At 65.2% G+C, this 57,671-nt stretch carries 46 protein-coding genes and 1 pseudogene (2 of these 47 cut by a window edge); 19 read left to right on the top strand and 28 right to left on the bottom strand.

Annotated features, from left to right (window positions below; all coding sequences use genetic code 11):
* Positions 1-847 carry the 3' portion of an MFS transporter gene (locus HMPREF0043_RS05560; protein ID WP_021601951.1) on the top strand. The gene continues 401 nt to the left of window position 1, outside the view, so the window shows 847 of its 1,248 coding nt (coding positions 402-1,248); the start codon falls outside the window, past its left edge; its stop codon occupies positions 845-847.
* A 79-nt stretch (positions 848-926) separates the two neighbouring features.
* On the opposite strand, the gene HMPREF0043_RS05565 is transcribed toward HMPREF0043_RS05560, so the two are convergent.
* A complete protein-coding gene (locus tag HMPREF0043_RS05565) occupies positions 927-1,709 on the bottom strand; it encodes a TetR/AcrR family transcriptional regulator (protein ID WP_021601952.1) in 783 nt (260 codons plus the stop codon).
* Positions 1,710-1,912: 203 nt separating this feature from the next.
* On the opposite strand from HMPREF0043_RS05565, the gene HMPREF0043_RS05570 reads away from it, so the two are divergent.
* Positions 1,913-2,884, top strand: coding sequence for an aldo/keto reductase (locus HMPREF0043_RS05570; protein WP_021601954.1), 972 nt, complete (start codon positions 1,913-1,915; stop codon positions 2,882-2,884).
* Between the two features lie 786 nt (positions 2,885-3,670).
* Here the strand turns inward: HMPREF0043_RS05570 and HMPREF0043_RS05575 are convergent.
* The 6 genes from HMPREF0043_RS05575 to HMPREF0043_RS11480 all read right to left on the bottom strand — a co-directional run bounded on the left by HMPREF0043_RS05575 (position 3,671) and on the right by HMPREF0043_RS11480 (position 11,372).
* Positions 3,671-5,905: a cellulase family glycosylhydrolase gene (locus HMPREF0043_RS05575; protein ID WP_198010287.1), complete on the bottom strand. Its 2,235-nt coding sequence runs from the start codon at positions 5,903-5,905 to the stop codon at positions 3,671-3,673.
* Positions 5,896-6,987, bottom strand: coding sequence for an SIS domain-containing protein (locus tag HMPREF0043_RS05580; RefSeq protein ID WP_021601958.1), 1,092 nt, complete (start codon positions 6,985-6,987; stop codon positions 5,896-5,898). Before HMPREF0043_RS05580 ends, HMPREF0043_RS05575 begins: the two co-directional genes overlap by 10 nt.
* A 4-nt stretch (positions 6,988-6,991) precedes the next feature.
* A complete protein-coding gene (locus tag HMPREF0043_RS05585; protein ID WP_021601959.1) occupies positions 6,992-7,951 on the bottom strand; it encodes a carbohydrate ABC transporter permease in 960 nt (319 codons plus the stop codon).
* A complete protein-coding gene (locus HMPREF0043_RS05590; protein ID WP_021601960.1) occupies positions 7,948-9,045 on the bottom strand; it encodes a carbohydrate ABC transporter permease in 1,098 nt (365 codons plus the stop codon). The genes HMPREF0043_RS05585 and HMPREF0043_RS05590 overlap by 4 nt, the downstream gene beginning before the upstream one ends.
* Positions 9,046-9,057: 12 nt before the next feature.
* The gene (locus HMPREF0043_RS05595) at positions 9,058-10,365 is read right to left on the bottom strand and encodes an ABC transporter substrate-binding protein (protein WP_021601961.1); all 1,308 of its coding nucleotides are present in this window, start codon (positions 10,363-10,365) and stop codon (positions 9,058-9,060) included.
* Positions 10,366-10,430: 65 nt separating this feature from the next.
* A complete protein-coding gene (locus tag HMPREF0043_RS11480; RefSeq protein WP_198010288.1) occupies positions 10,431-11,372 on the bottom strand; it encodes a GntR family transcriptional regulator in 942 nt (313 codons plus the stop codon).
* Between the two features lie 19 nt (positions 11,373-11,391).
* Here HMPREF0043_RS11480 and HMPREF0043_RS10205 point away from each other — a divergent pair, with 19 nt between their 5' ends.
* Positions 11,392-12,471, top strand: a complete 1,080-nt coding sequence (locus HMPREF0043_RS10205; RefSeq protein ID WP_051317460.1) for an ROK family protein — start codon at positions 11,392-11,394, stop codon at positions 12,469-12,471.
* A 417-nt stretch (positions 12,472-12,888) separates the two neighbouring features.
* Here HMPREF0043_RS10205 and HMPREF0043_RS05610 read toward each other — a convergent pair whose 3' ends face one another.
* Positions 12,889-13,659, bottom strand: coding sequence for an HAD-IIA family hydrolase (locus HMPREF0043_RS05610; protein WP_021601964.1), 771 nt, complete (start codon positions 13,657-13,659; stop codon positions 12,889-12,891).
* Positions 13,660-14,021: 362 nt separating this feature from the next.
* On the opposite strand from HMPREF0043_RS05610, the gene HMPREF0043_RS05615 reads away from it, so the two are divergent.
* Positions 14,022-14,771, top strand: a complete 750-nt coding sequence (locus HMPREF0043_RS05615; protein ID WP_021601965.1) for a serine hydrolase domain-containing protein — start codon at positions 14,022-14,024, stop codon at positions 14,769-14,771.
* A 40-nt stretch (positions 14,772-14,811) separates the two neighbouring features.
* On the opposite strand, the gene HMPREF0043_RS10665 is transcribed toward HMPREF0043_RS05615, so the two are convergent.
* The 10 genes and pseudogenes from HMPREF0043_RS10665 to HMPREF0043_RS11080 form a co-directional block, all read right to left on the bottom strand.
* On the bottom strand, positions 14,812-15,348 hold the full coding sequence (locus HMPREF0043_RS10665; RefSeq protein WP_198010289.1) for a DUF4853 domain-containing protein: 537 nt from the start codon (positions 15,346-15,348) through the stop codon (positions 14,812-14,814).
* 62 nt (positions 15,349-15,410) lie between these two features.
* The gene (locus HMPREF0043_RS10670) at positions 15,411-15,836 is read right to left on the bottom strand and encodes an alpha/beta hydrolase (protein ID WP_198010290.1); all 426 of its coding nucleotides are present in this window, start codon (positions 15,834-15,836) and stop codon (positions 15,411-15,413) included.
* The gene (locus HMPREF0043_RS10675; RefSeq protein WP_021601968.1) at positions 15,826-16,410 is read right to left on the bottom strand and encodes a DUF4853 domain-containing protein; all 585 of its coding nucleotides are present in this window, start codon (positions 16,408-16,410) and stop codon (positions 15,826-15,828) included. The genes HMPREF0043_RS10670 and HMPREF0043_RS10675 overlap by 11 nt, the downstream gene beginning before the upstream one ends.
* Positions 16,410-18,065, bottom strand: a complete 1,656-nt coding sequence (locus HMPREF0043_RS10680; protein ID WP_156897529.1) for an alpha/beta hydrolase — start codon at positions 18,063-18,065, stop codon at positions 16,410-16,412. The genes HMPREF0043_RS10675 and HMPREF0043_RS10680 overlap by 1 nt, the downstream gene beginning before the upstream one ends.
* On the bottom strand, positions 18,065-18,451 hold the full coding sequence (locus HMPREF0043_RS05625) for a hypothetical protein (protein WP_021601970.1): 387 nt from the start codon (positions 18,449-18,451) through the stop codon (positions 18,065-18,067). The genes HMPREF0043_RS10680 and HMPREF0043_RS05625 overlap by 1 nt, the downstream gene beginning before the upstream one ends.
* 247 nt (positions 18,452-18,698) lie before the next feature.
* Positions 18,699-21,308 carry an ATP-dependent chaperone ClpB gene (clpB, locus tag HMPREF0043_RS05630; protein WP_021601971.1) on the bottom strand — a complete coding sequence of 870 codons (2,610 nt, stop codon included), beginning with the start codon at positions 21,306-21,308 and terminating at the stop codon, positions 18,699-18,701.
* A gap of 377 nt (positions 21,309-21,685) precedes the next feature.
* The gene (locus tag HMPREF0043_RS05635) at positions 21,686-22,312 is read right to left on the bottom strand and encodes a hypothetical protein (RefSeq protein WP_156897530.1); all 627 of its coding nucleotides are present in this window, start codon (positions 22,310-22,312) and stop codon (positions 21,686-21,688) included.
* Between the two features lie 178 nt (positions 22,313-22,490).
* Positions 22,491-23,099 carry a hypothetical protein gene (locus HMPREF0043_RS11075; protein ID WP_156897531.1) on the bottom strand — a complete coding sequence of 203 codons (609 nt, stop codon included), beginning with the start codon at positions 23,097-23,099 and terminating at the stop codon, positions 22,491-22,493.
* A gap of 12 nt (positions 23,100-23,111) precedes the next feature.
* Positions 23,112-24,728: pseudogene (locus tag HMPREF0043_RS10690) on the bottom strand (alpha/beta hydrolase).
* The gene (locus HMPREF0043_RS11080; RefSeq protein WP_021601978.1) at positions 24,725-25,042 is read right to left on the bottom strand and encodes a hypothetical protein; all 318 of its coding nucleotides are present in this window, start codon (positions 25,040-25,042) and stop codon (positions 24,725-24,727) included. The pseudogene HMPREF0043_RS10690 and the gene HMPREF0043_RS11080 overlap by 4 nt, the downstream one beginning before the upstream one ends.
* Positions 25,043-25,493: 451 nt before the next feature.
* On the opposite strand from HMPREF0043_RS11080, the gene HMPREF0043_RS05645 reads away from it, so the two are divergent.
* Complete coding sequence (locus HMPREF0043_RS05645) at positions 25,494-26,222, top strand: Fpg/Nei family DNA glycosylase (protein WP_332248431.1); 729 nt, start codon at positions 25,494-25,496, stop codon at positions 26,220-26,222.
* 229 nt (positions 26,223-26,451) lie between these two features.
* Here the strand turns inward: HMPREF0043_RS05645 and HMPREF0043_RS05650 are convergent, their stop codons facing one another.
* Positions 26,452-30,471 carry a type VII secretion protein EccC gene (locus tag HMPREF0043_RS05650; protein WP_040317934.1) on the bottom strand — a complete coding sequence of 1,340 codons (4,020 nt, stop codon included), beginning with the start codon at positions 30,469-30,471 and terminating at the stop codon, positions 26,452-26,454.
* A gap of 100 nt (positions 30,472-30,571) precedes the next feature.
* Here HMPREF0043_RS05650 and HMPREF0043_RS05655 point away from each other — a divergent pair, with 100 nt between their 5' ends.
* The 4 genes from HMPREF0043_RS05655 to HMPREF0043_RS10210 all read left to right on the top strand — a co-directional run bounded on the left by HMPREF0043_RS05655 (position 30,572) and on the right by HMPREF0043_RS10210 (position 36,388).
* Complete coding sequence (locus HMPREF0043_RS05655) at positions 30,572-31,939, top strand: hypothetical protein (protein WP_021601982.1); 1,368 nt, start codon at positions 30,572-30,574, stop codon at positions 31,937-31,939.
* Between the two features lie 75 nt (positions 31,940-32,014).
* A complete protein-coding gene (locus tag HMPREF0043_RS05660; protein ID WP_021601983.1) occupies positions 32,015-33,349 on the top strand; it encodes an EsaB/YukD family protein in 1,335 nt (444 codons plus the stop codon).
* A gap of 1 nt (position 33,350) precedes the next feature.
* The gene (eccB, locus tag HMPREF0043_RS05665; protein WP_021601984.1) at positions 33,351-34,826 is read left to right on the top strand and encodes a type VII secretion protein EccB; all 1,476 of its coding nucleotides are present in this window, start codon (positions 33,351-33,353) and stop codon (positions 34,824-34,826) included.
* Between the two features lie 266 nt (positions 34,827-35,092).
* Complete coding sequence (locus tag HMPREF0043_RS10210; protein ID WP_021601985.1) at positions 35,093-36,388, top strand: S8 family serine peptidase; 1,296 nt, start codon at positions 35,093-35,095, stop codon at positions 36,386-36,388.
* Between the two features lie 318 nt (positions 36,389-36,706).
* Here HMPREF0043_RS10210 and HMPREF0043_RS05675 read toward each other — a convergent pair whose 3' ends face one another.
* The 4 genes from HMPREF0043_RS05675 to HMPREF0043_RS05690 form a co-directional block, all read right to left on the bottom strand.
* Positions 36,707-38,431: a hypothetical protein gene (locus HMPREF0043_RS05675; RefSeq protein WP_021601986.1), complete on the bottom strand. Its 1,725-nt coding sequence runs from the start codon at positions 38,429-38,431 to the stop codon at positions 36,707-36,709.
* An 18-nt stretch (positions 38,432-38,449) separates the two neighbouring features.
* Entirely contained in the window at positions 38,450-38,854 is a 405-nt protein-coding gene (locus tag HMPREF0043_RS05680; RefSeq protein WP_021601987.1) for a hypothetical protein, read from the bottom strand.
* 117 nt (positions 38,855-38,971) lie between these two features.
* Positions 38,972-39,253, bottom strand: a complete 282-nt coding sequence (locus HMPREF0043_RS05685; RefSeq protein ID WP_021601988.1) for a WXG100 family type VII secretion target — start codon at positions 39,251-39,253, stop codon at positions 38,972-38,974.
* Positions 39,254-39,293: 40 nt separating this feature from the next.
* Entirely contained in the window at positions 39,294-39,617 is a 324-nt protein-coding gene (locus HMPREF0043_RS05690; protein WP_021601989.1) for a WXG100 family type VII secretion target, read from the bottom strand.
* Between the two features lie 625 nt (positions 39,618-40,242).
* Between HMPREF0043_RS05690 and HMPREF0043_RS05695 the strand changes: the two genes are divergently transcribed.
* Positions 40,243-40,425: an antitoxin gene (locus HMPREF0043_RS05695; protein ID WP_021601990.1), complete on the top strand. Its 183-nt coding sequence runs from the start codon at positions 40,243-40,245 to the stop codon at positions 40,423-40,425.
* A gap of 94 nt (positions 40,426-40,519) precedes the next feature.
* Here the strand turns inward: HMPREF0043_RS05695 and HMPREF0043_RS11085 are convergent, their stop codons facing one another.
* Positions 40,520-40,711 carry a hypothetical protein gene (locus HMPREF0043_RS11085; RefSeq protein WP_156897533.1) on the bottom strand — a complete coding sequence of 64 codons (192 nt, stop codon included), beginning with the start codon at positions 40,709-40,711 and terminating at the stop codon, positions 40,520-40,522.
* A 35-nt stretch (positions 40,712-40,746) separates the two neighbouring features.
* Entirely contained in the window at positions 40,747-41,745 is a 999-nt protein-coding gene (gluQRS, locus tag HMPREF0043_RS05700) for a tRNA glutamyl-Q(34) synthetase GluQRS (RefSeq protein WP_232206047.1), read from the bottom strand.
* Positions 41,746-42,049: 304 nt separating this feature from the next.
* Here gluQRS and HMPREF0043_RS11090 point away from each other — a divergent pair, with 304 nt between their 5' ends.
* The 9 genes from HMPREF0043_RS11090 (at position 42,050) to HMPREF0043_RS05745 (ending at position 55,257) form a co-directional block, all read left to right on the top strand.
* Positions 42,050-44,428 (top strand): DUF7926 domain-containing protein, encoded by a 2,379-nt coding sequence (locus HMPREF0043_RS11090; protein ID WP_156897534.1) that lies wholly within the window; start codon positions 42,050-42,052, stop codon positions 44,426-44,428.
* 197 nt (positions 44,429-44,625) lie between these two features.
* Positions 44,626-47,295 (top strand): lysylphosphatidylglycerol synthase transmembrane domain-containing protein, encoded by a 2,670-nt coding sequence (locus HMPREF0043_RS05710; RefSeq protein ID WP_021601995.1) that lies wholly within the window; start codon positions 44,626-44,628, stop codon positions 47,293-47,295.
* Between the two features lie 360 nt (positions 47,296-47,655).
* Entirely contained in the window at positions 47,656-49,095 is a 1,440-nt protein-coding gene (locus HMPREF0043_RS05715) for a DUF2079 domain-containing protein (RefSeq protein ID WP_021601996.1), read from the top strand.
* Positions 49,092-49,505, top strand: a complete 414-nt coding sequence (locus HMPREF0043_RS05720; protein WP_021601997.1) for a fluoride efflux transporter FluC — start codon at positions 49,092-49,094, stop codon at positions 49,503-49,505. Before HMPREF0043_RS05715 ends, HMPREF0043_RS05720 begins: the two co-directional genes overlap by 4 nt.
* Entirely contained in the window at positions 49,502-49,855 is a 354-nt protein-coding gene (locus HMPREF0043_RS05725; protein WP_021601998.1) for a fluoride efflux transporter FluC, read from the top strand. Before HMPREF0043_RS05720 ends, HMPREF0043_RS05725 begins: the two co-directional genes overlap by 4 nt.
* A 57-nt stretch (positions 49,856-49,912) precedes the next feature.
* On the top strand, positions 49,913-51,589 hold the full coding sequence (pgm, locus tag HMPREF0043_RS05730) for a phosphoglucomutase (alpha-D-glucose-1,6-bisphosphate-dependent) (protein ID WP_021601999.1): 1,677 nt from the start codon (positions 49,913-49,915) through the stop codon (positions 51,587-51,589).
* Positions 51,590-51,760: 171 nt separating this feature from the next.
* Positions 51,761-53,218: an NADP-dependent phosphogluconate dehydrogenase gene (gndA, locus tag HMPREF0043_RS05735; protein ID WP_021602000.1), complete on the top strand. Its 1,458-nt coding sequence runs from the start codon at positions 51,761-51,763 to the stop codon at positions 53,216-53,218.
* A gap of 179 nt (positions 53,219-53,397) precedes the next feature.
* Positions 53,398-53,913 carry a helix-turn-helix domain-containing protein gene (locus HMPREF0043_RS05740; protein ID WP_021602002.1) on the top strand — a complete coding sequence of 172 codons (516 nt, stop codon included), beginning with the start codon at positions 53,398-53,400 and terminating at the stop codon, positions 53,911-53,913.
* Positions 53,914-54,303: 390 nt separating this feature from the next.
* Positions 54,304-55,257, top strand: coding sequence for a glycoside hydrolase family 16 protein (locus HMPREF0043_RS05745; protein WP_156897535.1), 954 nt, complete (start codon positions 54,304-54,306; stop codon positions 55,255-55,257).
* 111 nt (positions 55,258-55,368) lie between these two features.
* Here HMPREF0043_RS05745 and HMPREF0043_RS05750 read toward each other — a convergent pair whose 3' ends face one another.
* The 3 genes in view from HMPREF0043_RS05750 to HMPREF0043_RS05760 are tightly spaced (at most 3 nt apart) and all read right to left on the bottom strand, a layout consistent with a single transcriptional unit that may run on beyond the window.
* On the bottom strand, positions 55,369-56,010 hold the full coding sequence (locus HMPREF0043_RS05750; protein WP_021602005.1) for a response regulator: 642 nt from the start codon (positions 56,008-56,010) through the stop codon (positions 55,369-55,371).
* A complete protein-coding gene (locus tag HMPREF0043_RS10215; protein WP_021602006.1) occupies positions 55,985-57,472 on the bottom strand; it encodes a sensor histidine kinase in 1,488 nt (495 codons plus the stop codon). Before HMPREF0043_RS10215 ends, HMPREF0043_RS05750 begins: the two co-directional genes overlap by 26 nt.
* Before the next feature lie 3 nt (positions 57,473-57,475).
* A protein-coding gene (locus HMPREF0043_RS05760; RefSeq protein WP_021602007.1) for an MFS transporter crosses the window boundary here: on the bottom strand, positions 57,476-57,671 show its 3' end. The gene runs 1,400 nt beyond the window's last position; 196 of the gene's 1,596 nt are visible here — the last part of the coding sequence; its start codon lies beyond the right edge, outside the window; the stop codon is at positions 57,476-57,478.

The raw sequence follows: 57,671 nt of genomic DNA on the forward strand, positions 1-57,671 counted from the left end.
TTTGGTGACGATCCTGGGGCCGGCCATGGGCGGTGGTCTGCTCGGGGTGCACACCACGGCCCCCTTCGTCGCCGCCGCAGCGGGGGAATGCGCCTGCATCCTCCTGCTCGTCCGGCTGTGGCGCGACCCCCAGATGGGCCCCCGCGAACACGGGCACGTGAGCGCCCCGAGTTTCGCCTTCGGCGGGATCCTAGCGATATGCCGGGACCGAGTGCTTCTCGCTTATGCGGCCATCATGCTGTCCGTAGGCTTGGGCCCGGCCTTTCTGCTGGAGGCCGTGGTCTACTCCATGGCGCACGACGGCTCGCCCGCGTGGATCATCTCCGCGTTTCCCACCGCCTTCGGGATCGGCGGAATCCTCGGCTCCGTTCTGCTTCTGCCGGTGTTCCTCAAACGCGTCCACGCTCCAGTGGGTCGAATGACCATGGGGATACTGTGCGTCGAAACGGTAATCGTCGCAGGAATCGGACTGATGTCCGGATGGCAGCCGCGCACCGTTCTGGCCGTGGCCTTCACAGCCATCGCTCCGCTCATCAATCCCTTCGTCTCCTTCTTGATCGCCTACGTTCCCGACGACCTCCAGGGGCGCGTGCTGTCAACCATGACGGCCCTCAACACCACCCCGAACGTGCTGGCACCGGGCCTGGCCGCCGTCGCGGTGGGAGCCTGGGCAGGCAGGGGGAGCATGCTGGCCGCCTTGATGATGGCGATTCCCGCCCTGTTCATTCTGCTCATTCCGATCCTGCGGGACATCCCCGACAGCGCCCAATGGTCCGCTTACATGGACTCCATATCGCAGAAGCACGGAGCCGCGAGACGGGGACCCCGCACATCCGCCGGCGCATGACGCTCGGCATTCGACCGTCAGCCGGCACCCGGCCCCATTCGGCATCAGCCTCTCCCCGATGCTCGGCACCGGCGCCCCGTCAGCCCTCCCGGAAGTCGTCGACGAGGGCGAGGATCGCCTTCGAGCGCTCGGAGCCGTAGTCGCGCACCGCCTCGACGGCCTTGGGAGTCAGCCACGGCCCGAGGGTGCCGGCCACGAATTCCTTGGAGTAGGCGCCCAGACGCGCCACCGCTCTCTCCCGCAACTCGGGCGGCGTAGCGAGCACGTGCACCGTCATCCCGCCCTCCAAGGCGTCGCAGAGCTGGACGAGGTTCGTCTGGGGGCGGAGGTCGCCGTCGTCGATGCCCATCCGGATGAGTTTGCGGGTGCGGAGAACCGCCCGTCCCGCCGATTTGGCCCACACGTCGCCGACGGCTTCGGGGACCGTCTGGTTCTCGAGGTTGAGGCGGATGACGGCCAGCCCCACGGGCGTGAAATACGTGCTCATCCGCGATTCGACGATGTGGGATATGCGTTCGACGTAGGGGACGTCGCCGAGTTCGAGCTCCCGGCGCTGGAAGAAGGCGTCAGTGGCGTTGAAGGCGTCCAGGAGCATGGCTTCCTTCGTCGGCCATCGCAGATAGAGAGACGACTTGCCCATATGGGCCCAGCTCGCGACCTTGCCGATGGAGAAGCCCGCCCACCCGAGCCGAGAGTAAACCTCCAGCGCGGTTCGCAAGGCGCGCTCCTCGATCCCCGGATCGCGGGGACGGCCGACCGACGCATCGGCGCGCACCGGCGCTCTCTGGGCGGCCGGATCGACCAGGCCCGCGAACACCTCCGCTGCGAGCGAATTCTCCCCGCTTGCCTTCCCACTGGTCACTTTCGACTCCTGTACTCCTTGAAGCGCGATTCCGATTCTCCCACACCGCCTAACCCCCTCCCCGGACACCGGCGCCGTGTTCCGCACCCAGCCGACTCATCGGGGATTCCCGTGGACATCCCCGATGCGCTCGGTATCCTCGAGGAAAACGGCATGAGGACCGTCAGGACGACATCCTGGCATTCGTATAAGGAGCGTAATCAATGGACAACGGCAAGATCGCGCTGGGCGCGACCGGCGTGGAGATCGCGCGCCTGACGCTCGGCGGCAACACCTTCGGCTGGACGTCGGGCCCCGAGGAGTCCTTCGAAGTGCTCGACGCCTACGTCGCGGCCGGCGGGAACTCGGTGGACACCGCCGACGTGTACTCCGCATGGGCGCCGGGGAACTCCGGCGGGGAGTCGGAGAAGATCCTCGGGCGATGGCTCGCCGCGCGAGCCCGGACGTCCGGGCCGGGCCGCGACGAGGTCGTGATCGCCACCAAAGTCGGCGTGCACCCCGAATTCCGAGGGCTCTCCCCCGAGAACGTCGCCGCAGCCTGCGACGCCTCGCTGAAGCGCCTGGGCCTCGACCACGTGGACCTCTACTTCGCGCACTTCGACGACGACTCCCAACCGGTCTCCGCCATGGCCGAGGCCTTCTCCGCCCTCGTGGACGCGGGAAAGGCGCGGGCGGTCGGGCTGTCGAACCTGACGGCCGAGCGCATGCGCGAGTGGGCGGACTACGCCCGCGAGCATTCGCTGGCCGCGCCGGCGATCCTCCAGCAGCACTACAACCTGGTCGAGCGCAAGGCCTTCGAGGGCGAGTACATGCCGCTGGCGGCCCGGTTCGGCATGGTCACCGAGAGCTACTACGCCCTGGCGTCCGGCTTCCTGACCGGCAAGTACAGGTCGGCCGGGGACATCGCGGCCAATGCGGCGCGCGGCGAGGCTGCGCAGCGATATCTGACGCCTGAGGGCCTGGCCGTGGTCGACGCCCTCGCCGACGTGGCCGGCGCTGCCGGGGCGAGCCCGGCCAGCGTGGCGATCGCCTGGCAGCTGGCCAAGGGCGTGGGATCGCCCGTGGCCTCCGCGAGGGTGCCGTCCCAGCTGGTCGCCCTGTTCGCCGCGCTCGACCTGGAGCTCGGCGCCGAACAGGTGGCGGCCCTGGACGCGGCGTCCGCGCCGTTCGCATAGGCGCCGCCGGCCGCGGTGCTTGTAGAAGGTGGAAAAACTATGTGATCTTTCCACCTTCTACAAAAGTTTACATTTGACGCTATTTAAGAGCACGCGGGCAAATGCACCAGAAGAATCGCAGAAGGAATAGAGAAATACTTCATCCCTGATGTAGTCATGACTGCAAGCAAAGTTTTTCCAGCACGACACATGAGTACAGAAGGGAGTTTCGCTCTTGGAGTCCTGCTTTTACAACCCGGCTTTCTATGAAAAGGCGGTCTACAATGTCTGCCTTCGTTAATATTTTGATTATTCAAACTATTTTGAATAATTTTTAAAGGTCTTTCTTCATTCATCGATACATTATTTGATGCAAATACAGTATTAGGAAATATTAAAGAAAATATTGACAACACAATCGTAAATGAAAGTACACGTACTTTACGCATTTATATGCCTTTCTTTGAATTTATTTTAATTAAGTTATTCACATACCGCCATTGCTATGTATATAAATATCTATTCATTCATTATAAGACATATACATCAACACAATGACATAAGAAAACATGTAACAATAATACATTATCGTTATTCTTCTTATCTTACTCGCGAAAACAAGAAGAATAGTTCTCATTGTATTCCAAAATTGGGATCAAAATGAGGGTTCTCATGTTCGTATGTCGTGTCCCGGACCTTATACCGGATCCAATGCCCCATTTTCCTCCATCGTGCTTGCGCGGAAGCGAGAGGAGGCGCCTGGTCCCCCGCTTTCCCCTTGCGGGGAACCAGGCGCCTGCCTCCACTCTACGACCTGCGGCCGCCCCCGTGTGCGGCCGCCCGCTTCCATGTGACGATTGCGGCTCCGCCTCGGGGGAGGTGGACGTCGTCGCCGGCGGTTGCGGCGGCCTGCGGGGCCGCCGCGCCGGGCCGCTCTTCGGCCGCGGAGTCCACGATCCTCACCCGGAGGCCGTTGACCTCGGCGTCGGCGCGCAGCGGCAGGGTGAGATCCCCCGCGCTGTGGTTCGTGGCCACGAGGATCCCGCCCGCCTCGCCGGTGAGGATCCCCCGGGTCAGGAGCGAGGAATCCAGGTCGACGGCGGGGCGGACGCCCGCCGTGTCGCGGACCAGGCGGTAGATCGCCCACACGGGGTCGTCGTCGCCCAGACCGTCGGGGACTTCGGCGGCCAACAGCTCGATCGGATAGGCGCACACGATCACGGCGCCCTTCCCCCGGCGTGCCAGAGTCAGGGCGGGCGCACCCCGGGAGGTGACGGCGAGCACCTGCGCGTCCGTGGCGCGCAACTGGACGCCTCTCAGGTGCAGGTCCGCGGCGGCTCCCGCCCGAGCTGCCGCTTCCGCTCCCGCGACGGTCAGGGTCTGCCCCGGGTCCATCCCCCCGACCGCGCCCGTGAGCATGAGGCGCACATCCCCCTCGACCGGTGCCCGGTCCACGATCTCGACCCCCGCGAAGGAGGCGAGTTCGGGGATGGCGGTCTCCGCCGAGCACGAGAGGTAGATCACTCCGCCTCGCTCGGCGTAGTCGAGGGCGCCCTGCCAGAAGGACGTCCGCATGTGCAGCAGGGAGGACGTCGTGGAGGTCAGCGGCGCGGGCAGGAGGGCGACGGGCGTCGCCGGCCAGGCGTCGTCCAGGCCTTCGCGCGGGAACTGGGCGGGAAGCCCGGCCCGCGAGGCCAGGACGTAGGAGTTCAGCCAGCCCCGGACGAGCGGTTTGACGTCGCGTTCGGGCTCCCAGGCCGCCTCCGAGGGGACGTAGGGGCCCGCCGGTGCGTCGTCCAGGCCGTAGGAGGCCCGATCGTAGGGTCGCGAGTACTCGTAGGGAACGGGGATGGACGCGGGGCACCACGGCCCGTCGCCGGCCAACCCGTCCAGGTCCAGGTCCTGCATGGCGTGGGCGAGCCCGGTGAGGACGGCGGCTCGCGGGCGAGGCCGGCTGTCGGCGTCCACGAGCCCGAACTGGGTTTCGTGGGGCATCCGCACGTAGGGCGCCCGGCGGTAGGCGCCGGGTTCGGCGTCGATCCAGCACCAGGCGTAGAAGCCGACGGCTCCGGCCCCGAAGCTCGACCAGCACATGAGCCGGTCGTAGTCGGCGACCGCCTCGGGGGCGAATTGGGCGCTGGACGCCCCGAACTCGTGGACCATGACGGGCCGGCCCGTCCCCCTGGCCAGAGCCGTCTCGAAGGCCGCCGAGTGCGTCATCCTGCGCGAGAGGAGGCGGTCCGGGTACAGCTCGGGAGAGTAGATCGGGTAGGGGTGGACGCAGGCGAAGTCGAGCCTGTCGGCCACGACGTCGGCCCTGAAGGGACCGCCGTCCACCTCCTGCGAGGCCGTCCCGATGGTGACGAGGTGGCCCGGGTCGTTCTCGCGCAGTGCCGTCGTGACGGCGTCGGTCCATCGCCGAGCGTCGGCGTCGGTCGTGGTCGCGCAGTGGATCCAGAAGGGAGGCTCGTCGGTGAGGTCCCACGCGATGAGCTCCTCCCTGCCGCGCCATCGCCGGGCGAGGGCGGCCGCGTGGCGGGCCTGGGCTTCGATGAGGCCTGGGTCGGCGTGCGGGTTGACCCCGCTCGCCCACGGCAGATCCCAGTAGGCGTCGCCCACCTCGCCTCCGACGAAGAGCGTGGGGTGCAGGGAGACGCCGTGGGAGCGCGCCGCGTCGAATATCCGGTCGACGACGGCCAGATGGTCCTCGTCCATTCCGCCGCGTTCGGGTTCGACGGCCGCCCACAGCAGGTCGATGCGCGCCGAGGTCAGGCCGCTGGCGGCCATGCGGGCAAAGGCCGCGTCGAATTCGGCTTCGTCCACCCGCCACGGCCAGTCCGGGCCGGAGCGCGGAACGTAGTGCACTCCGACGGGCACGTACACGGCGCCCTTCCGGCGCATGAAGTGCCGCCCCATCGTGTAGGGCCCCTCGGCCGGGTTTGATTCGCCGGCGTCCGGGGCGGCGATCCGGCCGGATTCGGCGGGCGCGTGATATCCGCCGAGCTCCGGCCGGCCGCCTTTCTGCCGGGAGTTCATTCGCATGTCGTCACCTTGGCGCCGACATGGAAGACTCCCGGAGTCTCGCTGCGCCGGGAGGCCTCCGCCCACGCGGCCAGAAGCAGCGGCAGGGCCGCGCATCCGGCGTCGATGAGGGGCGCCGTCCCCGGCAGGGAGTAGTCGAGGGGAAGGCCGGGCGTCTCGGCGGCCTCGACGCCGATGGCCTTGACCGAAGCTCCCCGCGCGATGAGATCCTGGCGCAGGCGCGCGTCGAGGGAAGCTTGAACCGGCTCCAGGCACATGAGCACGGCGTTCAGACCCGGGCCCGCGAGTTCGAGCGGACCGTGCCGGAACTCGGCCGAGTCCATGCTCTGGGCGGGCACGTGCGCGGACTCCTTGAGGACCAGGCCGTTGAGCTCTGCGGGGGCGACGCTCACTCCGCGGCCCAGGACCATGAGGGCGTCGGCCGGCTCGATCCAATCGGCGAGGGCCTGCCCGAGGCCTTCGGCGTCCTTCAGCCACTCCCTCAGGGCGCCGGCCGCCTGCTCGGCGTGGCCGCGAGACTGTTCCACGACGGTGTCGATCGGCTTGTCGGTGCCGATCACCTCGGCCAGGACGTGCATGAGCAGCATGGTCGCCACGTAGGTCTTGCTGGAGGGGCCCTGCTCGTCCCCGGCGGCGATGTCGAGGGAGACGTCGGCGGCCTCCGCCAGGGGGCTGTCCGGGGCGTTGGTCACGGCCATCAGGGGGATGCCGCCCTTCTGCCGGAGTTTCGCCGTCATCTTCACGGCTTCGATGCTCAGACCCGACTGGCTGACGGCGACGACGGCGGCGCCGGGGCCCAGGGCGTCCATGCGGTAGTGGAGGAGCTCGGCGGTGTGGATGTTCGGGCAGTCCATTCCGCGGCGTCCGAGGATGCTGGCCAGGCCGGTGACGGCGTCGGCGGAGCTTCCCATCCCCGTGAGCGTCACTCGGCGGCCTTCCAGGGTGGAGCGGATCCCGGCCAGGGCGTCTGCCTGCGCTGCCAGGGCCTCGGCCGAATGGAGAAGGGTGTCGGGCGATTCGCATATCTCCCTCAGGAAGATGTCGCGTTCTGCGGAGTCGCCGGGATTGTCGCGTGAGACCATGAATTTATCCTTTCGTCGATCCGGCCGTGAGGCCTTCGATGAATTTGCGTTGGGCCACGAGGAAGACGAGCACCATGGGCAGGGCCGTGACGACGGCTCCGGCCATCGTCCCCGGCCAGTCGACCGTGTTCTTCCGGGCCAGCAGGGCCAGGCCCACCGGCAGCGTGCGGGTGGACTCCGAGCTGGAGACGAGCATGGGCCACAGGAAGTCGTTCCAGGCGCCGAGGAAGGTGAAGATCGTCAGCGTGGCGATCCCCGGCGCCGCCAGCGGCAGGACCACCTTCCGCAGGATCTGGAACTCGCTCGCCCCGTCCAGCCGGGCGGCTTCGAGCATGCTGTCGGGAATGGACGCGAAGAACTGGCGCATGAGGAAGATGCCGAAGACCTGTACCGCCCCGGGCGCGATGATCCCCGACAGCGTGTCCAACCCCAGGAAGGGGATGTGTTGGTGGAGCCATACCATGATCCGGTACTGCGGGATCAGGTTGACCTGCATGGGGATCATCATCGTCACCATGAGCGCCCCGAAGATCAGCGACCTGCCGGGGAAGCGCAGCTTGGCGAAGGCATAGGCCGCGCAGGAGTCCAAGACGACGTTGAGGATGACGATGCTCAGGGAGACGATGACGGAGTTGACGAAGTACCTGGCGAAGGGGGCTTCGGAGAAGATCCGGTTGTATGCCTGCAGCGTCGCCGGGTCGGGCAGCGCTTTGTCGGGGTCGAAGACGTCCTCGGGCCGCTTGAACGACGAGTTGAGCGTCCACAGCCACGGGATGGCCATGGCCAGGCTGAAGACCACCAGCGCCGTGTAGGTGAGCACCTGGTGCCGTCTCCTGCGGGCTCGTAGGGTGCTCCGCCTCCTCGCCGCACGCGGCCTCGCGGGCTTCGACCCGCCGATGGAGGCGGCCGGCTCGCCCCGCCCCTTCGCAGACGGCGAGCGGTGAGCGTCGACCGTGGCGGTCATGCGCCTCTCCTTTCAATCTTCATCTGGATCGCTGAGGCGACGGCCAGGAAGGCGGCCAGCAGGTAGGCGGCCGCCGATGCCTTCCCCAAGTCGAAGGAATGGAAGCGTTCGACGATGTAGTACACCAGGGTCGTCGTCGACGACGTCGGCCCGCCCTGGGTCATGACGTAGATCTGGTCGAAGACCTGGAAAGCCCCGATGGTCCCCATGACGTAGACGAAGAGGAGCGTGGGGCGCAGGGCCGGAAGCGTGACCGCCATGAAGGTGCGCAGCGGTCCGGCGCCGTCGACGGCCGCCGCCTCGTAGTGCTCGCGGGGGATGCTCTGGAGCGCGGCGAGGAAGATCACCGTCTCGAAGCCGAAGCCCTGCCAGATGCTCGCCATGGAGACCGACATGAGGGACGTCGAGGGGTCGGCGAGCCAGTCGTGGCCGGGGATCCCGAAGAACTCCAGGAACTTGTTGAGCAGGCCCGCGTCGTTGAGGATCATCTTCCACATCGACGCCACGACTACGAGCGACATGGTCACGGGCAGGAAGAAGGCCGACCGGAAGAACGCCTGGAAGGCACGGGCCCTGTTGAGCAGGAGGGCCGAGACGAGTCCGAGGAACGGCCCGATCGTCATGGTGACGATCGCGAAGACGGCGGTGTTGCTGGCCGCCGCCGTGAATGTCGGGTCGCTCATCAGGTCGGCGTAGTTCTTCAATCCGACGTACTGGGGCGGGCGGTTGCCGTTGTACTTCGTGAAGCTCCACCACAGGGAGAGGACCATCGGGATGAAGAAGAAGATGGTCGTCAGGATGAGGGCGGGCGCCACCAGGGCCAGCCCCGCACGATCCTGAGCCCGCCGCGAAACCGCGGGCCGGCGCCTCGGCTTCGCCCGGCGGTCGCCGCGCGCAGGCCTGCCGGGTCCGAGCTCTTCGCCGCCGGGTTCGGGGACCGCGCCATCGGGACTTGGGCTTTCCGGCCCCTGCCCGTCCCGGTACGGGTCGGCCGGCCCGCGGCGCGTCGTCTCCGGGCTGGCCGCGGTCTCCGGGCGGGGGGTGTTCTGTTTGGAGACCGCGGCCAGTTCCGCCTCATTATCAGAGGATTTCATCTCACGAGAGCCTTATTTCTTGAGCGCCTTGTCGGACGTCTTGGCGGCGTCCTTCAAGGCCTGTTCGGGCGTCTTCTTGCCGCGCAGCGCCGCCGTGACGGCGTCCGTCATCGCCTTGTCGATCTCCGGCCAGCCGGAGACGTAGGGGAAGGGGGTGGCCGTCTTCAGAGCCTCCTCGAATATCGAGAAGGGCGCCTGATTCTGGTAGAAGAAGGAGTCGGGGGCGGTCAGAGTCTTCGACTTGAGCGCGGCCGTCGTGGCGGGAGCCGCTCCGGCCTTCGTGTACACGAGCTCCTGCTGCTCGGGCTTGAGCAGGAACTGCATGAGGTCCCACGCCCCGTTCGTGTTCTTGGCGCCCGTGGGAATGGCGAGCGCGGTTCCGCCGAGGTAGCTGCCCTGTTTCTTGGCGAAGGGAGCCGGGGCCACGGCCCACTTGCCGGCCTGGTTCGGCACACCCGTCTTGAGGACTCCCATCAGGTAGGGGCCGTTGAGGAACATTCCGATGCGCTCGTCGGCTATGCCCGGGAGCCCGGTGGAATCACCCTGGGAGGGGTCCCACATGACTCCGCCGTTCTTCATGAGGTCCTGCATGTACTTTAGAGCCTCGACGCCGGCCGTGGAGGAGAACGCGGCCTTCTTACCCGACTTGTCGACGATCGAGCCGCCGTTCTGGAAGAGGAACTGCGAATACTGGAAGGTGTCGGGCCGGACCTGGAATCCGTACTTGTCGACCTTGCCGTCGCCGTTGGTGTCCTGGGCCATCGCCTTGGAGACCTTGAGCAGATCCTCCCACGTCTTGGGGACTTCCAGACCCTTCGCCTTGAGGATGTCGGCGCGGTAGTAGAGCGAGTAGACGTCGAAGTCGTAGCTGAGGACCACCTTGTGGCCCTCGTAGGTCATGGCCTTCAGGGCGCCTTTGGAGTACTGGCTGTCGATCGACTTGCCGTTGAGCTTGTTCTTCGAGATCTCGGAGATGTCGGAGAGCACGCCCTGAGACGCGTAGGTCGGAACCCACGCCATGTCGATGGTGGCCAGGTCCGGCCCCGAACCCGAGGATGCCGCGACGTTCAGCTTGTCCTGGAAGGTGTCGTAGTCGTACTCCTGGTAGTCCACCTTGATGTCCGGGTGGGCCTTCTTATACCGCTCCAGGGCCGGCTTGATCGGGGTGCTGGAACCGTAGTAGTCCCAGACGACGATCTTCTTCGACGCGCCGGAGTCCTTGCCGTCCGACGAGCAGGACGCCAGGCCGACTGAGCCCACGCAGCTGGCCGCGGCGAGGCCCAAGGTCGCGAATTTTCTGTATGTGCTGTGTTTCCTCATGGTCACTCCGATGTGCGAGGGGTTGTTTCGTGGGAGAAAAGGATTGTGTGGTGAGGATGTCCCGCCTACTCGGTTCTGGGACGGGAAACGTCGATGTGGTACTTGGCTCGGCTGCCTTTGACCACTGTTCTACAGTATTCGATCGGCCGGCCGTCGGCGCTGGACGAGACGAGCTTGAGCAGGAGGACCGGCTCACCGCGATCCTGCTTGAGGAGCCTGGCTTCGCGGTCGCTGGGTAGAGCGGGCTCAAGCGTCTCGTGACCGCCGACCAGATCGACCCCGTACCGCTCCGACAGGTGGGCGTAGAGCGACGTCGTGTTGAGATCGATGGACAGCAGTCCTGGGAAGAAGTGCTCGGGGATGAAGACGTGCTCCAGAAGGAGCGGCTCGTCCCCGACGATGCGAAGGCGCTCGATCGAGTAGACCGGGAGCCCGAGTTCGATGCCGAGACGTTCGGCGGTCGAAGGCGTCGATTCGACGATCTCGGTCGAGAGCGTCTCCGTCCGCGGCGTCAGCCCCTTCAGGGCCATCTCGGCGGTGAAGCTCGTCAGGTCGGCCAGCTCGCGCTCGATCGCCCGTTCGCGGACGAACGTGCCCCTGCCGCGGGTCCTGACGATACTCCCCTCGCGTACGAGTTCGTCCAGTGCGCGACGCACCGTCACGAGGCTGCACCCGAAGGACTCACCGAGCTCGCGCTCCGTGGGGAGCCTGTCACCCGGCCCCCAACGGCCCGAGTCGATTTCACGACGAAGGGCGTTGTAAGCCTGGTGGTACAGGGGAACCGGGCCGCGGACGAGCTGGATGCCCGGCCCGTCGCCCGAAGCTCCGTGCGCGGAACGCTCCGCGGACTCGCCGCTCGCGACGGCTCCGCCGGAGGAATCGACGGATTCATCCCCGCCGATCAGCGAATCCCGTGCTGCCGAGACGCCGGCCCGTGAGGGTCCGCCGGCCTCGCCATCGCGTTCGCCGCCCATTCCGCACACCTCCTTGTGTTCCCTCGGATTCATTATAATGTTATACTTAATTATGAACTCTTTCACCTCGGCTGTCAACACTCCAGCGAACACTGACAACGGCGCCGCAAACGCGGTCGTCGCCCCCGCCTCCTGCGACGACGAAACCGATAGACGGATCCCCGATTCGAACGCCGGAGCCGTCTTCGCCCTCGACATCGGAGGAACCTGGATCCGCGCCGCCCGCCTCTCCCCCCGGGGCGCGCTCGAAGCCCGGAGCCGGCGCCCCATGCCCAAAGGGCAGGAGGGACGCGGCATCATCGACGCCTGCCTGCAGGCGCTGGGCGAGGTCGGCGCCGTCGGCGGGTGGGACTCCAGCTCCCCCGACGGGGTCCGCCTCGACGGCGCCCGTCTCGGCGTGAGCGTCACGGGCCCCGTCGACCCGGCGACGGGCCGGCTCTTCACCCCTCCGAACACCGATTCCAACCTGGCGGGCCTGGACCTGGGGGCGGACCTGGCGCGCTCGACCGGCCTGGACGTGCGAGTCGATCGCGACACTAACGTCGCGGCGCTGGGAGAGCACGCCTTCGGCGCCGCGCGCGGGGTGGCCAACTTCGTCTACATGACGGTCTCGACCGGCGTCGGCGGCGCCGTCATGCTGGACGGGCGCCTGCTCCGCGGCGTCGACGGCGTCGCCGGGGAGATCGGGCACATCAGCGTCGACCGGGTCGGTCCCTCCTGCGGCTGCGGGCGGCGCGGATGCCTGGAGGCCATAGCCTCGGGCCCCGCGATCGCCCGGCGGGCGGGCGACCTGGCGGAAGAAGGCGGTCCGCTGCATGAGATCCTGGCGTCGGGGCGGGCCCTGACCGGCAAGGACGTCGACGAGTGCGCCGCAGCGGGCGACATCGCCGCCCGGCTGGTGCTCGAGTCGGCCGCACGGGCGGTGGCCTCGGCCTGCGTCGACATGGCCAATGCGTTCAATCCCGAGCTCATCGTGATCGGCGGCGGCGTAGCCATCGCACATCCGCAGTGGATATCCCGCGCCTGCGAATGCGTCGCCCGGGAGGCGCTCGTGCCCGCCAACCGCGCGGGGATCGTCGTCCCAGCGCAGCTCGGCGACGACGTGAGCCTCGTGGGCGCCGCATTCCTGTAACCGCGTAACCCACGTGCCCGGAGGCCTCCTGCAGCCGCAACCAACCCGCGCGACCCGAGATTTCGCTTGGAAAGAGCCCGATCCAGGCGCCCGAAGCCTGTTCACGGCACCCCTTCCTGGATGTCGTCTACGGGCCGCCCGATCCAGCCGCTCGAAGCCTGCGCTAACCCGAGGCCTCTCGACATGGGGTGCCGCCCCAAATGGACTCGGTCCCGCGCACCCCGACTCAGCTTCGTCAGTTCCGACTCCAAAGGCGCTGTGCGAAGAGGCATTGTGCGAGCCCTGCGTGCGTGCATGTCGGCCCAGCGTTCCAATGACGCCGGGCCGACAGCGCAAGGGGCCGTTAGGGCCAGACGCGCTTCCGGCAGAGGCGGCGGGCCCCGGGCCGGGAGCGCGGATTCGCTTCTGCTGTGTCGGCTATATGAGGTCGAGGAGCTCCCCGATCCCCTCGTGCACGTAGTCGGGGCGGAAGGCGAACTTCCCGATGTCGTCGCGAGTGGTCGATCCGGATAGGACGAGGTGGGTCTGCAGACCCGCCTCCATGCCGGCGAGCATGTCGGTGTCCATGCGGTCGCCGATCAAAGCGGTCTCTTCGGAATGCGCGTCGATCTTGTTGAGCCCGTTGCGCAGCATGATCGGGTTCGGCTTCCCGACGTAGTAGGGGACTTTGCCCGTGGCGGCGGTGATCATCGCCGCCACCGCGCCGGTGGCCGGGATCGGCCCTTCGGCGGAGGGGCCGGTCACGTCGGGGTTCGTGGCGATGAAGCGCGCGCCTTCGTCGATCAAGCGGATGGCCTGGGTGAGAGCGTCGATGCTGTAGGTCCTGGTCTCGCCCAGCACGACGAAGTCGGGTTTGATGTTGGTCATCACGAAACCCACTTCGTATAGCGCAGTGGTCAGTCCCGCTTCGCCGACAACGTAGGCGCGTCGGGAATCCGATTGCGTAGCGAGGAAGCTGGCCGTGGCCAGAGCCGAGGTCCAGATGTTGTATTCGGGCACGGAGACCCCGGAGGCCTCCAAGCGCGCGGCGAGATCACGCTGGGTGAAGATCGAATTGTTCGTCAGAACGAGGAAGGAGAGTTCGCGTTCGCGAAGCGTGTCGATGAATTCCGGGGCACCCGGCAGAGCCTTCTCCTCGTGGATGAGGACACCGTCCATGTCGGTCAGCCAATTCTTGATCGTGCGCATGGCCGTAGTCTACGGGGTGCCTCCCCTTCGAGTGGATAGCTGAACCCACCGTAGGCGACTTCTCACAGCGGGTCAGGACACGCGAGGGCACGGCCGCGCCGTGGCCGACTTCGGGAATCCCCCGGCACGATATGCGGACCAGCGTCTTCCGTCCGTCGGTTCGGGCATGGCAAACTGAGCCGGTGAGCCTTCCACCGGACGCGTCCTCCTCCGCGGCACGCCTTCGCTCCCCGGCCTCTGATTCCGCGGAAGATCCCCCTGCGCACGGCGCTGTGTACGGCGCCCCCTCAAATGCGCACGGCATCCCCTCCGCCCCCTCTTCGCACGGTTTCGGCGGTTTCTCCTTTCCGCACGCTTTCGGCGTGGCGGACGCCGATTCGGTCATCGCGTCCTGCGGGGATCTCGACGCCGTCTTTCCGATGGCGTCGGTGACGAAGGCGGTGGCGGCGCTGTCGGCGCTGATCGCGGTGGAGCGCCGTCTCATTTCGCTAGAGGATCCGGCTGGGCCGCCCGGTTCGACGGTTCGTCATCTGCTCGCACACGCCTCGGGCTTGCCGTTCGAAGGCGGTGCGGCCATCTCCCCGCCGGGGCGGCGCCGAGTGTACTCGAATCTCGGATTCGAAGTTCTGGGCGAGCGCGTCGAGGCGGCGACGGGCGTGGGCATTCGGGAGTGGATGGAGGAAGCCGTGCTGATCCCCCTGGGGATGTCGGCGACCGCGATTCCGGGTTCTCCGGCGCATTCGGGTGAAGGGTCGGTTCGCGATCTCCTCGCCTTGGGGAGGGAGCTCCTCGCTCCGACTCTGATTTCGGCCGACCTTCACACCGAGGCCACCTCGCCGCAGTTCCCTGGGATTTCGGGGATTCTTCCCGGTTACGGACGGCAGGCGGACAATGCGTGGGGGCTCGGTGTGGAGATCCGAGACCACAAGGCTCCGCACTGGACGGGTGTTTCGTTTTCGCCGCGCGCCTTCGGGCACTTCGGCCAGGCGGGATCGTTCCTGTGGGTCGATCCGGACGCCGGGCGCACCGGGGCATTCCTCGGAGCCAAACCATTCGGAACGGAGCATGCCGAGGCCTGGCCGGCGCTGACGGACGCCATGCGAGCGATGTAGACCTGTATTATTGCCTTCCAAGCAATGCGTTGGCAACAAATTATTCGGTTGGCGTGCTATTTGGATCTGATGTCTTATAGCTAGAATTAGTGGCGTCAGGTAGCTTTCCCGTGGGCGTTGGACTTGGCGACGGTGTCGCGCTTCCGTCGCTTGGACGGCATCCTGAGATGTAGTATATCCCCGTATGGCTTTTCGGCGATACTATCGCAGTGACATACCCACCGTCCTTTTTGTTCATCCAAAAGAATCTAACATCTCCATTCTCGTGTTTGCGCTGAGTTTTTTTCGAGAAACCCGCAGGAACAAGGTATTTGTCACCGGCTTTGATCACTTCAGCCACTTCAATCGGCTTTCCAGATATATTTGGACTCCAATAATCATAACCATTATCATTCTCCCCGCACCGACGATCTTGATCGTCTCCATCAAAGATGAATTCCCCCGCGCCAGCCTGGGAAATGCGCACCAGAAACTTTTCGATCATGGGCACAGTATCGCGTTTATAAGCCTCAATAGTCTGCCGCTTCTCAAAAGCCTTAGAACCATCCCAAAAATGCTTATGTTTTTCTTCTTTCATAGATAAACACGATACAAGAACAATGCATACAGATAGTGCGCATATGCGATAACGAAATCTCATCATTTCTTTCCTTTCACCGGAACATTTGTGACAACTCGGGAAATATCTTCTAAGGAACTCGTTCCCTCTTCAAGATACTCCGAATGCCGGTCGAACATTTTCCAAGGAATAAAAAATGAACGATCTCTCTCTGAATTATTCGCAAGATGTTTGACACCCGGCATAAACATTGGATTATTACCGAATTTACTATTAAGAGTTCCTTTACCCTTAACTGCATCATCAGTCTTAATTCCTGAAACATAAGGCCTGCCGTGATCTAGATTATATTCTCTAGCATCATGAGCACCTGCACCCGGCGATCCATACATCACCAAATCGTCGAGAACGCCCTTGCGGATCATTTTGGCGACCTTACCCGCCGTCATCGACCCGTAAGAATGCCCCAGCAAAGACGTATGCGCACGCCCAATTCTATTCTTCATCGGTGTCAGAGTGAGTTGTCTCGTATCCGGACCATGTTTTCTTAGGTGTGAGACTCGGCGAAGGCGTCGTAGTCCCATCAGTCGGACGACATCCAGAAACATAGAAAATTCCAATGAAGTCCTGCGGAGAAACCGTAAGTGATACATAACCTCCATCTTTTACGTTAAGCCAATAGAGTACAATGTCTCCATTATCGTATTTCCGTTCAGTTCTTTTAGAAAAACCTGCAGGCTTCAAAATATCATTACCATATTTTATGACCTTATTTACGTCAATTGAACGACCTTTTATATTAGCGCTCAAATAATTTTTCCCTTCTTTATTTTCTCCGCACGTTTCATCGTAGTCGCTTTCTTCATAGACCAATTCTCCTGCGCCAGCGAGCGATAGTTTAGTTAGAAACTTTTCAATACGTGGAAGTGTATTTCGTTTATATTCTTCAATAGTTTGCCGCTTTCTCAATTCTTTAGTTCCATCTCCAATTTGTCTATGTTTTTCGTTTCTAGATATCGAAGAACATGAAATAATAATCAAACATAAAGTAATTGAGCATATTTTTCGACAAAACTTCATTATCGTTCTCCCTTCACTGGAACTTTAGTAACAACTCGAGAAATATCTTCTAAGGAACTCGTTCCCTCTTCAAGATACTCCGAATGTCGATCGAACATTTTCCAAGGAATAAAAAATGAACGATCACGCTCCGAGTTATTCGCGAGATGTTTGACACCCGGCATAAACATTGGATTATTACCGAATTTACTGTTAAGAGTTCCTTTACCCTTAACTGCATCATCAGACTTAATTCCTGAAACATAAGGCCTACCGTGATCTAGATTATATTCTCTAGTATCACGAGCGCCTGCGCCTGGTGATCCATACATTACCAGATCGTCGAGAACGCCCTTGCGGATCATTTTGGCGACCTTGCCCGCCGTCGTCGACCCATAGGAATGCCCCAAGAGGGAAGTGTGCGCGCGTTCAATACCGTTTGTATGGCGAGAGGCGTGCATTCCCTCCAGGGCTGACCCGATCTCATGCGATGCCTTCGTCGCATACTTCGACGATACCACCTGCCCACCCTGCGGCGTATCATACATCCACGCAATTGTTGCTACCTGCTCAGAAGATATTTTTGCATTGCGTATAGAATGCTGTCGTACTCTTTCGGCATTTTTTACATGATCACCAATATCTTCAGATGGAACATTATTCATGCCAGGCAGGATGGTGCTGACATGTTTGGCATGGTCGACGTCACCAGTCGATATGGCGACCTTGACGCGGTCGTCCTTCTTCGAATCGTCCATGTAAACAAGACCACGCTTAGGTGTATGGGGTTTACTTTCTCTCAATTTGTCATTTTCTTCTAAAGTACTACGAATGGCTTTAAGGTCAGCGAGTCTTTTTTCTTCCCATTCTAGTTCGCTGTTAACAGCTACTTTCGATTTAGGAACGCGATCGTGACGATAGTATTCACTCGGGTTCATTTTGAATGTTGCACGTAATGCTTGAACTTTCGCTTCAGCTTGCGAAATTTTCTGCGGCAACAGGATGCGGTTGGCCTGGTCGCGGGAGGCCATGTCCACACCGTTGAGATTGCCGATCATCTCCGGATGATGGGCGATCAGATCCTGCTTCTCCGCCGCAGACAACGCCTTCCACCACACGGCCACCTCCGTGGCCGACCACTCCGCCTGCGGGAAATTATACAGACCCGGACTGGCCGACTTATGCGTCTCAGGAGACGCATACATGCCCGTGGCCACAGCCCACATCCGCATTTTGTAGCGTTGGTCCACCGCCCCGGCATACGTCAGGACCTCGGAGACCTTGCCGGCCAGCTTCTTCTCATCATCACCACTGGCATCCTTGCCCGGCTGCGATTCCACGCCCCCGTCACTGCGGATGCGCAGCTCGTGCATCTCAGCATACTGCTTGCACTCCAGAATCCTGGTCTGAACAGACCACACCCCGTCACACGCCTGCGAGGTGGCCATCATCAACTCCGACAACTTGTTCACACACACGTCCACCTGCTCGATTTTCTTCCTCAGCGAAGCCTTGGCGGCCTCCACCCCCGCACCCGAGGAAGCCACCTTGCTCATCGCCACCTCAGCGTCAGACGCCCCCTGAAGCCACTTCGCCCGCTCAGCGCGCAGCCGCTCAGCCTGGCTCTCCAGATAGGACGACTTCCAATCCTTGACATCCGACCACGACAACCCCATCACCGATCACCCCCGCCATGAACGAGACGCCCACCGCGCCGATCCACCCCAGGCACGCCCACACGCGACGGCCCGGGAGCCTGAGCCTCTTGGGAAAAGCGCCTCCACGCCGCCGTCGTGTCATCCTCTGCCTGCGAATACTCGGCCGCAGCGGCCAGCATGTTCTCCTTGAACTTCTTGAACCCCGCAGACGCCTTCTTGCATTCCTCGTTGACAGCCGCCCCGTAGCCGGCCGCATACGCCTTCGAATCCGATCCAGGCATGCCCACCGTCGCTTCACGCAAGGATGTTTCGCTGTCCACCGAATTCAACCGTTCCTCCGGAATATCCCCCACCGTCTTAGCGAAGGACTCCAAATCCCCTTCCACAATGTGAATTTCGCCCATAGTTCACCCCTTACAGTGAGAAATCCTTTATATGAGCTAATGCATGCAAACATAGCAAGTTGTGAGCGTGCATACAAGGCATTAATCGGATTCGCTGGGCATTCGCAGTTTTCCCCCTTTTCTCCGTGGAAAACGGGGATCGGGGAAACAGCCGTTCTCGCTGCGATGTGGGCGGCCATAACCGGCCGCCCACATCCTTTCAGCACTCGACTGACGGCAATCGCCCGATAGGAGGGCCGCCCGGCGATCAGCCGTTCTCGACGGTCAAGGTCAAGCCTTGTTTCCCATCAGGAGCGGCGTCGGCCGTAACGGTGTCGCCGTCGTGCACCTCGCCGGATAGGAGCATGCGGGCCAGCTGGTCGCCGATCTCGCGCTGGATGAGCCGCCGCAGCGGGCGCGCGCCGTAGGCGGGGTCGTAGCCCTCCACCGCCAAGATGTCGCGGGCGCCCGACGTCACGTCGAGCGCGATGCGGCGGGAGGCGAGCCGCGCGGCGACCTGCGCGACCTGAAGGTCGACGATCTGCCCGATCTCGTCCAGTGAGAGCGGATCGAAGACGATGATGTCGTCGAGCCTGTTGAGGAACTCCGGCTTGAACGCCCCGCGGACGGCCTGCATGACGGTCTCCCGCTTCTCGGCTTCGCCGGCCACGGGGTCCATGAGCGCCTGCGAGCCGAGGTTCGACGTGAGGATGAGGATCGTGTTCTTGAAATCCACCGTGCGCCCCTGGCCGTCGGTCAGGCGGCCGTCGTCGAGCACCTGGAGCAGGATGTCGAAGACGTCCGGGTTGGCCTTCTCGACCTCGTCGAGCAGGATCACCGAGTACGGGCGGCGGCGCACGGCCTCGGTGAGCTGGCCGCCTTCCTCGTATCCCACGTATCCGGGAGGGGCACCCACCAGGCGCGAGACAGAGTGCTTCTCACTGTACTCGGACATGTCGATGCGCACGATCGCGCGGTCGTCGTCGAACATGAACTCCGCCAACGACTTCGCCAGCTCCGTCTTGCCCACGCCCGTGGGCCCGAGGAACAGGAAGGAGCCGAGCGGGCGGTTGGGATCGGAGATGCCCGCCCGCGAGCGGCGCACCGCATCGGCTACGGCGGCCACGGCGGCTGTCTGGCCGATGAGCCGCTTGCCGATGACCTTCTCCATCTTCAAGAGTTTCTCCGTCTCGCCCTGGAGCAGGCGCCCGACGGGCACTCCCGTCCACGAGGAGACGACTTCGGCGATCTCGTCGGCGTCCACGCGCTCGGCGATCATCGGCTCCGTGTCGGCGTCCGCCTCAGCGGCCTCAGCCGCCTCGGCCTGCGCGATCTCCGCCTCGATCGTCGGGATCTCGCCGTTCTGGAGACGCCCAGCCTCCTCGTAGCGGCCCTCGCGGACGGCCCGCTCGAGGTCGGTGCGCAGCTCGTCGAGCCTGACCCTCAGCTCGCCGACGCGGTTGCGCCCTGCCTTCTCGGACTCCCACCGCGCGTTGAGAGCGGCGAGCTCCTCGGACTTGTCAGCGAGCTCGGCACGGAGTTTGTCGAGGCGTTCGGCGGCCGCGGCGTCACCGTCTCCGTCGGTTTCGACGAGGTAGGCCTCCTCCATCTTCAGGCGGTCCACCTGGCGCTGAAGGGCGTCGATCTCCTCCGGCGAGGAATCCAGCTCCATGCGCAGGCGGGAGGCGGCTTCGTCGACGAGGTCGATGGCCTTGTCCGGCAGCTGGCGGCCGGGAATGTACCGGTTCGAAAGCGTCGCGGCGGCCACGAGCGCGCCGTCGGAGATCGTCACCTTGTGGTGCGCCTCGTACTTGGGCGCGATGCCGCGCAGGATCGCCACGGTGTCCTCCACCGAGGGCTCGCCCACGTACACCTGCTGGAAGCGCCGCTCCAAAGCCGGATCCTTCTCGATGCCCTCGCGGTACTCGTCGAGGGTGGTGGCGCCGATGAGCCGCAGCTCGCCGCGCGCGAGCATCGGCTTGAGCATGTTGCCGGCGTCCATCGCGCCCTCGGAGCCGCCGCCCGCGCCCACGATCGTGTGGAGCTCGTCGATGAAGGTGACGATCTCCCCGTCGGATTCCTTGATCTCCTGGAGCACGGCCTTGAAGCGCTCTTCGAATTCGCCACGGTACTTCGCGCCCGCCACCATTGAGGCGACGTCGAGCTGGATGAGCCGTTTTCCGCGCAGAGACTCCGGCACGTCGCCGTCCACGATGCGCTGGGCCAAACCCTCGACCACGGCCGTCTTGCCGACGCCGGGCTCGCCGATGAGGACTGGGTTGTTCTTCGTACGCCGCGAAAGCACCTGGACGACGCGGCGGATCTCCGAGTCCCGGCCGATGACGGGGTCCATCTTGCCCTCGCGGGCCATCGCCGTCAGGTCCGCCCCGTACTTTTCGAGCGCCTGGAAGGTGCCTTCGGGGTCGGGGCTCGTCACCTTGGCGCTGCCGCGCACGTTCGGCAGGATTGCCGCGAGCTGGTCGCGGTCCGTTCCGGCGGCGCGGAGGATCTCGCCCGCCTGGCTCTGCGAGGCGGCGACAGCCATGAGCAGATGCTCGGTGGAGATGTAGGCGTCGCCGAGGGCAGTGGCCTCCTTGCCCGCGTCGCTGATGACGCGCGAGAGCGTGCGCGATGCGCTCGGCTGCTGCACCGAGGATCCTTCGGCGCCCGGAAGCGCCGCGATGGCGGCGTTCGTCCGCGCAATGACGTCCGCCCGATTGACGCCGACCGCGTCAAGCAGAGCGACGGCGACTCCGCCCTGCTGGCCGAGCAAAGCGCTCAGCAGGTGCAGAGGCTCGACCTGAGGATTCCCCTTCTCGGCGGCCAGGCTGATCGCTTCAGCCAGGGCCTCCTGGGATTTCGTCGTCAGTTTGTCCATAGATTCTCTCCTTCTCACGGGATTTCCATGGAAGGGAACGCCCTGAATGTTGAGCCTATTCCGCTCAAGTTTGGAAGTCCCGCTCCGAATCCACTGGGAGCCGCAGGCGAGCGCACGCCGAGGGCCGCGGGGAGCCTCGCCATGCGGAGTCCCGCCAGTCACCGGGGCCGCGCACGCCATGGGCCACGTCGAGGCGCTACGCTCTCATGTCGACGCAGCGGACCGGGGCACGTTAGGGACTACAGAGAGCCCGTAGGGCAAAGCGGCGGTGGCGAGCGCAATGGCGCACGCTCCGGGAACCACAAGAAGCTGGAGGCGAGAACTCGGAGGGCAGAGCGGGGGTGCGCGCCTTCAACCCTCGAGTTGTCGGTTTCCGATCAACCGTCGAAGTCCTCCGAGGCCCTCGACAATATGGAAAGCTTCCCGTTGATGATGGACGTCAGCTCCGCCGCAGAGTATGCCTGCACCGGGCAGGCGTAAGTTGACTGAAGGAGCACGGGGGTCTTGATCTTGCCGAACACGCGCGACCAATACCAACCCTTGTATGCCACCCCGTCTTTGCCCGTATAGGAGATCTCTGAGGCCGCGCCTTCGATCTTCTTTCCGCTGAAACCGGACACCCTGGTTTCGGAGGCCGGCTGGGCCTGCACATTCGTGAGTTGGGACCGCAAGGTCGTCGCTATGCGCTCATTCTGGTACTCGGACTCTTCCCTGTCCCCCTCGAGGGGCCCGGCGATGGGGCGTTGACTGGTGGTCAAATAGCATCCAGCCGAGTTGATCGCCCGGTTTTTGCCGTCTCGATCGATGATGTCCATTCTCCACCCATCCAGGTTCACCGGGAAATTCCAAGTCGGCGTATCGGAGGCAATGCTCGCAGAGGTCGAGGGCTTGAAGGACGACGTGGAACGTGAGGGCGTGGGGTTCTTCAGGTCGTCCAATGAGCCCTTGGACGAGCATGCGGCGATGGGCGAGAGGAATGCAAGAGCCAGAAGGCCCGCTGCCATTCTGGGGCATTGCGAAAAGCGATAGAATCCGATAGGCCGTTTCACGGCGATCATCTCCTCATTGCAGTTGCACAGTGCTTTCAGCGTAGCATGTCGCTTTTTCATCTGCCGACAGTATCAAAGTGCGAATCTTTCGCATATTATCTTCGCCAAACTACAACGCTCCGGTAATCGGCGGTCATGAAGCGCCGTTCGAAGCCGAGGAGCGGCCTTCTACCGAAGGCTCATTCCCCCCTTCGGGGCCAGAACTAGGCCGACAGCCTGTTGTATATCTCAAAGTTAAAACATTATTGTTTTTATTCATGACAATACCAACATATCCTCCGTTTTTTCTATCATGAATGTTAGCCCTATAAGCATCACTGTCTGAAAGATCAATTACTGTTTTAAATCCATATAACCGTAATTCATTTTCTAATATGGTCAAGATATATTTATAATTAGCACTTTTAATGCCAGAAGTCCAGCCCTGCATACTCGTATCTTCACTCCCTTCTTCATTTCGATCTTTACAGTGAGAAAAATTCCGATCCGATGGGTCCACAAGTGTCCATTCTTGCTTACCAAAGTTCGTATCAATTCGATCGCGCACTCGAACTAAAGCAATCTGAAGTTGAGAAGAAACCGTCGCAATATTCACACGTCGATTCAAGGGCAACTCACCATCCCAAAAATGATGACCGTTACTATCACCGAAAACTGAAGGTTCTTGCATTTTCTTCTCCTGTCTTAAACATGCACTGGTTGATAAGAAAAATATAAATATACATACAAGAAACTTTTTCATACATTCACCTCATCATCCTGCGGTTCCTAAAACAACTTTCGCGATTTTTATCTGTGCCTCTCCTCCGTCGACGAGATAACCAGAATGTCCTGTTTCTTTGGTTGTAGGGCCGTAGGGATTAAGCTTTTTGAATCCTGAATCCATTGTCGGATCCTTTCCATGCCATCCTAAGCTATCATCTGTTTTCCAGAACTTTTTTGCTGCATTAGCCTTTCTGATAACGTCATCATTGAATTCGAGCACATAATTATGGCCTTTAGGTACATTCATTCGCCATGCACCGTCTTTTATGCCAGGTGATCCAAACACAGCAAAATGGTCGACCACTCCCCGTCGCAAGCTGGCCATTCCATAACTGGCGGTCGTCGAACCATAGGAATGGGCCAAAACCGACATGTGGACGTTCGACTTCCCGCCGATGCTGGCATCTCAAGAGCCCCGGATGCCTTCTTCGAACCGTGCGAGAGACTCCCCGCCAGATTTGGCCTTGTTCAAATCCAAAACCGAGTAATCGTGGTTATTTTTAGGGTCAGGTGGGGCGTCATACCCGATCCAGGCTACGACGGCCACTTTCTTACTCTGCCCTTCCGCCATCGCAGCATTCTTCAGATTGGTCACGGCGTTGACATTGCCCTCCATGCTGTCTTTGACGGAGGTCCCCATGCCGGGAACGTAAGTGGCAACATGATCCGCGGTGTCGACATTCCCGGCGGAAATCGCGGCACGCGCCTTCTCATGTCCCTTCTCCCCCGTCGCCGGTTCATAGACGAGAAGCTGAGTATCGCCATTGTTCTTTGTGAGCGAGCGTTCGATCGCACTCAGCTCCTGGTAGGCCTGATTCGTCTTCAACTGGTCGGGAGTATACTTTCGCGTAAGGGCTTCCTTGTCTCTAGAGATCCTCCATCGGTTAGCTTTGTCCCTCGACGTCCCATCAAATCCGTTCAAATTGCCTATCAGATCCGGATTGTCACGAATCAAAGCCTCTTTCTCTCTATCCGTGTGCGCATTCCGCCAAGCGGCAACTTGTACCGGATCCTTTTTATTGGATGGTATGTCGCTGAGACCAGGTGTTGGATAATCCAAACCTTCCTTAACGATCATTGTTCCATTGGCGATGACATTTAAATCTCTAGTGTAAATTTCATCAGTTAATTTTGCCATTTGAATAACGTATTTGAGTTTTTCTTGACATTGTTTGAGAGCTTTTTCCCGATCTTTTCTCTTGTTGTCATGGCCAGTATCCCATAATGACATTATGTCACTGATACTTCTTTTAATGGGGTGAGGATCGGTAACTTCTCCTGAAGTGGAGATATTAAAACCATAATGATCTGCTAAAGATTGAACTTCGAAAACGAGCGTCTTGACAGTACTCGTATCACTTTGAGCTTTACCCGTAATACGGATCATCTCACCGAGATTGGCCAGCAGAAAAGCGGAGCTGTTGGCCAGGTCCTTCCGTCTATTCTGGGCGGCCGTCGCACCAGCGCCAGTCCATCCACTGGAAACGTCGATGTCACGGACATACTCACCGGAATCAGAGGCCTTATGGCGGATCGCAACCAATACGTCGATCAAGTGATCGAATTTATCGCCATCCCACTTCTGCAGATCCGACCACGTGGTCATTTCTCGCCTCCCGAAAGCTGACTGTCGACCCGTGAGAATTCCACGCTGACGGAATGATCAGTTTTGTTGTACGTATTCTTCGAATCGCTTATCGACTGGCTGAAAGCCTCCAAAGCCCCGGACAGTCTTCTGGCAGCCTGATCGATATAGCTTCCTGCCCCCAGAGCAGCCTTTCCCGAACTCCCACCCGGCATGGCCTCGGAGACGTCGTTCACACTGGTTGAAAGCTTTACCGATTCGGCGCTTTGATGGGCTTTTTCCGCATTAGACGCAGCGGCATCGAGATCCTCCAGATTAACGAATAATTCGGACAAGGTGAGCTCCCTAAGGTTCTATTCGACGGGCGAAAGCCCCTTTCCTCTTAAAAAGCATCTTACATCTCTTTCCGCGTAGATGGAAGGACTTTTCCAAAAGGAAACTTTCCAGACAAACGTAAACGCGGTAATGATCTTTCCAAGGTTTTTCGTAATGACGAGTGAACAGAGGCACAAGCTCCGCCGCCGCTCTTTTCCCGCCGAGGCCGGCCCCGTATCCTAAACCAGGGATTAGAAGCCAGTCCCCGAGCGAACCATGGGAGTCGAAGCGCACGAAGGGAGCCGCGTGCCCGAAGGTCAAGCAATCCACCGCCTGGCGAGGATCGCGAGCGGATTCCTGGCAGGGCGGGTAGTCGCCGCGTCTTCGCCGCAGGGGCGTTTCGCCGAGGGGGCGGCGCGCCTAGACGGCCTCACCGCCTTCCACGCTCAAGCGTGGGGGAAGCACTTCTTCATGCCATTCGCTGAGAGCAGGACCCCCACCGCCGAACCCTTACTCGGCGACGACGGCCCCGCCTGGCTCCACGTCCACCTCGGCCTGTACGGACGCTGGTCGTTCTCAGGCCCCCGCGCCACGGACGTCGCCGGTGCGGGGCTGCGCGGCGGCGGCAACGCAGCGGCCGTGCCCGAACCGGGCGCTACGGTCCGCCTGCGGCTGGAGGCGGAAGACTTGGCAGCGGACCTGACGGGCCCCGCGCGCTGCGAAGCGCTCGACGGCCAGGGAGTTCGCGCAGTCCTGGCCAGGCTCGGGCCCGATCCCGTCCGCAACGAACCCGGGGACCGCGAGCGCTTCGTCACCACGATCCGGTCGCGGCGGGCCGCCGTCGGCCAGCTGATCCTCGACCAGTCGATCGCAGCGGGACCGGGCAACATCTACCGGGCGGACTGCCTGTTCCGCACCGGCATCTCGCCCCTGACGCCCGGAAGCGAGGTCTCCCCGGAGCGCTTGGGCGCGCTGTGGGACGACCTCGCGGCCACCATGGCCGACGACGTCGACAGCGGGGTGATCCGGACGGTTCCGCCCGATCTGCGCCCCGAGCCCGTGCCGGAAGGCGACGAAGAGGCCGGGCGTTTCGCCGTGTACCACAGGACGGGCCGGCCCTGCCTGCGCTGTGGCACGACCATCGTGGAGAAGGACCTGGTGGGCCGCCGGCTCTTCTGGTGCCCCGGATGCCAGCGGTGAAACAGCGCCGGCTTCCCAATCGGGCAGCCCCGACCACGCCTCGCCCGCCGGGGGCTGACCGCTGGCCCTCATCCGCAAGAAGGTTGGGCTGCGAAGGTGCCCGGCTACGAACGCTGCCCCCGCAAGCCAGCCGGACCCCGAACCGCCTTGAGCTCGACGGTTCGCCCAACCTCCCGCGAACCTAGGCTCAAGCCCGCGGGTCTCGGGCCTCAGGCAGGCTGTTAGCGGCTCAGCCGTGAGACATGGGAAGCCAGGCGACCTGGATCGACTCCCGGGCGATGTCGCGGGACCGGAACTGCCCGCGTCCCGGAACGCCCGGCCGGGGCTTCATGCGCCCCAGGAGGGCGCCGTCGTCCGGGCTGCCGGGAAGCAGCATGGCGGGCGAGGCGAGGTCGTTCAACGCCTGGACGACCGGCTCGTAGAGCGTCCTGCTGGCGCCGCCGGAGCGGCGGGTGATGATGACGTGCAGCCCGAGATCGTGCGCCTGAGACAGGTACGGCTGCAGGACGCCCATCGGGTTGCCCTTCGCGCCGCCGGTCGACTGGACGAGGTCGTAGTCGTCGACCAGGACGAAGGCTTCGGCGCCGGACCACCAGCTTCGCTCGCGCAGCTGCTTGGGGGTGACGTCGGGCCCTGGAGCGCGCGTCTTGAGGAACCCGACCAACCCGCCCAGTTTGGTGTGGGCGTCCTCGGTGGATCGGCAGTGCGCGGCCATGTGGCTTTCGGGAAGCTCTCCGAGCAGCGCGCTCCTGTAGTCGAGGGCGAAGATCTTGGCCTGGTCGGGCTTGTAGATCCGCGCGATCTCAGCGGCGATGAGCCTGAGGGTAGCGGTTTTGCCGCTTCCGCGGTCGCCGAAGAAGAAGAAGTGGTCGTTCTCGTTGAAGTCGATGCCGAAGGGCTCGAGCCTGGACTCTCCGATCCCCAGGATGACCCTGCGGTCCTCGGGGGAGACCCTCGCGCGGACCTCGTCGATGTGCACCCGGGAGGGGAGCTCGCGAAGCTTGGGGCCGGGGGCCCCGGTCCAAGAGTGGCCGACCTGCTCGACTAGGTCCGTCACCCCGACGGCGAGCTGCTTGCCGTCGGGTTTGGAATCGACGCGCGGGAGGGCCCCGAGAATGTGATGCTTGCCGGATTCCAGGCCTCGCCCCGGGGTGCCGGTGGGAACGTTGGCGGCGAGTTTCCGGTTGAATTCGGAGTCCATGGGGTCGCCGAGGCGCAGCTCGATCCTCGAGCCGAACATGTCCTTGACGGCCGTGCGGAAGTTCATCCAGCGCAGAGCCGTGGCGACGACGTGCAGCCCGAAGTTCAGCCCGCGGGGCATGAGCTCCTGGAGCTTCATCTCGACGTCTTCGTAGTCGGATCGAAGCGTCGGCCATCCGTCGACGACGAGGAAGATGTCGCCGTAGCCGTCGTCGATCTTCCCTTCGGCGCGCAGGCGCCGGTACGCGGCCATCGACTCGATGCCCCGATCGGCGAAGAACTTCTCCCGATCCTCGACGATCGAGTTGATCTCAGCGTAGATGCGGTTGACCCGGGCCTCGTCGGTGCGCAGCGCGACGCCCGCGATGTGGGCGAGGTCGCGCATGCCGGAGAAGGTTCCGCCGCCGAAGTCCATGACGTAGATCTGGACCTCCTGGGGGGTGTGCGTCAGCGCGAGCGCTCCGACGACCGTCCGGGCGAAGGTCGACTTGCCGGACTGCGGCGCGCCGACGATCGCCAGGTGGCCGCCCGAACCGTCCAGATCGAGCACGAGGGTGTCGCGGCGCTGGTCGAGCGGGCGGTCGACGTCCCCGACCGGGACGACGAAGGCGCCCGCCCCCCGCCAACGCGGCGAGTGGAGGCCCAGCGAGGGGCTGATCCGCAGATCGGGCATGAGGGAGTCCAGGGTGGCGGGCGCGTCGAGCGGCGGCAGCCACACCTGGTGGGCGGAGGGCCCCTTGCCCTCCATCCTCGCCACCGCGATGTCGAAGGTCGTGTTGGGCACTCCGGGGATCCCCGAGTCCGAGAACTCGCTGAGCTCCTCCTCAGCCTGCGCCTTGGCCTCCTCCGCCTTCTCGATGTCCTTCTCCTCCAGGCGCAGGGGCGCGGCGGTGAAGTCGTAGATCTCGATCTCGTCCGACTCGTTGACGATGTCGGCCGCCGAGAGGTCCTTGCGCCGCGGCGGGGGCCCGGAGACGTAGGAGGCGCGGAACCTGATGAGGTTCGACGTGTCGGGCTTGAGGAAGCCGACGCCCGGGATGGGGGGAAGCTCGTAGGCGTCGTTCACGCCTATGACGGTGCGGGATTCCTGGGCCGAGAAGGTGCGCAGGCCGATGCGGTAGGACAGGTGGGAGTCCAGGCCTCGCAGACGCCCCTCCTCCAGCTTCTGAGACGAGAGGAGCAGGTGGATCTGGAGAGAGCGGCCGAGGCGGCCGATCGCGACGAACATGTCGATGAAGTCCGGCTTCTCGGCCAGCAGCTCGGAGAACTCGTCGGCGACCACGAAGAGCGTGGGGATCGGTTTGAGATCCTGCCGTCCGGCTTTGCGGGCCTTCTCGTAGTCGGCGACGTTTTTGAAGTTGCCGGCGGACTTGAGAATCTCCTGACGCCGCGCCATCTCGCCTCGCAGGGCGTCCTCCATGCGGTCGACGAGGGTCAGGTCCTCCCCGAGATTGGTGATGATGGCCGCGACGTGCGGCATCTTCGACATGCCGGCGAAGGTGGCTCCGCCCTTGAAGTCGATGAGCACGAAATTGAGCTCTTCGGAGGAGTGGGTCATCGCCAGGGCGAGGACGAGGGTGCGCAGCACCTCGGACTTGCCCGAGCCGGTGGCGCCGATGATCAGGCCGTGCGGTCCCATGCCCGCCAGGGCGGACTCCTTGATGTCGAGGTGGACGGTCTTGTGCTCGGGCGTCAGGCCGATCGGGACACGGAGCCGGTCCCTGGCCAGCCGCGGCTTCCACCCCTCGGCGACGTCGAAGTCGCGGACGTCGCCCAGCCCCAGGAGGTCGACGAGCTCGGCGGAGGCCTCGCCCGAGGCGTCGACGGCCTGGCCCGAGCCGTCGGTCTGGATGCCGGACTGGGTCGCCAGGCGGCGCGCGATGACCTCCGCCTCCGCGACGCCGATCCGGTCTCCCCGCCCGACCACCGGGGTGAAGCCGACCTGCAGGAGGGAGAGCTCCATGTAGTCGCCCTTGTCCTGCAGCTGCAGCCGCACGCTGTTGGGGTCGGTGAGCGAGGCCCAGTCGGAGGGGAGCTCGACCACGGTGACCCCGAGGACACCGTCGGGGCTGATGATGGGGTGGTCCTCGGGGACCTCGACGCCGTCGTTGAAGACGACCAGGTGCGGCAGCTCCGATCCGCCCTGGTCGGCGGCCCACCGCGGACGGTCCACGATGCCGTCGGGCAGGAGGTCGATGAGGTCGGTCGGATCGGATTCGAGCATCCGGGCCGGACCGATCGAGTCGTAGATGCGGTCGGAGGCGATGTGCGGAAGCCACTTGACCCACTCCCAGTCCGCCATCCTCTCCTCGCTGGCGAGGATGGCGATGCGCACGTCCTCGGGGTCGGTGAAAGTGGCCGTCTGGACGATCATGGCGCGCGCCAGGGCCCTGGCCATGTCGCCGCGGCCCGCGATCTGGATCCGGGAGACCGTGGCCAGGTCGACGCCGAGGGGCAGATCCTTGACGTCCGTGTACATGCTGTGGAACTGCGCCGCCGCCGACTCGGCGACGGGGTCGGACTCTCCCAGCTCCGAAGTCTCCGCGGGGACGATCGTCAGGGTGAAGGGCTGGTCGGCCGTTCCCACGCGGATGAGCAGGAACTCGTTGTCGGACGGCTCCCGGTCTCCCACGTGGGTCCCCTCGTCCAGGAGCACCGGCAGATCGGACGGGTGAGGCATATGCCACTGTGAGGATTCGCGCTGCATGCTCTCCGCCGAGCGCGCGTTCTTCCGCGTCTTCGACAGATAGGACAGGTACTCGCGCCGGTATCCGGTGACGGCGTCGCGGTGCTGCGTGCGATTGCGGTAGATGTTGAGGAAGGCCACAGAGAGCATCGCCACCACGAAGAGCCCGGACATGAGGATCATGCGCGGGGAGCGCTGCCCGGACATCGCCATGACGACCATCATTCCCATCGAGCCGAACATGGGGAGAATCATCGCCAGAGCGCCGGTCAGTCCCTCCGAGCGTTTGATCTCCGGCGGTGCCTTGAGTTCCACCACCTCCTGGGGCGGCGGCGTGGGAGCCTGTCGCTTCGTCGTTGCCACGGGTAATCCTCCACATCGGTTCGTCTCACGCTGTGCGGCTATTGTGGATCCTCTAAGCGATAATACTTAGGTACGGAGCGCGCAGCGAACAAGGGGGAGCATGACCATAGCATCGGCGTCAGTCTCGTATCTCACCCTTGTCATGGAGGGGCATCGCGAAGACATCGTCGTGCCTTCGGGGGTAACCCTCGCGCGCGTCCTGCGCAACCGGCGGGTCCCGGAGGACCTCGTGCCGTGCACTCCGGGCGGGGAGAAGCTCCCGGGGGCCATGGTGATCGGCCGCGAGATCCGCAACGGCGCACTGGTGCTTCTGCAGCCGGCCGAGGTGAGCACCCAAGCGGCGGCGGACGGCGCGGCCGCGCTCCAGGACGTCGCGGAGACCGAGCGCTCCCCGATCATCTCCTGGGCGGGGGTCATCATCGCCCTCCTCCTCTCCGCTTCCGCCGTCCTGGGCGTGACGTCGCGATCCCGCACCCACACGCTCATCGCCGCCGGGCTGATGCTCCTCCTCGGCCTCCTCTATGCGCTGCGTCCGTGCCAGGGCCATCCGGTCTCCGAAACCCTGGCCACCGTCGCGTTCGGGGCCTGCGCGGGCATCCTCGTCGCGGCGTCCAACTTCGACGACGCCCGCTACCAGACCCTCATCTGCGGCTTCGCGGCGGCCGGGGCTCTGGCGACCGTGCGATGGGCGTGGCGCGGGCCGAAGGACCCTCCCACGGAGCGGGTCTCGGGCGACTGCGCGGCGGTCGGGCTGCTCGGGGCTTCCGCGATCCTCCTGTGCATGCTGACCAAACTCGACGTCGTTTTCGTCTACGCGGCCCTCTTCGGCGTCGCCGCGCCCCTCATGCAGGCGCTCCCCGGGTTCTCGGTGAACCTGCCGCAGTCCCGGCTCATCGACGAGGCCACGATCGTCCGCGAGGCCAGCTCGGTGCGGGGGGCCAAGCCGAGTCACCTCGACCCGGTCACCGGAGAGGAGGCGGCGACCATCGTCAAGGTGGGCGACGCGCGATACCGCCTCTGGACGCTCCTGCTGTGCGCCGACGTCGTCGCCACCCTTCCCGCCATGCTGCGGGCGGCGGGACACGGCGGCGCCCAGGGGGCGCTGGCCGGCGTGTCCGTCGGATGCGTCGGCCTGGCCTTCCTCCTCGTCCCGAGGACGGCGGCCGCGGCGTACGTGCGGATCCTGCCGCGCGCCACGGTGGGGCTCCTGTTGATCGCATCGACCTTCGCCATGGCGCGCAACGACGCAGTCAACCGGCACATACACCCCTTCATGGCGTTCGGCACGATGACCGTTCTGGCGCTGGTGATCCTCGTCGCGAGCATACCCATCAGCCGTGGCCGCAAGTCCCTGGCGTTCACCCGGATGGGCGACATCCTCCAGAGCTTCTGCTGCACGTGGTCCCTCCCGTTCGCTCTCTGCGGCATGGGCGTGGTCACCCTCGTTAGAACGGGAGGGATCCCATGACGCCCCGAAAGCCGCGAACCCCGGTCCGCCCTCCCACGCCGCCGCCCTCCCGCACAACAACGAATCGAGTGAGCCATGCCTGAGACGCCATCCGACGCCTTCGTCCGCACGACGCTGGTGCACGAGGACAAGAAGGCGGACCTCCTCCTGCCGTCCAACCTTCCCGTCGCCGAGCTTCTGCCGAGCATCGCGCGGCGCTTCCTGACCGTCACGCCCAGGAGGGCCATCCAGGGCTTCGTCCTGACCATGTCCAACGGGGCGACGATCGATCCGGGGCTGACGTTCGCCGCCCAGGGCGTGAAGAACGGCACCCTGCTGATCCTGGGGCCGCGAGTGCGCGAGACCGAGAAGAAATACGACGACGTCATCGAAGCCGTCGCGGACGTGGTCAACGAGTCCAACAAGCCGTGGACCGAAAGCGACGCGGCGGGCGTCGCCAGCGGCGCGGCCGCGACCCTGCTCGTGGCCGCCACGCTCCTCCTCTCCCAGGCCCGTCCGACGGCCGGCGTCGTCGTGCCGGTGATACTGGGATGCCTGGCCGCTCTGCTCTTCGGGATCGTCTGGGTGCTCGAGCGAGGCGAACGCCATTCGCACGCCGTCGCCATGGGCCTGGTCGCATGCGTACTCCTGGCCGCCTGCGGCTGGACGGGTCCGGCGCACGGCGGCTTCGCGCTCCCCCTGGCACTGGCGGGCATCGGGGCCGCCATCGGCGCGGCCATCGCCCTGCCGCTGCTGTCGGAGTGGAAGGAGATGATGCTGGCGCCCGGCTTGGCCGGGGTCGTGCTAGGAACCGTCGGAACCGTCAACACGTTCCTCGAAGGGTCCTCCGACCGCGTCGCCGTGGTGACCGCGAGCCTCCTGGGGATCGTCCTTCTGCTCCTCCCCCAGCTGTCCCTGCGGATGAGCCGGTTGGAGAGCGCGGACCCCCTGCTCTCCCCGGGCCCCGAATCGCAGGGGAAGACCAGATCCATCGACGCCGGGTACGTCAAGAGGAACTACCTCCACGGGCGGCGCGCCATGTTCTCCGTGCGCTGCGGGGACGGGTTCGCCCTGGCCGTCCTCACTCCGTCCACGGTCGCCACTGGCAAGTGGGGGGTCGTCGTCCTCGGGGGGATCCTCGTGATCCTCACGCTGGGTTCGCGAGCCCACTACGCCCACATGGACGTCGTCTCCGAGTACGTGATCGCCGTGTCGATCTTCGCGCTGGGCTGCCTGGCCGTCATGGTCACCCAGCCGAGCTGGTGGCTCGGCCTCGTCATCGTCCTGGCGCTGCTGGCCGGCGCCCTCATCGCCTTCGGCCTGGTCCTCGGTTCGACGCCGCAGTGGATGCGGCAGGCGGCCGACGTCGGCGAGACCATCGCCGGAATCATCCTCGTCCCCGCCGCGGTTCTAGCCTTGAGGTTGTGGTGATATGGCATCGACGAAGGACATCCTCGACGGGCAGCGTTTCAATCGCCAACGCCTCGTCACGGCCTTCATGGCCGGCATGCCCGGCGGCAGGGAGCTCACGCCGGTCCGCCCGTGGCGCGGGATCATCACGGGTCTGGTCCTCACGGTGATGCTCGTCGTCGGAGCGGCGATCTCCAAGCTCTTCCTGCCTACTCTCCCCAACGGCTGGAACGACGGAAAACTCGTCATCAGCTCCGACAACGGCTCCCGTTACATCTCGATCAGCGGCAAGCTGTATCCCATCCGCAACGCCGCCTCGGCCCATCTGCTCTACCCCGGGGTGAAGACGGTCTCGGCCAGCGACGACGCCCTCGCCAAAGTCGAGCTGGGCCCGGTCGTCGGGATTCCCGGGGCGCCCGACAAGATCCCCGACGCCAAGAAGATCAAGGACGCCCGGCTGACGAGCTGCGTCGCCAACGACGGCCTCCTGTGGACGGGCGTGAACCTCGGCACGACCAAGCCCGCAGGCGCGGACGGCGCCCTGGTGACCAATGCCGAGAAGTCGTACATCGTCATCGGCCAGTACCGCTACTCCTTCAACCAGACCAACTCCTCAACGGATCAGAAGGTCGCAGCCAGAGCGGTGATGAACGAATTCGGCTTCTCGGAGCCGCCCTCCGCCGAGGCGCCGAGCAGCTGGATCAACCTCTTCAAGGAAGGCGACCCCCTCGTTCCCCTGGAGATCCCCGATGCGGGGAGCCCCTCCGACGCCATCCCCGGAGCGGACGGCCTCAAGATCGGCATGGTCGTCGAGGTCTCCAACGGCGTCGACAAGGACAACCGCTACATCGTCCGCAAGGAGGGGCTGGAACGCATGACGCCGACGATGCGGCACATGTACGCCATGAGCCCCACCGGTTCGAAGGCGGAGACCAAGAAATTGACCTCCCACGAGGTGGGCCAGGCCAAGTTCGCCGAGAACAAGCTGCGGCCCACGTGGCCGAAGAACATCACGGGGTTGCTCGACGCTCCCGACAAACCCTGCGCCCGCGCTGAAACGGGCGGCAGCACGACCCTGGCGAAGGGAAGCGGCATACCGACGGTGACCCACGACACCGTCAGCGTCGCATCCCAGTCGGGTGCGCTGCTCACCCAGCCGGGAAAGGGCGCCAACCTCTACTACCTGATCGACGAGGACGGCTTGGCCTACAAGCTCGGCAGCCTCGACGACGCCGGCAAGGCGTTCGGGTATACGCAGGTCACGCCCCTCAAAGCGTCCGCCGCCTGGGTGAACCTGTTCTCCAACAAGCAGGACACGGCCACGCCCACGCTCTCCTCGGAGGCGGCCTGGAAGACCGTCCCCGAGAAGGCGCGCAAGAACCAGCAGCAGAACGGCGGCTCTTCGGGCGGCAACCAGCAGCAATCGGGCGGAAGCCAGCAGACGGGAGGCGGCGGCTCTTCGGGCGGAGGCCAGCAACCGAGCGGGGGATCCAGTTGACGTCGCGGGGAATCCAGCTGACGGCAGCGCCAGGAGACCCCGGACCGTCAAGCCGCCGGCCCCGCGCCGCCGGCGGGGTGCGGCGCCGTCGCCCAGCTCGCGGGAAGACGGCCGCCCGGCCAGCGCGCACACCCGGCCGTGCGCGGGCGTGCGACGCCGCGAAACGGCTGTGCGCCGCCTGCGCGCTCCTGGCCGTCGGCACAGCCGGGGCGGCGCATGCCCGGACGATGCCGCCCGCCTCGCGGAGTGCCGGTCCGGCTTCCTCGGTGACCTCGGGCATCGGCGGCGCGCCGAAGTCCGGCGGCCAGGGGGGTTCGGGGCTCCGCACCTGGTTCGACCAGCAGACCTGCCAGCAGGGATCCACGCAGATCTACTCTCCGTCCGCCAAGGAGAAGTCCGTCCTCGCCTCGAGCATCATCGACCTGGAGCCGGCCCACAAGCTCTCCCAGGGCGGCAAGGTGTCGATCGCGGTCGTCGATTCGGGGGTCGCAGCCTCTCCGGCGTTCAACGGGGCGACGATCGAAGCCGGCTATGACGCGACGGGCGGCGGAAACGCGCGGGCCGACAACGAAGGGCACGGAACTGCGGTTGCCTCGATCATCGCCGGGCAGGCGAACGCTGCGGGGGCCATCCGAGGCGTCGCCCCGCGGGCGAACATCATTCCCGTCAAGGTCGTCGACGCCCTTCCCAGAGATCAGGCCAACGCCGAGGCCGACACCTATCCGGCCGCCTCGATCCAGAGCCTGGCGAACGGAATCGACTGGGCCGCGAACAACCCTTCGGTCGACATCATCACGATTTCGGGGTCCATTCCGACCTCGGACCCCCGGGTCGAAGCGGCCGTCGCCAACGCCGTCGCGAAGAACAAGGTCGTGGTCGCCGCCGCGGGCAACGTCGAGAAACAGCGCGGAACGCAGACTACCCCTGCGAGCCCGGATCCCAAGGCGAATCTGCGCTATCCGGCTGCCTACCCCGGGGTGATCGGCGTGACCGCGATCGACCCCACCGGCGCAGTCCCCGAGGGCGCCGTCCTCCACTCGCCGGCTGTGGACCTCGCCGCTCCCGGCATGAACGTCGTGGTCGCGAACGGCACCACGGGAGTGTGCCTGGCCTCCACGCAGGCGCCCGCGACGAGCTACGCGACAGCCTACGTGGCCGGCGCGGCGGCCCTCGTCCGCTCGTACAACAGCAGGTCCGAGTCGGCCGCGATGACGTCTTTCCGGCTGCTGTCGTCGGCGCGTCGGGCCAGCCCCTCCACCCGGGACGACGTGTACGGGTGGGGGATCGTCGATCCCTACCGCGCCATGACGCTCGTCGACGACGGTCAGCTTCCGGGCCCCGACTCCCCCGCTCACAAGAGGGCTACGCAAAAGCCCACCGCCGGATCGGACGTTCCCCCCGCCCCGCACGATTTCCAGAAGACCGGACGCCGATCGGGGGCGATCTGGCTCTCGGTGGCCGCAGGCGTCATCGTCGTCCTCTTGATCTTCACGGCTGGACGCACACGCGCCGCCAGGAACAAAGAGAACGAGTCCGACGCTGAGACCGGCCCGGTTCCTTGATCTGATGCAAGCCGTTGATGCCCGGATCGCGTGGCGTCGAGTCGCGTGGCGTCGGGCCGCCGGGTTAAGGCAGCTGGAGTCATCCAAGGCCGCCACGTCGATGCTGAGGATGCCAGCGCCGGTTGATGCCGAGACGGTTGGGGCACGTCCCACGACGGCCCCCGCCAGGCGGCGCGTTTAGTCAGGCGCGCCCCTCAGCGAAGCGGTTTGGCGAGGCGGCCACGCAGGCGGGATACAAGCATAAAAAGAGTGGGGCCCGGGATCTCCGGGCCCCACTCCCCAGCGGGTGGCTGTTGCAATATCGGACGGGACGGCCTCTCAGCGATGCCCCGCCTCGATGAACGTCACTTTGTCATCGGGCCTGATCTCCTCAACGCGGTAGTCGCGCTTGGGAGCCTCGCGCTCCTCGTCCTTCTTCTTGGACTTTCCGCCCAGGGCCGCGAATCCGCTGCGAGCGGGGCGCGATGCGGGGCTGGCACCCCGGACGGTCCCGTTCCCGCCCGCCTTGGCGACCCCACGCGTCGACGTCTTGGACGATGAAGCCGAAGCGGGCTCGGCGCCGCTGCCTCGAATGCTGGCGACCTTCACCACGCGGCTCTTCGCCGAGGCCGTCTTCGCGGAGGCGGCCTGCTTGGCGCCCGCCGTTCCCTTCGCCGTCCGAGTCGAAGTCGCGGACTTCGCAGCACCGGACTTCGACGAAGCGGCGGCCTTCGCGGACGTCGCCGTCCTCCCGTTCGCCGCGGGGGCGCCGGCGCGGAGAGAACTGGCTGTGCGCGCCGCCGTGGCCGAACGCGCGGTACCGGATCCGCTCGCCATTCCCGCGCGGCTGCCGGCCGGGGCAGCGACGCTCCGAGACGTCAGGCTTCGGGCCGCGGTCGTGGCTCCGCCGCGAGTCAATGAACGCGCCGTCGCCGGAGTGGCGGCACGAGGCGCATTGGTCACGCTTCTCGCGCTCGTCGTCACCGTGCGCGCGGCAGCGGCACTCCGCGCGGCGGTAGCCGCAGAGGCAACCGGGCGGGCCGCACCGGATGCGCCGCCGGACAGACGCGCGGGCGTGGCCACCCTCGTCTGGGCTTTGCCGCTGGCCGCACCGCCGCCGCGGATGGGAGCCGCAGTGGCTGTGCGCGTCTTCTTCGCCGCACGATAGGCCTTGACGCCTGCAGCCCCCGCAGCGGTAGCCCCGCCGAGACCGGCCAGGCCGGCCACGGTGGCATTGGTCGACAGGGCCGGGGAAGCGAGCCCCGACCGCACCGCGTGGGCGCTCGCCAACGTGCCGTTCGCGGACGATTCATAGGGGTGCTTTACCGACTCAAGGTGCACTCCCTCAGCGGAATTGCCCGGCAGCCCCACCGACGGGCGGAGAGCCGCAGTCGACTGCCACTGCGCAGCAGAGTGCGTCGGAGAGACCCCTCGGTTGGCGTCGCCCGCACTCTGGCCGCCTCCAGACGTCTGTGAACCACCGGTAGAGGACGAGCCGCCTCCGAAACCGCCCGATCCCGAGCCGCCGGAACCCGATTCGTCCGGCCACAGCGTATTGAGCTTCGCGATCGCGGACTGGGTTTCGGTGTCCAGCGTCGTCAGCGCTGTCTGGGCCTTCGTATTGGCCGCCTCCACCGCGGCGTCGTGAGCCTTCACGGCTTTGTCGTAGGCGGAGACCGAGGAAGCGCTGAGGGTGTCGCCTCCCTTCTCAGTCGCAGGCGTGGCATTGCTGAAGGTGGAATCGGCATCGCCGACGCTCTTCTCGACTTCCTCCTGGACCTGAACGGCATTGCGTCCCGCCGTGGCCGCAAGCCGCCGGGCCTCGGCGATGACTTTGACGAATTCGGACCCATGCACCGCAGCCGTCGAAGCGTTGCCGAGGGCTTCGTCGGCAGCCGTGCCCGTCTCCCCTTCGAGGCCGAGATCGCCGATGAGATTCTTGATCCTGTTGGAGATGGTCTCCAGGTTTCCCGCGATCGTCTCCAGGTCCGCTGCACGGTCCTCCGCGCTTCCAGCAGAGAAGAACTTCACCTTATTCAGTTGTTCGATGCTTTCCCTACCCATGGCAGTCAACCTTCCTTTTCACTGCTGAAGGGGAGTCGGGCGCTGGTGCTTTTCCGGCTGAACCGAAGGCGGCGCCCAATCTCCGTTCTTCTCCTGATCCGTGTACTCGCTGCTCTTCTCCATGGCGTTCAGCTTGGCATTGACGCGAGCCTTGAGCTCTTCATCCATGCCCTCTATACTGTCCACGGAATCTTTAAGGTTTTTAATAACCTTTTGAAGGTTTTGCGACATGGTGGTAAGTGATGTATTCACTTCATCTGTGGCTTTAGTGAGCGGTGCCGCGAACTGATTGAGCTGTTCAGCCGCGCTCCAGTCTCCGCTGTGGACATTCCCGAAATCCGTGCAGGCCGTATCGTAATCGTCCGTTATCGACTTAAGCTTGTTCACAGTCGCGTCAAATTGTTCCCTGGTTAACTTCAACATTGCGGAGCCTCCGATCTCAGGTGAGTAATCCGTTCGAGGTGGGTGTGCGGCGGAGTCGTACTCCGCCGCACACGGCCAAAGCGGCTTTTCAGCGCCTATACCTACGCCGTTCAGGGATTACGTACGGTTGGCAGCGGACTGATCGGCGGACTGATAAGCCTGTCCGGACGTTTGAGCGAGCCGGCTCATGATGTCGAGCTGCTTACGCATCTCACCGGCGCTCTGATGCCATTCGGTCTGCGATGTGTCGTAAGCCTGCTGGGCAGCACCATCCCACCCCTGGTAGAGACCTTTGAGCTGCGTCTCGAGCTGGGAAAGAGTCTCTTCGATCTTCTGCTGCTTGGTGTTCAGCTCGGAGGAGATGCCCTCGATGCCTCCGAAATTGGCGAGAAGTGACATGTTTTCAGTTCCTTTTCTAGTACTCTAGATTTAAAGCGTCTCAGTTCTGCTGCGCAGCCAAAAGCCTCTGGATCTCCGCCTGGACATCCGCTTCGGTCTGATCGAAGGTCGCCTGCGTGCCCTTAAGCGCATCACGGAGACTCTGAAGCGCATTGAAAACATCAGTCGCTTCCCGATCCCAGTTGTTGGCGGCAGTCCTGAAAGCATCGGCTCCCTGACCCTGCCACGATCCCTGAATCGATTCGGTCGTTCCACGGACTTCGCCGACCGTACCGAGCAGAGACTCCTGCGCGGTGTCCACGTACTGGACACCCAGCTGGAAGGTGTCTTCTCCGGTCCGGACTTGGTTTGTGTTGTCAGCCATACTCTTTCTCCATTTGTTTGGTTGAGAGGTTCGAAATCCTTTGCGGATCCAGACTTCATTGTAGAACGGCCAGTAGCCACCTGACCAGACCCCAATCCGTGTAATGCTCCCCATGCATTACTAGGAAACATTCCGAAAACCGCGTCACGACCCGAAAACAGGATCGAGCACCAGGTGACAACTCCCCATCGGGTTGCCTTCCCGTCGGATCACCGGCGCGGGCACCCCTCGGGGTTCCCCCGAACGTTCGGAACCGACCGCGGTCCGCCGACCTCGACAGTATAGCCTCGAGGCCGACGCGGCGATCCCGAGACGGCGTGTCCGCCCCGCCGTCACCGCCCTTGTTCCGCAGTCACGTCACAGGGAGAACGACCAGTTGGGGATCCGTTGGAAGTCTGGAGACGCCTGGCTCGCCCGCAGGCGCATCGTAGGAGCGGCGGAATGCCCGATCCGGTGGACCGCCTACCCGGCTCGCCCACGGGCGCATTCCGCCGGCCTCTCGGGTACCTCCCGCAGGCGGGCCGGCGCGATCGGCGTTTCCACACAGCGTGCGCGTACGGTATATTTCGAGCAGCGAACCAACCGGTTCGCCTTCCACAAGCGTACGGCATCACAGGAGGTAGCCATGGGTGTTTTCGACAAGGCCAAAGACTTCATCCACAGCGAAGAAGTCGAGGAGAAGTCCGACGCTGTCCTCGACAAGGCCGAAGATCTGGCAACTGAGAAGTTGGGCGCCGATAAAGCGGACACCATCGCGAAAGTCCGCAACACGATCGACGACAAGATCGGCAACGAGAGCAATTCCTGATCCTCGACCCGCCTGTCGGGTCGAGCCCGCGCAAGCTCCGCCCCCGTTCGGAGTCCCGCCTCGGCCGGCAGAGCTCGCCGCCGCCGGCTGGGAGTCACCACATAAACGCCAGTGCGGCGATGCCCGTGGCGGCGACTCCCGCCAGAGTCAGCGCGATGGCCGTCATTCTGCTCATTCGTCGGCGGGACCGGCCGCGGTCGAGGTATTCCTCCCCGGGGATGTATCCGCAGAAGTCGTATCCGCCTGACGCCTGGCGGCCTCCCTCGCCTATCGGTCTGACGCTCACCGGCGCCCCTTCGTCAAAATGCCCATGGAGCGATTTTACAGTGCGCCGAGGCCTTCGCGTGCGAATTCAGAGCCTTTTTCCAGGATCGCCGGGTATACGGGACTCGATTCGCGGCGCAGACGCCCGAGCGTGAGCCGCTCCATGAATTCGTCGGCGCTGCGAACGCCCTCCATTCCCAGGCTGAGGCCCAGGAGCCCGATGACGTCCGCGGGCTTCCAGCCGAACGCGGCGAGGTCCGCCATGGTCACCGCCCCGTCGCGCTTGGCCAGGCGGATTCCCTGACCGTTGAGGAGCATGGGGACGTGTGCGTAGGCCGGCGTGGCGAACCCGAATTCGCGTTGGAGGTAGACGTGCCGGGGCGTCGAGGCGAGCAGGTCCTCTCCGCGAACGACCTGCGAGACCCCCTGGAGCCCGTCGTCGTACACCGCGACGAAGTTGTAGCTGAAGGCCCCGTCGCCCCGGCGGATCACGAAATCGTCGACCGTGCCGCGGTAGGCTCCCTGCACCTCGTCGACGACGTCGATCCGGCCGTTGTCAGTGCGCAGCCGATAGGCGGGGCCTCGGCGCAACCCGGCCATGCGGGCTCGCCCGGCTCGGCGCTGCGCCTCGCTGAGTTCGCGGCATGTGCCGGGGTAGGCGCCGGGCGGAGAATGCGGGGCGGAGACCACTCCCGCGAGGTCGCGACGCGTGCAATAGCACTCGTAGACCAGGCCTCGTCGGTTCAGCTCCTGGAAGACGGCTTCGTAGAGCCCCAGGCGCTCGGACTGGTAGACGACCGGGCCGTCCCAGTCGACGCCGAGAGAGCGGAGGGTCGCCAGCTGTCTCGCGGCGAACTCCGGCCGGCATCTATCGTCGAGGTCCTCCATGCGGATGACGAAACGCAACCCGGCACGCCGTGCCAGAGCCCAGGCCAAGAGCGCGGTGCGCAGATTGCCCAGGTGGAGCTCGCCCGTCGGGGACGGCGCGAAGCGCCCCGTACCCATCCTCGGCGAGCGCGCGGCCTCCGCACGGCTGCCGAGATGCGTCCTGTCCACAGCTGCGAGCATAGCCTCCGGCGGCGTTGCGTGAAGCCCGCCATCGCCGCGCGCCGTCCGGCGCTCCGCCCCCGTCCGCTGAGACGGATCCGGGAGAACTCGTCTCCAGTCACCGAGAAGTTGTGCCGGGCCGACAACTGTGCCAAGATACCTAGCCAATCGGGGAAACGATCCGCTACATCCCCCCACGGGTGGACGTGCCCAGGGAACGATGTTTGATACCTTAAAGGAGCATGGTATTTTGTCACTGTCGCACGCCTCTATCAACGCTGGTCGTGTGCGATCATGACAGAAGGAGTCACCTATGGCCCATTCATCACGCACACTGATGGGCATAAAAACTACAATAGCGAGTACTATTGTCGCTATTTTCGCAGCATTTGCCGCCCCGCTCACACCGGCAAGCGCTCACGCACATGCTGCTATCTCAGTCACTGATATCAAGCTCACCAGATCGGATGCAAACGGGAATCCAATCGCCTCTCCTCTGCGAAACGACGATATCGCCTCCTTCAGCTTCACCTGGAGCGCCGGAGACGCCGCCGTATCCGAAGGGGAATCGATAACGGTCGGCCTTCCGGAGTTCTTCGGCAACCTCGACTACGGACGAGCCGCTGCCCTCACCGCCCAGCGGATGGGGTCGACCGTCCCCATCGGGACGTGCGCCATCGCCAAGCGCAGTCTTGCCTGCACCTTCGCCAAAGGCCTGAACGCCCTCCGCGCTCAAGGCTTCGTCGACATGAAGGGAACGATCAGCGTTCTGCTCAAGGCGACGTCGCAGACCGCCGCCAAGTCCGCCCGGTTCCTCATCAACGGGAAGCCCGTCTCCGTGTCGATTCCGGGCGGAGGGATCGGCCCTCGTCCGGCTGCCGCATACCAGCCGGTGAGCTTCGGCAAAGTGGCGGGAGCTCTGGGAGCCGAGAGCAAAATCCTCCTGTGGTCGATCAACTTCGGCTCCAACCACGTCTCCGAGAAACTCAAGGCCAGCGGCCGGGATCTCCCGCTCAACGGCAAGTCCACGGCGATCTCCTTCACCGACCAGCTGGGCCCCGGCCAGGCCTTCCAAAGCAACGGCAGAGGCCGATGGGTTCTCTTCCGGACGTCCGGTCGAGGCGACAAGGCCGCCCGGCGGGAACCGCTCACTGACTCGAGCGGATACGACTACTCGACGAGTCACGGGAACTTCGACATGAGCGTCGAAACCCGCGGCGCACAAGCGGTCATCAAAGCCAGCGGCCCATGGGCGCCTGACACGAATTACGCGATCGGATACGCCACCGACCTCGCGAACGGCAAAGCCACCCCCGGATTCGCCTACTCGAGCACGGTCAAGCTCGACGGAACTCCGCTCGCATCGACTTTTTCTCGCTACTACACCGATCCTTTCTCGAGCAAGGTGGATCTGAACGCCGCTTTCGGAAGCTTCGACATTCATATGAGCGTCAGCGGCACCCACACTCCGGACTTCTCGTCCAATGCAACTTTCCCCGTCACCGCGGATTATACTCTACCGGAGGGAATGAAAGTCACTTCCTACAAAGGTTGGAAAGCTCCCGGAGCCGTCAACGGGTCCGGCACGGGCGGCTCCGTCACGCTGATGGCCAAGACCGGGCAGACCACCGCCGTCGCCGAGAGATTCCCAGCCGGAACCCGTGTGACCCTGCGCGAAGACCTCTCCCACGTCTCCGGAGCCGCCCAGGGCGTCTCCTGGCAGAAGCCCGTTTTCAAACTGGAGGACAGGGAGATCGCCACACTGACCATCGCGAAGGCGCGGGCGAAGGTCACTGTGGTGAACACCGTCGCCAAGCGCTCGGCGCCCGAGTCGTCGCCGTCGACGGTGGCCCCCACGGCCTCGCCGAGCTCGCCGGCTTCGCCGACTCCTACGTCCGGTCCTACGACTTCGCGGACGCCGGAGCCGAGCCCCTCGACCCCTCCAACGCCGAGCGCATCGCCGACGGCACCCACCATGACGCCCACGCCGACCCCAACGTCCAGCCCCACGCCGACCCCAACGTCCAGTCCTACGACTTCGCAGGCGCCGAAGCCGAGCGCATCGCCGACGGCACCCCCCACACCCACGCCCTCGACGCCGGCACCCACCATGACGCCCACGCCGAAGCCCTCGCCGAGTCCCACAGCCGACCCCTCCCCATCGCCCACCGGCGAGCCGACGGCTACCGGTAAACCCACACCGAGCACCGAGCCGTCGCCCACCGGTGAACCGACGGCCACCGGCAAGCCCACATCGACCGGCAAACCCACACCGAGCACCGAGCCGTCGCCCACCCCCAAGCCGTCGACCACGACCAGGCAGCGCGAACCAGAGCCATCGAATTCGTCTCTGCCCGAACCGAGCCCTTCCGACCCGGCTACGCCGACGGCCTCGTCGAGCGCGCCGAGCAAGGCCGAAAGCGAGTTGGAGCTGATGTCGATCCTCGGGCTGGACACGGAGTCCGAGTTCCTCAAGAGGGTCGACGGACCGGGGCAAATCGTCTCCACGACGAGCAAGTACCGCACGCCCGTCGCCCGAAACAACGCGATCAGCCCCCTTCCGTCCGTCAGGCAGCGCTCATCCGGCATTCCGATCATCGACACCGGTATGGACATGGGCGGTGGAGTCATCTGCGCCTTCGGGATGGGACTGATCGGCGCCGCCCTGGTACTGCGCCGGTATCTGGCCTAGGCGGCCTCCCATGGGCGAACGTCGCGGCTGCAGGGACGAATTACCGTGCGCCTTGGGCTTAAGCGCGGGGACGACGTCGAGTGAACCAGTCCTGTCCGGCAGATGCGGCTGGCTGGGCGCCAAGGCGCGAACGTCACCGTCCGCGCGGCTCAGCGGCCCGTAGACGCCCTCCAACACTGGGACGTTAGACTTCTGGGGTGAACACCACCGGACGGCCTGCGGTCGGCGAGGCGAAACCCCGCCGATCCGCTCTTCTCATCGACGAGGAGGCCCGCTGGATCCGCCATCCGCGCGACCTCTTCTCGGCGAGCATCACGGCATTGGCCATCGGCGGCGTCATGCTTTTGGCGATCTACGCCTCCTCGACCACGCTGGCGGTCACCCGGGACGTCCGAACCGCTACCAACGAGATCCTCGAGACCATCCTCTTCATACCGGTCAACGTTCTGGAAGGGCTGATCAGCTTCTTCCTGCCGCTGACCGTGATCGTCGACATCGCCTGGCATCGACGATGGCGCGCGCTGATAACCGCCGCCGGGGCCACGGTCAGCGCCGTCGGCATCGCCTTCGGCCTCCTGTGGTTCTTCACGAAGTACTTCCCCCTCTCCCCCCTGACCGGCCAGCTGTCGGACTCGCTGACCGAGCAATCCTACATCTGGCTGCTCCCCTACGTGGCGGTGATATCCGCGATCCTCACCGTGGCGTCGTCGGGGAAGAAGACGAAAACCGCCCGCTGGGGCTGGCCCCTCCTGTCCATCGTCCTCGTCCTGTCGGTTCTGCAAGGCAACCAGACGCTGCCGGGCGCGCTCATCACGGCCTTCCTCGGCACGACATGCGGCATGCTGGCCCGATACATCCTCGGCGACCTGCCGAATCACGCCGCGGGGGTCGACCTGGTCCACCTCGTCCGCCGCGCCGGCATCGACGCCAAGCTCATCGTCCGGATCGACGAGCTCCCCGAAGAAGCGACGCTCCAAGCCTGGGTCGCATCGGCGCGCACCGACCTGGGGCACGTCGACCGATACGGCGTCGAACAGATCCGCGCGATCCTCAAGCAGGCGGGGGAATCAGCCGAGAACGCCGAGACCGGGCGGACCGCCCACGACGACCTGCCCTACACGACGACGCTGCCGCTTCCCTCGCCGGGTCTCATCCGCGCCCTCGACGTCGACGCGAACGAGGTCCGCGACACCGTCCTGGAGAGCTACCATCCCCCCATAGGCGAGGAAGCCGCCCGCAACTACGTGGTCATCGACGCCGACGACGTCGCCTACCACGCCTCGATGCTCGACGCCGACCGCCAGATCGTCGGCCTGCTGGCGACCATGTGGAGCAGGATCGTCCTGACGACGACAGCACGACACACCGAAGCCACCATAGAAGCAGCCAAAGACCGCTTCGCGCTGATGGAGCTGGCAGCCGTCTCCGCGCGGCTCGTTCCCGACCGCGGGCTCCACGTGGCCGCCACCGACAACTCCGCCGTCATCCTCATGCGGGTGTGCGGCGGCACCGCCCTCGACCGCTTGGACGCCGACGGGATACCCGACAGCGCGCTCGACGAGATCTGGGACATCCTCCGTCACGCCCACCAGCGCGGACTGTCCCACGGCGACGTGCAAGCCGGCGTGACGGCTCTGCGGGACGGGCACGTCGAACTGCTCCACTGGGAGAACGGAAGCATCGCCGCCTCGGAGATGGAGCGGCGCATCGACATGGCCCAGACGATGGCGATGATGGCGGGGATGGTGGGCATCGACAGGGCGGTGGCTTCCGCCAACCGCTGTCTGTCGGCCGACCAGGTCATCTCCCTGGCCCCGATCCTCCAACGCGCCGTCATCCCCGCGCAGACCCGCGCCCAGTTCCACGACCGCAAGGAGCTCGAATCCCTGCGCGACAGGCTCACCGAGCAGGTTCCCGAAGTCGGCACGATCACGCCGACCCAGCTCTACCGGTTCTCCCCGCGAACCGTAGTCACGGTCACGATCGGACTCATCGCCGTCTATCTGCTCCTCGGCTCGGTCAACTTCACCGACCTGCGCGAAACGCTTGCGCAGGCCAACCCGCTGTGGATGCTCTTCGCCTTCGGATCGGCCCTTTTCACCTACCTCGGAGCGGCCATGACCCTGCAGGCCTACACGGCCGAAAAGCTGCCTCTGCGCGAATCGACCATCGTGCAGGTCGCCGCCTCCGTCGTCACCCTCGTGGCGCCGGCCGGCATCGGCCCCGCCGCGCTGAACCTCCGATTCCTGCACAAGCGCAGAGTCCCCACGCCCATCGCACTGGCGACCGTGACCCTGGTGCAGGTCGCCCAATTCGCCACGACGATCATCTTCCTGATCGTCCTGAGCCTGGCGACGGGAGAGGTGGGCCGGCTGACGCTGCCGTCCGGATCGGTCCTGTTCGGGGTCGTCCTGGCGATCCTGGTCATCGGCGCCCTCATGCTCATCACGCCCCTGAGGCAGTGGGTGGCCCGCAAGACCCGCCCGACCATCGACCAGGTCTGGCCCCGGCTCGTCTGGCTCACCACCCACCCGAGCCGGATCCTCTACGGCTTCGCCGGATCGATCGTGCAGACCATCGCCTTCGTGACCTGCTTCGGCGGGTGCCTGGCGTCCTTCGGCTACCCGCTGCCGATCGTCACCCTCGCGCTGACCTACCTGCTGTCCAACTCCCTGGGATCGATCATCCCCTCCCCCGGCGGAATCGGACCGGTCGAAACGGCCCTGACCGGAGGCCTGTCCGTGGCGGGCGTGCCCTATTCGATCGCCTTCTCGACGGCGATCCTCTACCGGCTCTTCACCTTCTGGGGGAGAGTGCCGCTCGGATGGCTCGCGCTGCGGTACCTGAGCAAGCGCGAGATCATCTGACAGACGGGCGCCGCCGGCTTCCAGCAGTCCGGAACGCCGGGACGGCCTCTGCGAACGGCGGACCGCACCCGGCGCCCGGCGAATCATTCCGAAGCCCTCCACACCGCCGCCGCCTGTGACTAGACTGCATCTGTGAGCAGCCCAGAAGACAGCCCCCCGTCCACGAGCGCCTCTGACGCCGGCACCCCCTCCGCGAAGGCCTCGGCAACCGGTACGGCGCCAAACGCCTCCTCAGCCAACGCAGAGGGAGGCGGGGAGAGAGAGCGGACGGACACGCCCTCGGCCGACGAAGGAGCCGGACACGACGAAAGGACGCCGAAGCCCGGCCGGAGTCGTCGTCTCCTCCGTCGACTCCGCGGCTTGCGACCTGATCCCCGCAGCCTCGCCCACTGGATCATCGCGGCGGTCGCCGCCGGGGCCTACATCGCCTACTCCGCCTTCCAATGGCGCGACTTCGCCGTCCCGTCCTGGGACCTCGGCATCTTCAGCGAGCTGGCAAAACAATACGGAGGCCTGCACGCCCCGACCGTCGACATCAAAGGACCGGGATTCAACCTCCTGGGCGACCACTTCCACCCCCTCCTCGTGCTTCTGGGGCCCGTCTACTGGCTCTTCCCCTCGGGACTGACACTCCTGGTCGTCCAAGATCTGCTCTTCGCCGCGAGCGCCGTGCCCATCATGCGGCTCGCCTCCGCGCGCCTGGGAGACCGCCTCGGCGCAGCGGTCGGCGTCTCCTACCTCATGAGCTGGGGCCTGTGGAGCGCAGTCGAATCGCAGTTCCACGAAATCGCCTTCGCCGTCCCCCTGATCTCCTACAGTCTGTGCTCGTGGATCGAATCCGAGGGCCGCTCGCGCAGCGCCATCGTCTCGATGGCGGCCCTCGTGTTCGTCAAGGAGGACCTCGGGCTGACCGTCGCGGCGTTCGGCCTGGTCGTCATCTGGATCGAGTGGGGCCGCACCACCCGCGAGGGCGACTTCGACCTGTACGTGCGCAGCCTCACCTCCCTGATGGCCACTCTGCGATCGCGCACCGCCAGGATCGGAGCAGGGCTCGCCGCCTGGGGCATCCTGTGGACGCTCCTGGCCATCACGGTCATCCTGCCCGCTATCCACCCCGGAGGGACGTGGGAGTACACCGACAGGCTGTCGCAGACCGATACGATGGCCACCGGGCCGTTCACCCGGCTCATCTTCCCGACCGTCAAGCTCCAGACCCTCGGGCTGCTGGCCCTCGCGGCCGGAGTGATCGGCGCGGTCAGCCCCTACATGTGGATCATGGTGCCGACGCTCGCGTGGCGGTTCCTCGGAAACGTCGACTTCTACTGGGGATGGCACTGGCATTACTCGGCGATCCTCGTGCCCATGGCAGTCGTCGCCCTCGTCGACTCGGCGCACAGACGACGCAGAATCCGAGGAGCCGCAGCGCTCGCCGTCGCCGTGTCCCTGTGCTCGAACCTCGCCGTGGCGTGGACGTCGACCATCGACCAGTTCTTCGACCGCCAACCCCACGCGCTCACCGCCAGGCAGCGCACAGCGGCCGAAGGGGCGGTCGCGATCGCCGGCTCGGGTCACAGGGTCGTCGCCAGCCTGCGCCTGCTCGCGTACCTCGTCCCCGACAACAGGGTGTTCTGGGAGGGGACGGCCAAGGGAGCCGACGTCGACGTCGTCGCCGTGGACCCGGCCTCCGCCGCGAGCAGCTCGGGGGAGGCGGCCGACAAGTGGGCCGAAGAGCGCTTCGGCGGCCGGTGGCGGATCGTCTACCTCAAAGAGGGGTACCAGGTGGCGGTGCGGATCGAATGACCGCCCGCATAACCGCCCGGGGGCGACGGCGCCGACTGGCCGGCGACGGCTTCGCCGTGTTCGCAGGCGGAATGGCGGGAACCGGACTGCGTTCCCTGGCCGCTGCGACCATCCCCGAGGGGACTCTTCCGTGGGCGACCCTCACGGTCAACCTCCTCGGAGCTCTGTGCCTGGGGCTGCTCCTCGGCCTCCTCCGGAGAGTCGATCGCTCCCCTCGTCTCCGGCTGTTCCTGGCAACGGGGATCCTCGGCTCGTTCACGACGTACGGCACCTTCGTCCTGGAAACCACCCGCCTGCCCGCCCCGGGTGCGGTCCTCTACGCGGCGGTCTCGCTGATCGGCGGGGGATGCCTGGCGGTGTGCGGCCTTCAGGCGGGGCGCAGCCTGGCGAAGGGGGATCACCGGCGATGACGTTCGCAGCCGTCTGCCTGGTCGGAGGCCTGGGAGCGGTGTGCCGCTTCGGCCTCGACTCCCTCGTTTCGCGCCGCGCCCCCGGAGGCTGGGGGACGTTCGCCGCCAACGCAGTGGGCTGCCTTCTGCTGGGGGTCGCCGTGGCATGCCCGGGGATGCCCCCGCAGGCGGCCCGAATCCTGACCACCGGTTTCTTCGGCGGATTCACGACCTTCTCCACTGCGATGGCCGACGCGGTGCGCCACCTCGAACGCGGCCGCCCGGCGCACACCGCGGCCCATCTCCTCGGCACGTACGGAACCGGATTGGCTGCCTTGGAGCTCGGACGCGTCCTCGGCGCGGCCCTGTGAGCGTCCGAAAGCGCACAATCCGACCCGCGTGAATGCGATTCGTGACACAATCGTCGCATGAACGAACTCGCAGGCACCCCCGCTCGCGAGCAGGATCTCGTCGACGTCGACGCCCTGCTCTCCGCTTATTACGATATCGAACCAGATCCCTCCGATCTAGCTCAAACCGTCGTCTTCGGAACGTCAGGCCATCGAGGCTCAAGTTTCGACGGCGCTTTCAACGAAGCCCATATCGCGGCGACGACCCAGGCGATCGTCGACTACCGCCGCGCCCAGGGATACGACGGCCCGCTCTTCATCGGCCGCGATACGCACGCCCTGTCCAAGCCCGCCGAGGAGACCGCGATCGAGGTCCTCGTCGCCAACGGCGTCGACGTCCGGGTCGACGCCCGGGGCTCGTGGACGCCGACGCCTTCCGTCTCCCTGGCGATCCTCGTCGCCAACGGGGCGGGGAGCGGCACCGGCGTGCGCAACTCCGGATCGGGGCTGGCCGACGGCATCGTCATCACCCCGTCCCACAATCCGCCGCGTGACGGCGGCTTCAAGTACAACCCGCCGACGGGCGGCCCCGCCGACACGGACGCGACGAAGGTGATCGCGGCCCGCGCCAACGAGCTGCTCCGGGAGGGGTGGAAGAAGATCGAGCGCGTTCCCTACGAGCGCGCCAAGGAGTCCGTGCGCGGATACGACTTCCTCTCCGCCTACGTCGAGGCCCTGCCGACCATGATCGACTTCGATGCCATCAGAGCCGCCGGAGTCCGCATCGGCGCCGATCCCATGGGCGGCGCCTCGGCGGAGTACTGGGGCGCCATCGGCGAGCGCTACAACCTCGACCTCACGGTGGTCAACCCCGTCGTCGACCCGCAGTGGCCCTTCATGACGCTCGACTGGGACGGCAAGATCCGCATGGACTGCTCCTCCCCCTACGCCATGGCCTCTCTGCGGGCCCGCATGACGCCCGGCGCAGACGGGGCGACGCCCTTCGACGTCGCCACCGGCAACGACGCCGACTCCGACCGCCACGGCGTCGTCACGCCGGACGCGGGGCTCATGAACCCCAACCACTACCTCGCCGTGGCGATCGAATACCTCTTCTCCCACCGCTCCGGCTGGAATCCCAGCGCGGGTGTCGGCAAGACGCTCGTCTCCTCCTCCCTCATCGACCGAGTCGTCGACGGCATGGGCAAGAAGCTCGTCGAAGTCCCCGTCGGATTCAAGTGGTTCGTTCCGGGCCTGCTGTCGGGGACGATCGGATTCGGCGGCGAGGAGAGCGCCGGCGCCTCCTTCCTGCGCACGGACGGGACGGTGTGGACCACCGACAAGGACGGCCTGATCATGGACCTGCTCGCCTCCGAGATCATCGCGGTGACGGGCAAAACCCCCTCGCAGCTGCACGAGGAGCAGGTGGCCCGCCACGGAGCCAGCGCCTATGCGCGCATCGACGCCCCGGCGAGCAAGGAGCAGAAGGCCAAACTGGGAGCCCTGGCCCCCGAGGACGTGACGGCCCGCGAGTTGGCGGGCGAGCCGATCCTGGCCAAGCTCGTCGCCGCTCCCGGCAACGGCGCGCCGATCGGCGGGCTCAAGGTGGTCACCGAGAACGCCTGGTTCGCGGCGCGCCCCTCGGGAACCGAGGACGTCTACAAGATCTACGCCGAGTCCTTCAAGGGCGCCGAGCACCTCGCATCGGTGCAGGAGGAGGCCAAGAAGGTCGTCTCGGCGACGATCGGCGCCTGACGGCTTCCGCTCCCTCTCCGGCCGGCGGTCACCGCCATCCCCCGGTCGGAGCGTAGAGTTGGGCATCATGCCGGGTGCGTTCGCCGCGCCGCCGCACAGGCGAACGCACCCCACGGCGGGCTTCGGCGCCGCACCGGCTGTAACCCCGCATCGACCAACGAAGGAGAAACAATGGCGATCCCCACCCCTCCCAAGGGAGCCGCGGATATCGGCGTCACCGGCATGGCGGTGATGGGCTCGAATCTGGCCCGCAATCTCGCACGCAATGGCTTCAAAGTGGCCATTCACAATCGCAGCGTCGGCAAGACCGAGAAGGTCGCGGCCGAGCACGGCGGCGAAGGCGAGTTCTACCCGGCCGAGTCGATGGCGGATTTCGTCAACGCCCTGTCCACCCCGCGCGTGGCGATCATCATGGTCAAGGCGGGCGCTCCGACGGACGCGGTGATCGAGGAGCTCGCCTCCCTGATGGACCCCGGGGACATCATCGTGGACTGCGGCAATTCGAACTACCACGACACTCGGCGCCGCGAGGCGGACATCCGCGCCCGCGGGCTGCACTTCGTGGGCTCGGGCGTCTCCGGCGGGGAGGAGGGCGCGCTCAACGGGCCCTCGATCATGCCCGGCGGCACGGCGGAGTCCTACGACCGGCTCGGCCCCATGTTCGAGACGATCTCCGCGCACGTGGACGGCGTCCCCTGCTGCACGCACGTCGGCCCCGACGGGGCGGGCCACTTCGTGAAGATGGTGCACAACGGCATCGAGTACGCCGATATGCAGCTCATCGCCGAGGCCTACGACCTCATGCGCAAGGCGCTGGGGATGAGCGCCCCGGACATCGGCAAGGTCTTCGAGAAGTGGAACGCGACCGAGCTCGACTCCTACCTCATCGAGATCACCGCCGACGTGCTTCAGCACTACGACTTCGCCACCGGCGAGCCGTTCATCGACGTCGTCCTCGACCGCGCGGGTCAGAAGGGCACGGGTGCATGGACGGTGCAGAACGCAGCGGAGTTCGGCGTGCCGGTCACGGGCATCGCCGAGGCGACCTTCGCCCGTTCCCTCTCCGGCGGGGTCCCCGAGCGACAGGCCGGGCGGAAGGCGCTCCCCGCAGGCGTCCAGAGCGTGCCGGTCGACGACCTCGAGGCGTTCGTCGAGGACATCCGCCAGGCGCTGTACGCCTCGAAGATGGTCGCCTACTCCCAGGGCTTCGAACTCATCCGCAAGGCCTCCGCCGAATACGGCTGGAACGTGGACCTGGGTGCGATGGCCCGCATCTGGCGGGGCGGCTGCATCATCCGCGCCGTCTTCCTCAACCGGATCACCGAGGCCTACGAGCGCGACCCCGAGCTCGCGCTGCTGCTGGCCGACCCGTACTTCACGGGCGAGATCGGCAAGGCGGTGGCCTCGTGGCGACGCGTCGTCAGCTACGCCGCGCTGACGGGCGTGCCGATCCCGGCCTTCGCCTCCTCGCTCGCCTACTACGACGGCGTGCGGGCCGAACGCCTGCCGGCCAACCTCATCCAGGGCCAGCGCGACTACTTCGGCGCCCACACCTACAGACGCGTCGATCGCGAGGGGACGTTCCACACCCTGTGGAGCGGCGACCGCAGCGAAGTCCGAGAGGACTGACGGCACGCCGATCGGGGCGGCCGGCCGCGCGGTCGGCCGCCCCGAAGGGACTTTTAGGAGACTCCGCTGACCGCGGATCGGACGGGCGGCTGGACGGTCCACCGCATCCGACGGATCCCACACGCGGATCTCATACGAACCGGCTTTCGCTTCTTTCGTTTCAGAGATATCATAAGGGCATGGCCGTAGAATCGCAGACAGTCAAAAGAGCGCGTCAGCGGGGCGCCCAGGCGTCGCTGACGATCATGCCCACACAGGATGGCCAGACGCTCGACGCCGTTGACAGAACTCTGTCCCCGCAGGCGAAACTCGTCGACGCAGAAGGCCACACGACGCCGATTCCTCCGGAGATCCACGACATCCTCCGGGAAGTCGTCGAGGCGATGCAGGCCGGCAGGGCAATCGTCCTCACACCGATGACGACTCGCCTGACCACCGGCGAGGCGGCTTCGTACCTAGGCGTCTCACGGCCCACGCTCGTCAAGCTCCTCGAGGAGGGGAAGATCGGCTATGACAGGCCGAACCGGCATCGTTACGTACTCCTGCGGGATCTCGAGGAATACTCGCGGAAACAGCACGAAATAGCCGCGGACGCGCTCGATTCGATGATCCGCGAAGCCGATGAAGCCGGCCTTTACAACATCGAGCCGAAGATTTTCGACGAAGCCCTCGCCGAAGTCCGTGGAGAAGAGTAGACGGCCCGAATCGGCTGGGACGCCGGGACGCCGCGGAGACGTCGTCGCATCGGGGCGGAGACGACACACCAGGCAGGGCTTCGGTCAGCCGTCGCCGCATCGGCGCGGAGACGACACGCCCAGACACGCCCATATTTCATGGCTGCCCTTTTCGCTTTCACGCTGTAAATATATACTGTTTGTGCGAGGAGGTGGGGTGTGCTGGAAAATGCGTCTCGGAGGCGCCCCTATATGTTGGCATAGAGCCGATCGACGGCCATCTCACTCGCATACTCACCCGCCTCGCCGGACGCGGATTTCCGGTGAGGAAAGCACGGTGGCACAACTACATCGGCTTCGAGCACACCAAGCAGCGCGCTGAATACCGTGCATGTCTCTCAAAGGAGCAATGTGTCTACCATTCGTATCCATCATTTCCTTCGAACTGCAATGGCCTCGGTGGCGACGGCCGGGATGGTCTCGGCGTTCGCCGTCGCCTCCTCCGCGACGGCGTGCGTCTCCTCGTCGAGCGGGGGTGCGTCCAAGGGGTCGGCCACCGGAACCGTGCAGCCACAGCGACCGGCGAAATCGCCCTACTACGTCAAAGGCTGGGGCACTCCCGTCTTCAACGAAGACTTCAACGATCCCTCACTGGCTCAATGGAACATACACGATAATGAATACGCCAATCACGATTGGTCAACCGTAAAAAAAGAGAATGTCACCGTGAAAAACGGAAAAATCATTCTCAACACAAAACGCCTAGACCAAGCGGTCAACGATGAGAAAAACGAGAAAAAACGCTGGTATTCCGCGGGATTCATCGACACCGTAGGAAAATTCTCCCAAGCATACGGACGTTTCGAAATGCGCGCGAAACTACCCACGATTAAAAACAAATCGCGCGGCATCTGGCCCGCCTTCTGGCTGCGGGCCGACAACCCGAGCAACGGCGGCGAGATAGACATCCTCGAGGCTTACGGCACCCCGGACGCGGTCAACGGCTTCGACCCGGCGGGCCGCTCCCAGGGGACGCTGCACTACACGCAGGACGGCGAGAACTGGACGATGACCTCGAAGTTCACGCCCAAACGCATCGACCTCAACGACGGCGAATTCCACACCTGGACGCTGGAGTGGACGCCGGAGAAGATCACCTTCCTCGTCGACGGCCAGGCGTACCACACGGTGAAGAAGACGGACGACCCCCGTTGGAAGAAGGCCTTCGGCTCGGGAGACCCGTACAGCATCCGCCTGAACGTGCAGGTCGGCTCGAAGTACTGGGGAACCCCCAACCCCACGGACACCGCCGACCGCACCGACTACGTCGTCGACTACGTACGCGTCTGGAAATACCGGGGGTGAAGGCGCCGTAGCCGAAGGTCCACGCCGTGGAATCGCATCGGCTTCAGCCCGTTCCATGCGGGAGTGCCGGACCGGGGCGATCTCATCGGCGCCCCCGGTCCGGCACTCCGATCAAGCCTGGCCGCCCCGACCGGGGATGATCCCCCTCCTCATGGCCTCCACGACGGCCGACGTCCGGTCTGCGACGCCGAGTTTGGCGAAGATGCGGGAGAAATAGGTTTTCACAGTGGTCTCGCCGAGGTTGAGGATCCTGGCGATCTGCCGATTGGTCTTGCCTCCGGCGGCCAGCGAGAGCACCCGTTCCTCCTGCCCCGACAGGCCCTCCTCCCGGCTTTCTCCCCGCATCCTGTTGGCCACGGCCTCGGCGGCCCTCTGGTCGAGCACGGTCCTGCCTCCTGCCGTCGCCCGAATGGCTTCGGCGAGCCTGGCCGGCTCGATGTCCTTGAGGACGTATCCGCCCGCGCCCGCTTCGATCGCGGCGAGGATGTCCCGGTCCGTGTCGTAGGTCGTCAGGATGAGCACCCGCGTGCGCGGGCAGATCCTGCGCGCCTCGCGCGTGACTTCCGGGCCGTCCATGTCCGGCATGCGCAAGTCCAGAAGCAAGACGTCGGGTTGGAGGCGTTCGACGAGCTCGAGGGCCTGGGCCCCTCCCGACGCCTCACCGAGGACCTTGAGATTCGCGTACCTTTCGATCATGCTCCTGATCCCCTCGCGGATCATGGGGTGGTCATCGGCCATGACGATGGAGATCATCGCGGTCCTCCTCGGTAGTGCGGCCTTCTTCGATGCGGCGAGGCCTTTCGGCGGGCTGCCCCTCGGCTGAGCCGGAGTGCGGCAGCGGGATGCGGGCGCAGACGCGTGCGCCGGCTCCGGGAGCGCTCTCGATGAGCAGGCGTCCCCCGACGTCGACGGCCCTTCCGGCCATGTCGCCGATGCCGAAACCCCCGGCTCCGTCGCGCCGGGCCTGGGGATCGTCCGGGTCGAAGCCGACGCCGTCGTCGCGGATCTCGAGACGCAGAACGCCTTCCGAATGTCCGAGGGACACTTCGACGCGACTGGCCTGCGAGTGCCGGGCGACGTTCGTGACGGCCTCCTGGGCTATGCGAAGCGTCGCGACCCGCACGGACTGCGGGAGCGCCGGCAGCGCCTCGTCCAGCGAGCGGGTCACCGCGATGCCCGAGTTCTGGAGGCCGTCGGCCACGCGGTCTATCGCCTCGGCCAGCCCCTGCCCGTCCAGCGCACGCGGGCTGGCGTCGGCTATCATGCGCCTCGTGTCGTCGAGGCCCTCCTGGGCCAGGGAGACGATCATCGCCAGATGCCGGGACGCCCGCGGATCGCCGGCCCTCTCCTCGTCGGCCGCCGCGCGTGCGAGGGCGAGGATCGAAGCCAGTCCCTGGGCTATCGTGTCGTGCATCTCGCGTGCGATGCGCTCGCGTTCTCGCGCGGATCCCTCCGCCTGGGAGAGCCGCGCGATGCGCCTGTTCTGGGCTTCGAGCCGTTCGATGAGCCGCTGGTTGCGCTCATCGGCCACCGCCAGCAGGTCGATGGGCTTCCCGAACAAGCCCGTCAGCACGACGATGACCGCCGCCGCGAGCGCCCGCCGCAGCACGGCCTGCGGGGTGGGGTCGGCGGCCGCGTGCACGGCGAGGAGGCCGAGGTTCACCGCCCCCACCGTGTACATGGCCGGCTTGTAGGGCAGCACGATGAACAGCTCCGGTATGAGATAGGCCTGGGCGATGCCCGCGTCCGGATTGAGCGCCGCCGCCCCCATGGAGCAGGCGACGGCGACGACGGCGAAGCACCGCCTGCCGATCGGGCCCGCCGCTTCGTCGTTCCGTCCTCGGCGGAACAGCCACGCGAAGAGCAGCGTGGGCGCGGCGGCGAGAATGCCGGCGAGGGCTGCTGGCAGCCGCCCCGCGCCCCGGCCAAGGACGAGGTGGAGGACGAGGGCGAAGGTGGCGGCGAACAGGTAGAGGATCCACCACCGGCGGGTGAAGGCCGTCTGCCCGCCGGGCCCGCCGACCGACCGTCCGCTTCCCGGATTCTCCGCCTCCGGGTCGCCGGCGCCTCGGCGCGGTGCGCCGCTGCCTCGCTGCCTCGAATCGTCGCCCGTGCGCGCCTGGAGGCGCGCCGCCCCTTCAGCCGTCCCCTCGCCGTCGGCCGCCTTCCCCGCGGGGATGCGCTCCGCGCCGTGAGCCGTCAGCGGACGCTCCACGCGTCACCCCTCCGAGCCCGGGGACGCAGGCTCATGGTGCGCTCGGGCCCGAGCCGGGCGTCCTCCGCGCACTCGAGGGTACAGTGCCGCGATGAGGACGAGGGACAGACAGGCGGCCCCCATCGCCAGGAATACGCCGTGCATGCTTCCAGCGTACGCTTCCCGGACGGTGTCCATGACGGTGCGCCGAACGGCTGGC

Origin of the sequence: Actinobaculum sp. oral taxon 183 str. F0552, from assembly GCF_000466165.1 — a bacterium.
Classification (GTDB): Bacteria; Actinomycetota; Actinomycetes; order Actinomycetales; family Actinomycetaceae; genus Peptidiphaga.

Coding starts and splice junctions, on each gene's coding strand:
- HMPREF0043_RS10670 (WP_198010290.1), bottom strand. CDS start 15,836: ATGAAGAATAGAATTGGGCGTGCGCATACGTCTTTGCTGGGGCATTCT.
- HMPREF0043_RS11480 (WP_198010288.1), bottom strand. CDS start 11,372: ATGAATCCGAGGGAACACAAGGAGGTGTGCGGAATGGGCGGCGAACGC.
- HMPREF0043_RS05580 (WP_021601958.1), bottom strand. CDS start 6,987: ATGGTCTCACGCGACAATCCCGGCGACTCCGCAGAACGCGACATCTTC.
- HMPREF0043_RS05590 (WP_021601960.1), bottom strand. CDS start 9,045: ATGAAATCCTCTGATAATGAGGCGGAACTGGCCGCGGTCTCCAAACAG.
- HMPREF0043_RS05655 (WP_021601982.1), top strand. CDS start 30,572: ATGACCATAGCATCGGCGTCAGTCTCGTATCTCACCCTTGTCATGGAG.
- HMPREF0043_RS05660 (WP_021601983.1), top strand. CDS start 32,015: ATGCCTGAGACGCCATCCGACGCCTTCGTCCGCACGACGCTGGTGCAC.
- HMPREF0043_RS05585 (WP_021601959.1), bottom strand. CDS start 7,951: ATGACCGCCACGGTCGACGCTCACCGCTCGCCGTCTGCGAAGGGGCGG.
- HMPREF0043_RS05680 (WP_021601987.1), bottom strand. CDS start 38,854: ATGTTGAAGTTAACCAGGGAACAATTTGACGCGACTGTGAACAAGCTT.
- HMPREF0043_RS11075 (WP_156897531.1), bottom strand. CDS start 23,099: ATGAAAAAGTTTCTTGTATGTATATTTATATTTTTCTTATCAACCAGT.
- HMPREF0043_RS05625 (WP_021601970.1), bottom strand. CDS start 18,451: ATGGGCGAAATTCACATTGTGGAAGGGGATTTGGAGTCCTTCGCTAAG.
- HMPREF0043_RS10675 (WP_021601968.1), bottom strand. CDS start 16,410: ATGAAGTTTTGTCGAAAAATATGCTCAATTACTTTATGTTTGATTATT.
- HMPREF0043_RS10665 (WP_198010289.1), bottom strand. CDS start 15,348: ATGAAAGAAGAAAAACATAAGCATTTTTGGGATGGTTCTAAGGCTTTT.
- HMPREF0043_RS05725 (WP_021601998.1), top strand. CDS start 49,502: ATGACGTTCGCAGCCGTCTGCCTGGTCGGAGGCCTGGGAGCGGTGTGC.
- HMPREF0043_RS05720 (WP_021601997.1), top strand. CDS start 49,092: ATGACCGCCCGCATAACCGCCCGGGGGCGACGGCGCCGACTGGCCGGC.
- HMPREF0043_RS05570 (WP_021601954.1), top strand. CDS start 1,913: ATGGACAACGGCAAGATCGCGCTGGGCGCGACCGGCGTGGAGATCGCG.
- HMPREF0043_RS05685 (WP_021601988.1), bottom strand. CDS start 39,253: ATGTCACTTCTCGCCAATTTCGGAGGCATCGAGGGCATCTCCTCCGAG.
- pgm (WP_021601999.1), top strand. CDS start 49,913: ATGAACGAACTCGCAGGCACCCCCGCTCGCGAGCAGGATCTCGTCGAC.
- clpB (WP_021601971.1), bottom strand. CDS start 21,308: ATGGACAAACTGACGACGAAATCCCAGGAGGCCCTGGCTGAAGCGATC.
- HMPREF0043_RS05595 (WP_021601961.1), bottom strand. CDS start 10,365: ATGAGGAAACACAGCACATACAGAAAATTCGCGACCTTGGGCCTCGCC.
- HMPREF0043_RS05575 (WP_198010287.1), bottom strand. CDS start 5,905: ATGCGAATGAACTCCCGGCAGAAAGGCGGCCGGCCGGAGCTCGGCGGA.
- HMPREF0043_RS05695 (WP_021601990.1), top strand. CDS start 40,243: ATGGGTGTTTTCGACAAGGCCAAAGACTTCATCCACAGCGAAGAAGTC.
- HMPREF0043_RS05675 (WP_021601986.1), bottom strand. CDS start 38,431: ATGGGTAGGGAAAGCATCGAACAACTGAATAAGGTGAAGTTCTTCTCT.
- HMPREF0043_RS10680 (WP_156897529.1), bottom strand. CDS start 18,065: ATGGGGTTGTCGTGGTCGGATGTCAAGGATTGGAAGTCGTCCTATCTG.
- HMPREF0043_RS05690 (WP_021601989.1), bottom strand. CDS start 39,617: ATGGCTGACAACACAAACCAAGTCCGGACCGGAGAAGACACCTTCCAG.
- HMPREF0043_RS05610 (WP_021601964.1), bottom strand. CDS start 13,659: ATGCGCACGATCAAGAATTGGCTGACCGACATGGACGGTGTCCTCATC.
- HMPREF0043_RS05750 (WP_021602005.1), bottom strand. CDS start 56,010: ATGATCTCCATCGTCATGGCCGATGACCACCCCATGATCCGCGAGGGG.
- HMPREF0043_RS11090 (WP_156897534.1), top strand. CDS start 42,050: ATGGCCCATTCATCACGCACACTGATGGGCATAAAAACTACAATAGCG.
- HMPREF0043_RS10205 (WP_051317460.1), top strand. CDS start 11,392: ATGAACTCTTTCACCTCGGCTGTCAACACTCCAGCGAACACTGACAAC.
- HMPREF0043_RS05635 (WP_156897530.1), bottom strand. CDS start 22,312: ATGGCAGCGGGCCTTCTGGCTCTTGCATTCCTCTCGCCCATCGCCGCA.
- HMPREF0043_RS05740 (WP_021602002.1), top strand. CDS start 53,398: ATGGCCGTAGAATCGCAGACAGTCAAAAGAGCGCGTCAGCGGGGCGCC.
- eccB (WP_021601984.1), top strand. CDS start 33,351: ATGGCATCGACGAAGGACATCCTCGACGGGCAGCGTTTCAATCGCCAA.
- HMPREF0043_RS05645 (WP_332248431.1), top strand. CDS start 25,494: ATGCCATTCGCTGAGAGCAGGACCCCCACCGCCGAACCCTTACTCGGC.
- gndA (WP_021602000.1), top strand. CDS start 51,761: ATGGCGATCCCCACCCCTCCCAAGGGAGCCGCGGATATCGGCGTCACC.